This window comes from Mesorhizobium kowhaii (genome assembly GCF_003253745.1).
Taxonomy (GTDB): Bacteria; Pseudomonadota; Alphaproteobacteria; order Rhizobiales; family Rhizobiaceae; genus Mesorhizobium; species Mesorhizobium kowhaii.
In genome coordinates this window covers 1-47,137 of record NZ_MZXV01000043.1, presented here as the reverse complement: position 1 = coordinate 47,137, position 47,137 = coordinate 1, and the positions used below count along the sequence as shown (strand labels likewise).

46 protein-coding genes and 1 tRNA gene are annotated in these 47,137 nt (G+C 62.6%); 27 read left to right on the top strand and 20 right to left on the bottom strand.

Annotated elements, in window-relative coordinates; translation table 11 throughout:
* Positions 1-83 precede the first annotated feature (83 nt).
* The 4 genes from B5V02_RS20915 to B5V02_RS20900 form a co-directional block, all read right to left on the bottom strand.
* Positions 84-344: an AbrB/MazE/SpoVT family DNA-binding domain-containing protein gene (locus tag B5V02_RS20915; RefSeq protein WP_111546015.1), complete on the bottom strand. Its 261-nt coding sequence runs from the start codon at positions 342-344 to the stop codon at positions 84-86.
* 87 nt (positions 345-431) lie between these two features.
* Positions 432-1,844 (bottom strand): metalloprotease TldD, encoded by a 1,413-nt coding sequence (gene tldD / locus B5V02_RS20910; protein ID WP_111546014.1) that lies wholly within the window; start codon positions 1,842-1,844, stop codon positions 432-434.
* An 85-nt stretch (positions 1,845-1,929) separates the two neighbouring features.
* The gene (locus B5V02_RS20905) at positions 1,930-2,421 is read right to left on the bottom strand and encodes a GNAT family N-acetyltransferase (RefSeq protein ID WP_111546013.1); all 492 of its coding nucleotides are present in this window, start codon (positions 2,419-2,421) and stop codon (positions 1,930-1,932) included.
* A 10-nt stretch (positions 2,422-2,431) separates the two neighbouring features.
* Positions 2,432-2,956 (bottom strand): invasion associated locus B family protein, encoded by a 525-nt coding sequence (locus tag B5V02_RS20900; protein ID WP_111546012.1) that lies wholly within the window; start codon positions 2,954-2,956, stop codon positions 2,432-2,434.
* Between the two features lie 366 nt (positions 2,957-3,322).
* Between B5V02_RS20900 and coxB the strand changes: the two genes are divergently transcribed.
* The 13 genes from coxB (at position 3,323) to B5V02_RS20835 (ending at position 13,632) form a co-directional block, all read left to right on the top strand.
* A complete protein-coding gene (gene coxB, locus B5V02_RS20895; RefSeq protein ID WP_111546011.1) occupies positions 3,323-4,198 on the top strand; it encodes a cytochrome c oxidase subunit II in 876 nt (291 codons plus the stop codon).
* 38 nt (positions 4,199-4,236) lie between these two features.
* A complete protein-coding gene (gene ctaD / locus B5V02_RS20890) occupies positions 4,237-5,889 on the top strand; it encodes a cytochrome c oxidase subunit I (protein ID WP_111546010.1) in 1,653 nt (550 codons plus the stop codon).
* A gap of 77 nt (positions 5,890-5,966) precedes the next feature.
* Positions 5,967-6,911, top strand: a complete 945-nt coding sequence (locus B5V02_RS20885) for a heme o synthase (protein ID WP_111546009.1) — start codon at positions 5,967-5,969, stop codon at positions 6,909-6,911.
* Positions 6,908-7,072 (top strand): hypothetical protein, encoded by a 165-nt coding sequence (locus B5V02_RS20880; RefSeq protein ID WP_167458591.1) that lies wholly within the window; start codon positions 6,908-6,910, stop codon positions 7,070-7,072. Before B5V02_RS20885 ends, B5V02_RS20880 begins: the two co-directional genes overlap by 4 nt.
* A gap of 7 nt (positions 7,073-7,079) precedes the next feature.
* Positions 7,080-7,709 carry a cytochrome c oxidase assembly protein gene (locus B5V02_RS20875; RefSeq protein WP_111546008.1) on the top strand — a complete coding sequence of 210 codons (630 nt, stop codon included), beginning with the start codon at positions 7,080-7,082 and terminating at the stop codon, positions 7,707-7,709.
* Between the two features lies 1 nt (position 7,710).
* A complete protein-coding gene (locus tag B5V02_RS20870; protein ID WP_111546007.1) occupies positions 7,711-8,592 on the top strand; it encodes a cytochrome c oxidase subunit 3 in 882 nt (293 codons plus the stop codon).
* Between the two features lie 185 nt (positions 8,593-8,777).
* Positions 8,778-9,269 carry a L,D-transpeptidase family protein gene (locus B5V02_RS20865; protein WP_111546020.1) on the top strand — a complete coding sequence of 164 codons (492 nt, stop codon included), beginning with the start codon at positions 8,778-8,780 and terminating at the stop codon, positions 9,267-9,269.
* A 3-nt stretch (positions 9,270-9,272) separates the two neighbouring features.
* Positions 9,273-9,659, top strand: coding sequence for a DUF983 domain-containing protein (locus tag B5V02_RS20860; RefSeq protein ID WP_111546006.1), 387 nt, complete (start codon positions 9,273-9,275; stop codon positions 9,657-9,659).
* Positions 9,656-10,411 carry an SURF1 family protein gene (locus B5V02_RS20855; RefSeq protein WP_167458590.1) on the top strand — a complete coding sequence of 252 codons (756 nt, stop codon included), beginning with the start codon at positions 9,656-9,658 and terminating at the stop codon, positions 10,409-10,411. Before B5V02_RS20860 ends, B5V02_RS20855 begins: the two co-directional genes overlap by 4 nt.
* An 88-nt stretch (positions 10,412-10,499) precedes the next feature.
* The gene (gene ispH / locus B5V02_RS20850) at positions 10,500-11,510 is read left to right on the top strand and encodes a 4-hydroxy-3-methylbut-2-enyl diphosphate reductase (RefSeq protein ID WP_111546004.1); all 1,011 of its coding nucleotides are present in this window, start codon (positions 10,500-10,502) and stop codon (positions 11,508-11,510) included.
* A 5-nt stretch (positions 11,511-11,515) separates the two neighbouring features.
* On the top strand, positions 11,516-12,478 hold the full coding sequence (locus tag B5V02_RS20845; protein ID WP_111546003.1) for a homoserine kinase: 963 nt from the start codon (positions 11,516-11,518) through the stop codon (positions 12,476-12,478).
* Positions 12,475-13,005, top strand: a complete 531-nt coding sequence (rnhA, locus tag B5V02_RS20840) for a ribonuclease HI (protein WP_111546002.1) — start codon at positions 12,475-12,477, stop codon at positions 13,003-13,005. The genes B5V02_RS20845 and rnhA overlap by 4 nt, the downstream gene beginning before the upstream one ends.
* A 42-nt stretch (positions 13,006-13,047) precedes the next feature.
* Positions 13,048-13,632, top strand: a complete 585-nt coding sequence (locus B5V02_RS20835; RefSeq protein ID WP_111546001.1) for a histidine phosphatase family protein — start codon at positions 13,048-13,050, stop codon at positions 13,630-13,632.
* Between the two features lie 3 nt (positions 13,633-13,635).
* On the opposite strand, the gene B5V02_RS20830 is transcribed toward B5V02_RS20835, so the two are convergent.
* The 3 genes from B5V02_RS20830 to B5V02_RS20820 form a co-directional block, all read right to left on the bottom strand.
* Complete coding sequence (locus tag B5V02_RS20830; RefSeq protein WP_111546000.1) at positions 13,636-14,112, bottom strand: DUF2938 domain-containing protein; 477 nt, start codon at positions 14,110-14,112, stop codon at positions 13,636-13,638.
* 71 nt (positions 14,113-14,183) lie between these two features.
* A complete protein-coding gene (locus tag B5V02_RS20825) occupies positions 14,184-14,666 on the bottom strand; it encodes a peroxiredoxin (RefSeq protein ID WP_111545999.1) in 483 nt (160 codons plus the stop codon).
* A gap of 82 nt (positions 14,667-14,748) precedes the next feature.
* Entirely contained in the window at positions 14,749-15,555 is an 807-nt protein-coding gene (locus B5V02_RS20820; protein ID WP_111546019.1) for a protein-disulfide reductase DsbD domain-containing protein, read from the bottom strand.
* A 170-nt stretch (positions 15,556-15,725) separates the two neighbouring features.
* On the opposite strand from B5V02_RS20820, the gene B5V02_RS20815 reads away from it, so the two are divergent.
* Positions 15,726-16,334, top strand: a complete 609-nt coding sequence (locus B5V02_RS20815; protein WP_091576862.1) for a YqgE/AlgH family protein — start codon at positions 15,726-15,728, stop codon at positions 16,332-16,334.
* Between the two features lie 18 nt (positions 16,335-16,352).
* On the opposite strand, the gene B5V02_RS20810 is transcribed toward B5V02_RS20815, so the two are convergent.
* From B5V02_RS20810 to thrC, 4 genes are read right to left on the bottom strand one after another with little or no spacing between them, the layout of a single operon-like run.
* On the bottom strand, positions 16,353-19,241 hold the full coding sequence (locus B5V02_RS20810) for an EAL domain-containing protein (RefSeq protein ID WP_111545998.1): 2,889 nt from the start codon (positions 19,239-19,241) through the stop codon (positions 16,353-16,355).
* A 3-nt stretch (positions 19,242-19,244) separates the two neighbouring features.
* Positions 19,245-19,841, bottom strand: coding sequence for a GNAT family N-acetyltransferase (locus B5V02_RS20805; protein ID WP_111545997.1), 597 nt, complete (start codon positions 19,839-19,841; stop codon positions 19,245-19,247).
* A 14-nt stretch (positions 19,842-19,855) separates the two neighbouring features.
* Positions 19,856-21,148: a M16 family metallopeptidase gene (locus B5V02_RS20800; RefSeq protein WP_111545996.1), complete on the bottom strand. Its 1,293-nt coding sequence runs from the start codon at positions 21,146-21,148 to the stop codon at positions 19,856-19,858.
* A gap of 14 nt (positions 21,149-21,162) precedes the next feature.
* On the bottom strand, positions 21,163-22,560 hold the full coding sequence (gene thrC, locus B5V02_RS20795; RefSeq protein ID WP_111545995.1) for a threonine synthase: 1,398 nt from the start codon (positions 22,558-22,560) through the stop codon (positions 21,163-21,165).
* 129 nt (positions 22,561-22,689) lie between these two features.
* Here thrC and B5V02_RS20790 point away from each other — a divergent pair, with 129 nt between their 5' ends.
* Positions 22,690-23,397, top strand: coding sequence for a hypothetical protein (locus B5V02_RS20790; RefSeq protein WP_111545994.1), 708 nt, complete (start codon positions 22,690-22,692; stop codon positions 23,395-23,397).
* Between the two features lie 42 nt (positions 23,398-23,439).
* Here the strand turns inward: B5V02_RS20790 and B5V02_RS20785 are convergent, their stop codons facing one another.
* Complete coding sequence (locus B5V02_RS20785; protein WP_111545993.1) at positions 23,440-24,129, bottom strand: HAD family hydrolase; 690 nt, start codon at positions 24,127-24,129, stop codon at positions 23,440-23,442.
* Between the two features lie 177 nt (positions 24,130-24,306).
* Between B5V02_RS20785 and B5V02_RS20780 the strand changes: the two genes are divergently transcribed.
* Positions 24,307-25,440, top strand: coding sequence for a site-specific DNA-methyltransferase (locus tag B5V02_RS20780; RefSeq protein WP_111545992.1), 1,134 nt, complete (start codon positions 24,307-24,309; stop codon positions 25,438-25,440).
* Between the two features lie 67 nt (positions 25,441-25,507).
* Here B5V02_RS20780 and B5V02_RS20775 read toward each other — a convergent pair whose 3' ends face one another.
* Both B5V02_RS20775 and mutY read right to left on the bottom strand, forming a co-directional pair.
* Positions 25,508-26,119 (bottom strand): HAD family hydrolase, encoded by a 612-nt coding sequence (locus tag B5V02_RS20775; protein ID WP_111545991.1) that lies wholly within the window; start codon positions 26,117-26,119, stop codon positions 25,508-25,510.
* Positions 26,112-27,242, bottom strand: coding sequence for an A/G-specific adenine glycosylase (mutY, locus tag B5V02_RS20770; RefSeq protein ID WP_208647118.1), 1,131 nt, complete (start codon positions 27,240-27,242; stop codon positions 26,112-26,114). Before mutY ends, B5V02_RS20775 begins: the two co-directional genes overlap by 8 nt.
* A gap of 55 nt (positions 27,243-27,297) precedes the next feature.
* On the opposite strand from mutY, the gene B5V02_RS20765 reads away from it, so the two are divergent.
* The 3 genes from B5V02_RS20765 to smc all read left to right on the top strand — a co-directional run bounded on the left by B5V02_RS20765 (position 27,298) and on the right by smc (position 32,469).
* On the top strand, positions 27,298-27,798 hold the full coding sequence (locus B5V02_RS20765; RefSeq protein WP_111545989.1) for a DUF721 domain-containing protein: 501 nt from the start codon (positions 27,298-27,300) through the stop codon (positions 27,796-27,798).
* A 162-nt stretch (positions 27,799-27,960) separates the two neighbouring features.
* Positions 27,961-28,704 (top strand): DsbA family protein, encoded by a 744-nt coding sequence (locus B5V02_RS20760; protein WP_111545988.1) that lies wholly within the window; start codon positions 27,961-27,963, stop codon positions 28,702-28,704.
* A gap of 306 nt (positions 28,705-29,010) precedes the next feature.
* The gene (gene smc, locus B5V02_RS20750; protein WP_111545986.1) at positions 29,011-32,469 is read left to right on the top strand and encodes a chromosome segregation protein SMC; all 3,459 of its coding nucleotides are present in this window, start codon (positions 29,011-29,013) and stop codon (positions 32,467-32,469) included.
* 122 nt (positions 32,470-32,591) lie between these two features.
* On the opposite strand, the gene B5V02_RS20745 is transcribed toward smc, so the two are convergent.
* Positions 32,592-34,691: an O-antigen ligase family protein gene (locus tag B5V02_RS20745; RefSeq protein ID WP_111545985.1), complete on the bottom strand. Its 2,100-nt coding sequence runs from the start codon at positions 34,689-34,691 to the stop codon at positions 32,592-32,594.
* A 577-nt stretch (positions 34,692-35,268) separates the two neighbouring features.
* Here B5V02_RS20745 and B5V02_RS20740 point away from each other — a divergent pair.
* A complete protein-coding gene (locus tag B5V02_RS20740) occupies positions 35,269-35,757 on the top strand; it encodes a hypothetical protein (protein ID WP_111546018.1) in 489 nt (162 codons plus the stop codon).
* 27 nt (positions 35,758-35,784) lie between these two features.
* On the opposite strand, the gene B5V02_RS20735 is transcribed toward B5V02_RS20740, so the two are convergent.
* Positions 35,785-35,859, bottom strand: a tRNA-Gln gene (locus B5V02_RS20735).
* Positions 35,860-35,985: 126 nt separating this feature from the next.
* Positions 35,986-36,330 (bottom strand): VOC family protein, encoded by a 345-nt coding sequence (locus tag B5V02_RS20730; protein WP_111545984.1) that lies wholly within the window; start codon positions 36,328-36,330, stop codon positions 35,986-35,988.
* Positions 36,331-36,553: 223 nt separating this feature from the next.
* On the opposite strand from B5V02_RS20730, the gene ppdK reads away from it, so the two are divergent.
* The 3 genes from ppdK to B5V02_RS20715 all read left to right on the top strand — a co-directional run bounded on the left by ppdK (position 36,554) and on the right by B5V02_RS20715 (position 41,511).
* Complete coding sequence (gene ppdK, locus B5V02_RS20725) at positions 36,554-39,238, top strand: pyruvate, phosphate dikinase (RefSeq protein WP_111545983.1); 2,685 nt, start codon at positions 36,554-36,556, stop codon at positions 39,236-39,238.
* Between the two features lie 257 nt (positions 39,239-39,495).
* Positions 39,496-40,599 (top strand): glycosyltransferase family 9 protein, encoded by a 1,104-nt coding sequence (locus B5V02_RS20720; protein WP_111545982.1) that lies wholly within the window; start codon positions 39,496-39,498, stop codon positions 40,597-40,599.
* A gap of 171 nt (positions 40,600-40,770) precedes the next feature.
* Positions 40,771-41,511 carry a polysaccharide deacetylase family protein gene (locus tag B5V02_RS20715; protein WP_111546017.1) on the top strand — a complete coding sequence of 247 codons (741 nt, stop codon included), beginning with the start codon at positions 40,771-40,773 and terminating at the stop codon, positions 41,509-41,511.
* A 41-nt stretch (positions 41,512-41,552) separates the two neighbouring features.
* On the opposite strand, the gene B5V02_RS20710 is transcribed toward B5V02_RS20715, so the two are convergent.
* The gene (locus tag B5V02_RS20710) at positions 41,553-41,942 is read right to left on the bottom strand and encodes a DUF427 domain-containing protein (protein ID WP_111545981.1); all 390 of its coding nucleotides are present in this window, start codon (positions 41,940-41,942) and stop codon (positions 41,553-41,555) included.
* Between the two features lie 161 nt (positions 41,943-42,103).
* Complete coding sequence (locus B5V02_RS20700) at positions 42,104-42,460, bottom strand: hypothetical protein (RefSeq protein WP_111545979.1); 357 nt, start codon at positions 42,458-42,460, stop codon at positions 42,104-42,106.
* Between the two features lie 190 nt (positions 42,461-42,650).
* On the opposite strand from B5V02_RS20700, the gene B5V02_RS20695 reads away from it, so the two are divergent.
* Both B5V02_RS20695 and B5V02_RS20690 read left to right on the top strand, forming a co-directional pair.
* Positions 42,651-44,279 (top strand): fatty-acid--CoA ligase, encoded by a 1,629-nt coding sequence (locus tag B5V02_RS20695; RefSeq protein ID WP_111546016.1) that lies wholly within the window; start codon positions 42,651-42,653, stop codon positions 44,277-44,279.
* A 155-nt stretch (positions 44,280-44,434) separates the two neighbouring features.
* Positions 44,435-45,220, top strand: coding sequence for a DUF1499 domain-containing protein (locus B5V02_RS20690; RefSeq protein WP_111545978.1), 786 nt, complete (start codon positions 44,435-44,437; stop codon positions 45,218-45,220).
* Between the two features lie 11 nt (positions 45,221-45,231).
* Here B5V02_RS20690 and B5V02_RS20685 read toward each other — a convergent pair whose 3' ends face one another.
* Positions 45,232-46,140 carry an MBL fold metallo-hydrolase gene (locus B5V02_RS20685; protein WP_111545977.1) on the bottom strand — a complete coding sequence of 303 codons (909 nt, stop codon included), beginning with the start codon at positions 46,138-46,140 and terminating at the stop codon, positions 45,232-45,234.
* Between the two features lie 124 nt (positions 46,141-46,264).
* Between B5V02_RS20685 and B5V02_RS20680 the strand changes: the two genes are divergently transcribed.
* Together B5V02_RS20680 and B5V02_RS20675 are read left to right on the top strand one after the other, a co-directional pair.
* Positions 46,265-46,855 (top strand): biotin transporter BioY, encoded by a 591-nt coding sequence (locus B5V02_RS20680; RefSeq protein ID WP_111545976.1) that lies wholly within the window; start codon positions 46,265-46,267, stop codon positions 46,853-46,855.
* A gap of 37 nt (positions 46,856-46,892) precedes the next feature.
* On the top strand, positions 46,893-47,137 hold a 245-nt coding region (locus B5V02_RS20675; RefSeq protein WP_146606115.1), incomplete at its 3' end, for an NAD-dependent epimerase/dehydratase family protein.

Here is a 47,137-nt window from a genome sequence, read left to right as displayed (position 1 = left end):
TGCCAGACGAACAGTCGAGACCGTCTGCGAAGCCATCGGTCAGATCCTCGGCACCGTCACTTCAACCGAATGCAGAAATTACTTCACCGAGGCCGGGTATGTACCAACCTAAATTCATCCCGCTCTAGTGTCTTCGGCTTGCCGCTGTGTGGCAGAGAGGCAAATACGTCTTCTGGCCGCGTCTCGGCAAAGGCCGGCGCCAGTTTCAAAAGGACGCCCTCCGACGTGTCCTCGACCTGTAGGCGTGTTCCGGCCCCCCATTCTCTCCGTTTCCGGATCGCGCTGGGCAGGATGACCTGTCCCTTGGTCGAGACGGTCGTTGTGAGCTTTTCTGGAGCAGCCATAGCAGTTTGGCTCCGATGTAAGACAACTGTAAGATAACTGGAGATTGCGCCGACTTCAAGACCATGAAGGCTCGATCGGCCGACCAGTCAAACCCGCGTGCCGCCCACCGTCATCTGGTTCATGCGCAAATGCGGCTGGCCGACGCCGACCGGCACGCCCTGTCCCGCCTTGCCGCACATGCCGATGCCGGTATCGAGCTTCATGTCGTTGCCGATCATGGAAACGCGGTGCATGGCATCCGGCCCGTTGCCGATCAGCATGGCGCCCTTGATCGGGTGCGTCACCTTGCCGTTCTCGATCATGTAGGCCTCGGTGCAGCCGAACACGAATTTGCCCGAGGTGATGTCAACCTGGCCACCGCCGAAGGACACGGCATAGATACCGTTCTTGACCGAGGCGATGATTTCGTCCGGTTCCATGTCGCCCGCCGTCATAAAGGTGTTGGTCATGCGCGGCATCGGCTGGTGGGCATAGCCTTCGCGCCGACCGTTGCCGGTGGCCTTCATGCCCATCAGCCGGGCATTCTGGCGATCCTGCATGTAGCCGACCAGTTTGCCGTCCTCGATCAGCACGTTGCGGGCTGTAGGTGTCCCTTCATCATCGACGGTCAGCGAACCGCGCCGCTCCGGCATGGTGCCGTCGTCGACGACAGTCACTCCCTTGGCGGCGACCTGCTGGCCCAGCAGGCCGGCGAAGGCCGAGGTCTTCTTGCGGTTGAAGTCACCTTCGAGCCCATGGCCGACGGCCTCGTGTAGCATGACGCCCGGCCAGCCGCTGGAGAGCACGATGTCGAAAGTGCCGGCCGGCGCTGGTATGGCCTCAAGATTGACCAGCGCTTGCCTCAGCGCCTCCTTGGCCGCGTGCCTCCAGCTGTCCTCGACAAGGAAGTCGCCGAAGGCCTTGCGTCCGCCCATGCCGTACGACCCGCTCTCCTGGCGGTCGCCATCGCCGACGACGACCGAAACGCTGACCCTGACCAAGGGGCGGATGTCGCGCACCACCTGGCCATCGGCGCGCACGATCTCGACATGTTGCCAGGATGAGGTCAGCGAGGCCGAAACCTGGCGCACGCGCGGATCCTCGGCGCGCAGCCAGGCGTCGATTTCCTGCAGGAGCTTTGCCTTGGCCTCGAAGGAGGGCGAGGGGATCGGATTCTCGTCGCCATAGAGACGGCGGTTGGTACGGGCGGGCGCTGCGGCCAGCGTGCCGGAATAGCCGCCCTTGACGGTTGAAACGGCGTCGGCGGCGCGCAGCAGCGAAGCCTCGGACAAATCGCTGGAATGGGCATAGCCGCTGGCTTCGCCGGCCACGGCACGAAGGCCAAACCCCTGGTCGGTGTTGAAGTTGGCGGTCTTCAGCCGGCCGTTGTCGAACATCAGCGCTTCGCTCTCGCTGTATTCGAGGAACAGTTCGCCGTCGTCGGCGCCGTTGATGGTGTTGGCGACGATCTGCTTGATGCGATCGTCTGAAATGTCGAATTGGCCGATCAGGCTGTTCATGGCGCGGGCCCTTCAATAAGCGGTTTTACCGGATGTAGGCGCCAGGGCGCCGTTCGGCAATCCTCACGATGGAACACGGCGGATCCTATGTCAGGCGGCGCGCCATCACGATTTCGTCGATCTCCCGGCCCTCATGAAGAAAGCCTGCAGGTATGCAGCCAATTTCGTGAAAGCCTTCGCGTTGATAAAATCGTATGGCGGCTGGATTTTCCGCGCTTACAGCCAGCTCGACCTGCCTTATGCCCGATGCGCGGGCATGATCGAGCAGCAGATTGAGCATCGCGACGGCGTGTCCGCCGCCACGCTCGCTGTCGCGCAAATAGACCATGATGATGGTGGCGCGGTGCGCCATCTTGCTGCCCTGCTGCCGCATCAGGCCCATCATGCCGACAGGCTCCTCGCCCCGGAAGCTGACGACGACCGGGTTGGTTGTCAGGCGCCGACGCCACTCCTCGTCAGGGAGACTTTCCCAATCCGATGCGCTGCTGGCGAAGGCTTCGGGAGCAGCGCGCAAGGCCTCCAGGCGAATTCGCTTGAAGATCTCGAAATCGTCCGGATCGAGCAGTTTCAAGGCCAAACAGTCAGGCTCAGGGCAGGGCGGCGAAACCGTCGGCGAAACCCTTGAGGTCGACGGGGATGCCGATGCCTTCTTCCGGGGTCTGGAAGACGATAAAGGTGGCCGACGTACCGGTCTTCAGCGTGTCGAGCAGAGGCTTTTCGAGAATGACTTCGGCATAGCAGCCGTCCTGGAAGCAGCGCACGAAATAGGCGCGGCCGATATCCTTGCCGTCGACATTGAGGCCGAGCCCGTTGGGCAAAAGCACGCCAAGCGGCGCCAGCACGCGCAGGATCTCCGCCTTGTTGTCGGCGGTGCGCAGCACGACCACCGACAGCCCCATCTCCGGGCGGTCCTCGGCGACGACGTTCTGCATCATCACGCATTGCTCGGAGCTGGCGCCGGCCGGTGTGTCGCAGATGATCGACCACGCGCCATGCGTCGAGCGAACGGTGCCGCTCGGTTGCGCGGCATTGGCCGTGCCGTACAGGCCCATCGCGGACAAGGCGGCGAGAAAGATGACCTTCGCCAAGGTTCTCGAAAGCCAAGAGTTCATGACGGCTCCATTGCGAATCACGGCACTTTAAGCCGCGCCAAAGCCAAGTAAAGGACGAGACCGCAACCGGTCTGCCCCGAAAAAGCCAATACGGCGCTTTTCCCTGCCAATTTCGCCCGAATTGCGACGTTGGTACGCCCGGCCCGCAGGAATGTGGCCATTGGCCGAACATATGCGATTCGGGACCGTTGCCGTTGCCTTCAAAGGCACATCCGGGCTTGCGCGCAAAAATGCCGCACGGTTTCGCCCGCTCCTTTCTTGCGGAGGGAAAAAGAGTATGGTTTGAACCACCTTGAGACTGTCGGGATTCCCGTCCCGGCATTGTTCGATATTCTCGTGGGCACAGCCGCGAGGAACTGGGAGACGATGAGGGCGATGAGAAAATTCCTAGCAGGCGCAATTGCCGCTGCCACGTTTTTCGCCGGCGCATCCGCCCATGCCGATCAGCCCAGGGATTGGCAGACCGGCTTCCAGGCGCCGGCGACCGATATGATGCGGCAGATCGAGTGGTTCGGGAACTACACGCTCTGGTTCATCATCCCGATCACCGCCCTGGTGCTGTTTCTTCTCGCCTACTGCATCATCAAATTCCGCGCGAGCGTGAACCCGGTCCCGTCAAAGACCAGCCACAACACGCTGATCGAGGTGATCTGGACCGTCGGCCCGGTCGTCATCCTGCTCTGCATCGCCATTCCTTCGTTCCAGCTGCTGACCGCGCAATACACGCCGCCGGAAGACGCAAAGCTGACCGTCAAGGCGACCGGCAACCAGTGGAACTGGGACTACGAATACCAGACCGAGAACACGATTTCCTTCAATTCCGCGATCCTGCAGGACGCCGACCGGGCAGCTGCCGGCAAGGAAGATCGCAAGGTCTATCCGCGCCTGCTCGCCGTCGACAACGAGATGGTTGTGCCGGTCAACACCATGACCCGCGTCCTGGTGACGGCAACGGACGTGATCCACTCCTTCGCCATGCCGGCGTTCGGCATCAAGATGGACGCGGTTCCCGGTCGCACCAACGAGACCTGGTTCAAGGCCGAAAAGGAAGGCCTCTACTACGGCCAGTGCTCGCAGCTCTGCGGCAAGGATCACGCTTTCATGCCGATCGCCATCCGCGTCGTCTCCGACGCACAATTCAAAAGCTGGCTGGCGGAGGCCAAAACCAACCTGCCCGGCGCCAACAAGGCGCTGATGGCTGAGGTCGACGGCCAGAACAAGGTAGCGGCCGCCGGCAACTGATGCCGCGGCCAATAAGAGATCAGGGAACGGAGCGGAACATGGCAGGCGCTGCAGCTCACGACGACCACGACCACAAGCCGTATCACGGCTGGGTCCGGTGGGTGTATTCCACCAACCACAAGGACATCGGCACGCTTTATCTGATCTTTGCGATCTTCGCCGGCATCGTCGGCGGTGCCTTGTCGGTCGCCATCCGCATGGAGCTGCAAGAGCCGGGGATCCAGATTTTCAGTGGCCTCGCGCAGATGGTCTACGGCATGAACGGTGATGCCGCGATCGACGGCGGCAAGAGCATGTACAACGCCTTCGCCACCGCGCACGCGCTGATCATGATCTTCTTCATGGTCATGCCGGCCCTGATCGGCGGTTTCGCCAACTGGATGGTGCCGATCATGATCGGTGCGCCTGACATGGCCTTCCCGCGCATGAACAACATCTCGTTCTGGCTGCTGCCGCCGGCCTTCCTGCTTTTGATCGCCTCGGCCTTCATGCCGAGCGCGCCCGGCGCCTATGGCGTCGGCGGCGGCTGGACGCTTTATCCGCCGCTGTCGACTTCGGGTCAGCCCGGGCCGGCGATGGATCTGGCGATCCTGTCGATCCACATTGCCGGCGCCTCGTCGATCCTTGGCGCCATCAACTTCATCACCACCATCTTCAACATGCGCGCGCCGGGCATGACGATGCACAAGATGCCGCTGTTCGCCTGGTCGGTGCTGGTCACCGCCTTCCTGCTGCTGTTGTCGCTCCCGGTGCTTGCCGGCGGCATCACCATGCTCTTGACCGACCGCAACTTCGGCACGACCTTCTTCGCGCCCGATGGCGGCGGCGATCCGATCCTGTTCCAGCACCTGTTCTGGTTCTTCGGTCACCCGGAAGTCTACATCCTGATCCTGCCGGGCTTCGGCATCATCAGCCACATCGTCTCGACCTTCTCGAAGAAACCGGTGTTCGGCTACCTTGGTATGGCCTACGCGATGGTCGCCATCGGCGCGGTCGGTTTCATCGTCTGGGCCCACCACATGTACACGACCGGCCTGTCGCTCGACACGCAGCGCTACTTCGTCTTCGCCACGATGGTCATCGCCGTGCCGACGGGCGTGAAGATCTTCTCCTGGATCGCCACGATGTGGGGCGGATCGATTTCGCTGAAGCCGCCGATGCTGTGGGCTTTGGGTTTCATCTTCCTGTTCACGATTGGCGGCGTCACTGGCGTCCAGCTGGCCAATGCAGGTCTCGACCGCTCGCTGCACGACACCTATTTCGTGATCGCGCACTTCCACTACGTGCTGTCGCTGGGCGCGGTCTTCGCCATCTTCGCCGGCTGGTACTACTGGTTCCCGAAGATGACCGGCTACATGTATTCCTTCGCCATCGCCAACACCCATTTCTGGGTCACCTTCGTCGGCGTCAACCTGATCTTCTTCCCGCAGCATTTCCTCGGCCTTGCCGGCATGCCGCGCCGCACCATCGACTATCCCGACGCGTTTGCCGGCTGGAACATGGTGTCGTCCTACGGCTCGTATATCTCGGCCGTCGGTGTCGCGATCTTCCTTTACGGTGTGTTTGAGGCTTTCCAGAAGAAGCGGGTCGCCGGCGCCAATCCGTGGGGCGAAGGCGCCACGACACTGGAATGGCAGCTGCCTTCGCCGCCGCCGTTCCACCAGTGGGAGCAACTGCCGAAGATCAAGTAAGGCGGCAGCCTCCTTGGAATCGAAACCGCCGGCCCGCCGGCGGTTTTGGCCAAACGGAATGATGGACTTGAGTACGCATGGCCCTAGTCGACGAAACCAGCATTGACGAAGCGGGCTTCCGCATGTCGGAAGCGACGGCGGGCGATTTCTTCGCCCTGCTGAAGCCGCGCGTCATGTCGCTGGTGGTATTCACGGCCTTCGTCGGACTGGTCGCAGCCCCGGTGACCATCAATCCGTTGCTTGCGGTGATCGCCATCCTGTCGATTGCCATCGGCGCCGGGGCCTCCGGCGCGCTCAACATGTGGTATGACGCCGACATCGACGCGGTGATGACGCGCACCGCCTCTCGTCCGGTGCCGGCCGGCCGCATCCGGCCGGGCGAAGCGCTGAGTTTCGGGCTGGTGCTGTCGGTGTTGTCGGTGATGACGCTGGGCGTGCTGGTCAACTGGCTGTCGGCGACGCTGCTGGCCTTCACCATCTTCTTCTATGCCGTCGTCTATACGATGTGGCTGAAGCGCTGGACGCCGCAGAACATCGTCATCGGCGGCGCCGCCGGCGCCATTCCGCCGGTCATCGGCTGGGCCGCGGTAACCGGAAGCGTCAGCCTGGAAAGCTTTGTCCTGTTCCTGATCATCTTCCTGTGGACACCGCCGCATTTCTGGGCGCTGGCGCTGTTCAAGTCCGAGGACTATGCCCGCGCCGGCATTCCGATGATGCCGAATGTCGCCGGCCAGGCTTCGACCCGCCGCCAGATCTTTGCCTACGCGCTGCTGCTGGCGCCAGTCGGCGTGCTGCCATGGATCCTGGGCTACACCACGCCGGTCTATGGCGTCGCCGCCATGCTGCTTGGGTTGGGTTTTGTCTGGTACGCGTGGAAAGTGCTTGGCATGGCCGACGATGACCGCGTGATGAAGCCGGCCAAGGCCTTGTTCGCCTATTCGCTGCTCTACCTCTTCGCCATCTTCGCCGCCTATCTCGCCGACAGCGTCGTCGAGCGCGCTCTTGCCATGGGTGGTGCATGACCATGATCGAAGAAAAGCTCGAGCTGATCACGCTGACCGAGCGGCAGAGGAAAGCCAGGCGCAATCGTTCTGTCGCCATCGGCCTGGCGCTGGCGGTGCTGGTGATCATTTTCTACATCGCGACGATCGTGAAATTCGGTCATCACCCCGGCTCGATGTGAGGACGCGATGAGCCAGGACACGGTGACCGCCAGCAGGAAGAACACCAACCGCGTCGTCGCGTTTGTCTGCCTTGCCTTCTTCGGCGGCATGATTGGCATGGCCTATGCAGCGGTGCCGCTCTACAAGATGTTCTGCCAGGCGACGGGCTATGGCGGCACCACGCGACGCGCCACACAGCAATATGCCAACCGGGTGCTCGACCGTGACATCGTTGTCCGTTTCGACGCCAACATCGCCGGCGTGCCGTGGGATTTCCAGCCGGTCGATCGTTCGATGACGATGAAGATCGGCGAGACGGTGCAGGCGCACTACCAGGCCACCAACAAGTTCGATCGCCCGGTTACCGGCCGCGCCACCTTCAATGTGCAGCCGGAACTGGCGGGTCCCTACTTCAACAAGGTCGAGTGCTTCTGCTTCACCGATACAACGCTGAAGCCCGGCGAGACGCTGGACATGCCGGTCGTGTTCTATGTGGATCCCGATATCGTGAATGTACCGGAACTGAAGGACGTGAAGACAATCACCCTGTCCTATACGATGTTCCCGGTCGAGAAGAGCAAGCCGGTCGCGTCATCAGTGCCGGTCCAAGGCAGCAGCAAGACAATTTCGAATACCGAAGCAAATCTCGGGGGTTGATATGGCAGACGCGCACGCAAAACCACACCATGACTACCATCTCGTCGACCCGAGCCCATGGCCTTTCCTGGGGTCCATCGGCGCGCTGGTGACCGCGATCGGCGGCGTCTGCCTGATGCAGTATCTCAAGGCCGGCGACTTCCCGATCTTCGGCTTCAACATCGCCAATCCGTGGCTGTTCTTCATCGGCCTGGCGATAGTCCTCTACACCATGTTTGCCTGGTGGTCGGACACGATCAAGGAAGCGCATGAGGGCCATCACACGCGGGTCGTGTCGCTGCACCTGCGCTACGGCATGATCATGTTCATCGCCTCCGAGGTGATGTTCTTCGTCGCCTGGTTCTGGGCCTACTTCGACGCCAGCCTGTTTCCGAGCGAGGCGCAGCAATACGCCCGCACCGCGTTTACCGGCGGTGTCTGGCCGCCGAAGGGCATGGAGGTTCTCGATCCCTTCCACCTGCCGCTCTACAACACCATCATCCTGCTGCTGTCGGGCACCACGGTCACCTGGGCACACCATTCGCTCATCCATGGCGATCGCAAGGGGCTGATCAACGGCCTTGTGCTGACCGTCGGCCTCGGCATGCTGTTCACCATGGTGCAGGCCTACGAGTACATGCATGCTCCGTTCGCCTTCAAGGATTCCATCTACGGCGCCACCTTCTTCATGGCGACCGGCTTCCATGGCTTCCACGTCATCATCGGCACCATCTTCTTGGCTGTCTGCCTGATCAGGGCGATGAAGGGTGATTTCACCCCCAAGCAGCATTTCGGCTTCGAGGCGGCCGCCTGGTATTGGCACTTCGTCGACGTCGTCTGGCTGTTCCTGTTCTCAGCGATCTATGTCTGGGGATCGGTCGGCGCGGTGATCGAAGCCCACTGATTTCGACCTGAGCATGACCCCGAAAAGTGGAATCCGGTTTTCGGAGAAGGTCATGCTCAAAACAAAGAGATAGAGCCCCATCCCGATTCATCGGGATGGAACAGGCTCTAGGGATTTCGAGAAGGCGGCCGCGGCGACGTGGCCGCCTTCTTCATTTCGGCGCAATGATCGCCGATCGATGGCCGATGCGGCTGACTGTTCTCTGTGCCATTTGCGCGTGCATGATCGCGACAGTGCCGGCCCTTGCTGGTGAGAAAGTCGCTCTGGTGCGTGTCGACAAGTCGGACCGGCGGCTGCAGCTGATCGGCGACGGCAAGGTCCTGCAAAGCTACAGCATCACGCTCGGCGGCGATCCGCTTGGGCACAAGCACCAGGAGGGCGATCAACGCACGCCCGAGGGGCGCTATGTCCTCGACTGGCGCAACCCGAACAGCATCGCCCACAAGTCGATCCACATCTCCTATCCCAATGCCGACGATCTGGCGGCCGCGAAGGCACGCAATGTCGATGCGGGCGGCATGATCATGATCCACGGCCAGCCAAACGGTTTCGGCTGGTGGGGCTGGCTGCTACAATTGGTCGACTGGACCGACGGCTGTATTGCGGTTACGGACTCCGACATGGACGAAATCTGGGCAATGGTGGCCGATGGGACACCGATCGAGATCGAGCGGTAAGCAATGAGCGACGACAAGGCGATCTGGCCGCCAATCGAGCCGATCTCGGCCGGCCTGCATGGCCGCTGCCCGCGCTGCGGCGAGGGGCGGCTGTTTTCCGGCTTCCTCACCGTCGGCAAGCGCTGCACCAATTGCGGCCTCGACTATTCCTACGCCGATGCCGGCGACGGACCGGCGGTCTTCGTCATCCTGATCATCGGTTTCATCATCGTCGGCCTGGCGCTCTGGGTTGAGGTGACGTTGAGCCCGCCGCTCTGGCTGCATCTGCTGCTCTGGATCCCGCTGGCTGTCGTGCTGTGCCTGACGGCGCTCCGGCTGATCAAGGGCGTGCTGCTGACGCTGCAATACCGCAACAAGGCGGCCGAGGGCCGGCTGGATCGCGGCGAATGAGCGAGGCATCCATTAGAGCTGGTGGCCGCTCGCGGCCACGGACGGCATTGCTGCTTGGCCTTGGCCTGGTGTTGCTGCTGATCCTGCTGGCGCTTGGCACCTGGCAGGTCCAGCGCCTGCACTGGAAGGAAGGCCTTCTGCAGACGATCGACCAACGCACCCACTCAGTGCCGCGGCCGCTCGCCGAGGTTGAAAGAGAATTCGCTTCGACCGGAGACGTCGACTATACGCCGGTGACCGTCAGCGGCACCTTCCTGCATTCCGGCGAACGGCATTTCTATGCCACCTGGGAAGGCGAAGCCGGCTTCAACGTCTACACGCCGCTGGCCCTCGACGATGGCCGCTTCGTCCTGATCAATCGCGGCTTCGTGCCCTACGATCTCAAGGATGCCGCCAAGCGCGCGAAGGGGCAGGTGACCGGCGAGGTGACGGTCACCGGCCTCGCCCGCAACCCGCTGCTGGCAAAACCGTCGATGATGCTTCCCGACAATGACGTGGCGAAGAACATCTTCTACTGGAAGGACCGCGACGCGATGGCGGCGAGCGCCGGGCTGCCAGCGGGCGCCACGCTGGTGCCGATCTTCATCGACGCCGACAAGACGCCGAACCCGGGCGGATTGCCGGTCGGCGGCGTCACCATCATCGACCTGCCGAACAGCCATCTGCAATATGCGATGACCTGGTATGGCCTTGCCGCCGCACTCGCCGCCGTGCTCATCCTGCGGCTTCGCCGTCCCGCGAAAGACGAATGAAGGCGATCGACGCCCCCCTTTCTACCGATGCACTTGACAGGGCAGGGGTAGGCACCTCATTTCGGCTTTGATCAACCGGCCAGGATTCATGCTTCAGACAACCACCAAGCCTCCCCTGACGATCCGGCTCTGCCAGCCGCGTGGTTTTTGCGCCGGCGTCGACCGCGCCATCCAGATCGTCGTGCTGGCGCTGAAGAAATATGGCGCGCCGGTCTACGTCCGCCATGAGATCGTGCACAACCGCTACGTCGTCGAGGGACTGCAAAGCCTAGGCGCCGTCTTCATCGAAGAGCTCTCAGAGATCCCCGCTGAACATCGGCAGTCGCCGGTCGTGTTCTCGGCGCATGGCGTGCCGAAGTCGGTGCCGGCGGACGCGCAGGCGCGCAACCTCTTCTATCTCGACGCCACGTGCCCGCTGGTGTCGAAGGTCCACAAGCAGGCGATGCGCCATCAGCGGCTTGGCCGCCATGTGCTGCTGATCGGCCATGCCGGACACCCCGAGGTGATCGGCACCATGGGCCAGCTGCCGGACGGCGCGGTGACGCTGATAGAGACCGAGGCCGACGCCGCGAAGCTTGCGCCTGCCGATCCGCAGGCGCTCGGCTTCGTTACCCAGACCACGTTGTCGGTCGAGGACACCGCCGGCATCATCCGCGCCTTGCAGGATCGCTTTCCGCAATTGCATGCCCCGGCGGCGGAATCGATCTGCTACGCCACCACCAACCGCCAGGAGGCGGTCAAGGAAACCGCGGCCGGCGCTGATCTCTATCTGATCGTCGGCGCGCCCAATTCCTCCAATTCGCGGCGCCTTGTCGAAGTGGCGGAGCGTGCCGGCGCCTCGATGTCGCTTCTCGTACAGCGCGCCGCCGAGATTCCGTGGAATGACATCGCCGGCATCTCGACGCTCGGCCTGTCGGCAGGGGCGTCGGCGCCGGAGATCATCGTCGACGAGATCATCGACGCGTTCCGGCAACGCTTCGATGTCACGATCGACCTGGCCATCACGGCCACGGAAACGGAGGATTTTCCGGTCATGCGGGTACTGCGCGATGTCGAACTGACGCGAGCCGACATGGCTTTCGTCAATGGAGCCGCGTAAGGCACATGGCGGTCTACACCGACGTTGCCGAAGGCGAACTCGGCGCATTCCTGAAGCACTATCCGGTCGGCGATCTCCTGTCCTACAAGGGCATCGCCGAAGGCACCGAGAACTCGAACTTCCTGCTGCACACCTCCAGCGGCGCCTACATCCTGACGCTCTATGAAAAGCGCGTCGAGAAGGCGGATCTGCCGTTTTTCCTCGGGCTGATGGGCCATCTCGCCAAAAAAGGCGTTTCCTGCCCGCTGCCGGTGACCGCGCATGACGGCAGCGTCATCGGCACGCTCGCGGGCCGGCCGGCGGTCATCATCACCTTCCTCGAAGGGCTCTCGCTGCGGCGGCCGACATCAACGCATTGCGGCGAGGTCGGCAAGGCCTTGGCGGCCCTGCATCTGGCCGGAGCCGACTTTTCGATGACGCGTCCGAATGCGCTCGCCATCGATGGCTGGCGCAAGCTTTGGAACGCCGCCCGCGACCGCGCCGACGAGGTTGAGCCGGGCCTGGCGGCCGAGGTCGATGCCGACTTCGCCGACTTCGAGCGGAACTGGCCGAAGGATCTTCCCCAAGGCATCATCCATGCCGATCTTTTCCCGGACAATGTCTTCTTTCTCGGCGAAAAGCTTTCCGGTCTGATCGACTTCTATTTCGCCTGCGACGACCTCTACGCCTATGATGTCGCCACCTGCCTCAACGCCTGGTGCTTCGAGAAGGATTTTTCCTTCAACCTGACCAAGGGCAAGGCATTGCTGGCCGGCTATCAGAGCGTGCGTCCCCTGAGCGACCAGGAAAGGACGGCGCTGCCGATGCTGGCGCGCGGATCGGCGTTGCGCTTCATGCTGACCCGGCTCTACGACTGGTTGACCGTTCCCAATGGCGGGCTGGTGATGAAACGCGACCCGACCGAATATATCCGCAGGATGCGATTCCATCGGGCGATCAGGTCTCCTTCGGAATATGGATTGGCATGAGCAAACAGGTTGAGATCTTCACCGACGGCGCCTGTTCGGGCAATCCCGGCCCTGGCGGCTGGGGCGCGATCCTGCGCTTCAACGGCACCACCAAGGAGCTTTCCGGCGGCGAGGCGGAGACGACCAACAACCGCATGGAGCTGCTCGCTGCCATCTCGGCGCTGAATGCGTTGAAGGAACCCTGCACGGTCGACCTGCACACCGACAGCAAATACGTCATGGATGGCATTTCCAAGTGGATCCACGGCTGGAAGAAGAACGGCTGGAAGACCGCCGACAAGAAGCCGGTCAAGAATGGCGAACTCTGGCAGGCGCTGGATGAGGCCAACAGGCGCCACAAGGTGACCTGGAACTGGGTCAAGGGCCACGCCGGCCATGCCGAGAACGAACGTGCCGACGAACTCGCGCGCGAAGGCATGGCGCCGTTCAAGAAAGGCCCGGTCAAGCCGGCTGCACCGCCGAAGCCAGTTGCGCAGGCAAAACAGCCGGCGGTGGCAAAGGCGCGACGCTCGACCCAGAGTTACTGAGTTCCGGGAGCGTGGCTCGATCTCAGGCGGGGAATCTCGATCGTGCCGATCCTCCACTATGTCACCCATCCCCAGGTTCAGGTCGATGCCAACATTCCCGTGCCGGAGTGGGGGCTGTCCGACATCGGACGAGCGAGAGCGGTTGCGATGCTCGATCAGCCCTGGGTTGGGTCGATCCGGCGTATCGTATCGTCGGCTGAACGCAAGGCGATGGAAACCGCCGAAATCCTCGCAACGCATCTCGGCCTTGCCATCGAGGTGAGGGCTCGGACGCATGAGAATGACCGATCGGCAACGGGCTTTTTGCCGCCGCCGGAGTTCGAAGCGGTCGCCGACCAGTTCTTCGCCAACCCTCATGACAGCATTCGCGGATGGGAGCGGGCCATCGATGCCCAGCATCGTATCGTGAGCGAGGTCGACGCTGTGCTCGGCACCGCTGACGCCGACGACATTGCTTTCGTGGGCCATGGCGGCGTGGGAACGCTCCTGCTGCTGTCTCTCGGCGGCCGAAAGATCAGCCGCGAAGCCGATCAGCCGGCGGGCGGCGGCAATCACTTCGCGTATGACATCGACACACGCCGCGTTGTCCACGGCTGGCAGCCGATCGACAGGCCGGTGCGGTCGTAGTGCTTAGCGGATCAGCAGTGCCGTGCCGTAGAGCCCGAGCGCGAAGACCGTGTGCGACACCAGGTTGAGGGCGCGGATCTGCATCGGGTTGGGGCGCTTCGAGGCGGCCCAGCCGGCGCCCATGCCCGGCGCCAGCAGGAACCAGCCGGCGACGACGGTGACGATGCCGAGGATGAAGGCCGGCAGGAAGGTCGGCGCCGCCAGCCAGGCCGCTCCCGCCAGCGCGACCAGGATGATGCCGTAGACGATGCCGACAAAATAGTGAAAGGCCCAGCCCAGCGCCACTTCATGCGCGTACGGCTTTGCATCGCCGATATCGTCATGAAAGACCTTGTCGCGGAGATGCCAGACCCAACGCCCGACAGGCCCCCAGTTCGGCCGGGGTTGGCCAAACGCCTTGTGCAGGAAAAAGGCCCAGATATCCATGAGAACGGTGGCGCCGATGCCGATCGCGATAGTGCGCCAGAAGATGTCAGACATCGTCGCGGTCCCCCCAAAAGCGGTCGGGCGGGGCGACCTTGCGGTCCCTGGCCCGACGCTGTCGCCGAGATTCAGAGCTGTCCCAGAATATGAGCCGCGCCGGACTCGTCGACACCGGGCTTGGTCTCGACATTGAGCGCGGTGACCTTGCCGTCCTCGACGATCATCGAAAACCGCTTCGAGCGCAGTCCCATGCCGCCCGCGGAAAGGTCGTTATCGAGGCCGACTGCCTTGGCGAAATCCCCACTGCCGTCGGCGAGATAGAGGATCTTGCCCTCGCCGCCAGTGAAGCGCGCCCAGGCGCCCATGACGTGGACATCGTTGACCGAAACGACGGCGATGGTATCGACGCCGCGTGCCAGGATGGCGTCATGGTTTTCGAGATAGCCTGGCAGATGGTTGTTGCTGCAGGTCGGCGTGAAGGCACCTGGAACGCCAAACAGCACGACCTTCTTTCCCGAGAAGACCTCGGCTGACGTGATCGCCTTCGCGCCATCTGCGGTCATCGTCTTGAAGGTCGCGTCAGGCAGTTTGTCGCCAACGGAAATGGTCATGAGTTCCTCGCTTGGGGAATGGGGAAGGACGTATCCTTGCCTAGCGAACTCAGCGGCCTCCTGCAACCGCCGAGCAGCGGCATCAGGGAAAAGGCAGAACCCCTTCGACTGCGCCGGTCGAACTGGTCAGCGTATAGTGAAGCCCGCCATCCGTGGGCGTCGTCGAAGGGCGGTCCAGGATCGGCACGGTGAAGATCAGCTTGCCGTCCTTTTCGCTGCGGGCAGGGCTGCCGAACATGTAATCCCGCTCGCCGGCGACAAAGAAATCCGCCGCCTCCGCATCGCCGGGAAAGCTAGCCTCGACAACCAGAGTCTCGTGGTCGCCCGGCAGCACGTTGATGCCGAAATCGGACCTTGCGGGTGTGGGCAACGCCGCGAAACTCGCCTTCACCAGCGCCGTGTCTTCGGCATTGTCCGGGTCGGAGCCGGGATCGACGGTCAGCCGCGTCTGCACCGGAATGCAGATCGTTTCGCAAATACCGAGAAAAATGTCAGCGTCGATGACGGCTGGATCTTTCGCCGCCGACAGGGTGAACACGACCGGCAGCGAAACCGGATAGTCGTAGCCTGCCCATTTGCCATAGCCGTCGTCATGACGCTGTGGTGCCGGGAAGGAAAGCTGGGCGTCGGCGATGTTCGTGCTGCCTGAAATGTCGAGCTGCGGCGGCACGCCAGCGTCGCCCGGATCACGCCAGTAGGTCTTCCAGCCGGGCTTGAGCGCTATGTCGAGAACGCCCTGGATGCGGCCGGCGGCATCGGCTTTGCCGCTCGTCACCAGCCGGACCTTGCCGCCTTCGCTGTTGTACCACGACGATGAAGAGGCGGCGGCGGGAAGAGCGGTTGCCGATCCGATGGCAGCGCCGAGCAGCAGGATTTTCAAGCTTTGCATGGCGGTGATTTGATAGTCCGTTCGTGGCCGCGCAATGGTTTCATGGCCATTGCCGGTATCATATTTGCGTGACCTCGAGGGAGGAATGCTTGGCCCGGTCGCATAGGCTTTGGTCGAATCACGCACAGTGCATCTTTTCGACGCTTTGGAAACGCGTTACCTTCGCCGTCATGGACTTGTTGCGCCACAAGAAGACAGCCGCCAGCCGCGGCTTTCTCGACGATCAGTTCCTGATTGCCATGCCCGGCATGAAGGACGACCGCTTCACGCGCTCGGTCATCTACGTCTGCGCGCACAGCGACGAAGGCGCCATGGGGCTGATCATCAACCAGACACAGCAGATGCTGTTTCCGGACCTGCTCGTGCAACTGGGCATCATGAACGAACAGGAAGCGATCCGCTTGCCGGCGCAGGCCCGCGATTTCGTCGTGCGCAATGGCGGGCCCGTTGATCGCAGCCGGGGCTTTGTCCTGCATTCGGGCGACTACCGGGTGGAATCGTCGCTGACCGTTTCGGACGACATCTGCCTGACCGCGACCGTCGACATATTGCGCGCCATTTCGTCTGGCCGTGGCCCGCGTCACGCGCTGATGGCGCTCGGCTATTCGGGCTGGGGCGCCGGCCAGCTGGAAACCGAGATCGCCGAGAATGGCTGGCTGACTTGCCCGGCCAACGCCGAGCTTCTGTTCGACACCGACATCGAGCGCAAATACGACCGGATCCTTGCCTCGATCGGCATCGATCTCGCCCATCTCAGCCTCGCTGCCGGGCACGCCTGAACCTCATCACAAAGGCTCTCAGGCTTGCGTCAGCGGGTACTGCTCTTTCAGCGTCTTCAGCACCTGGTCGCCCGGCATCGGTGCGCCGAACATGAAGCTCTGCACATATTCGCAGCCCATCTGGCGCAGTTCCAGCGCATCGCTTTCGTCCGAAATGCCCTCGGCGACCACAGACAGGCCGAGTTCATGCGCCATGTTGACCATGGATTTGAGCAGCACCGCGCGTTTGGGCGTGTTGTCGTCGACGAAGCTCTTGTCGATCTTGATGGTGTCGAAGGGGAAACGCGTCAGATAGGCCAGTGAGGAATAGCCGGTGCCGAAATCGTCCAGCGACAGGCCGATGCCGAGCTGCTTTAGCTTGGTGAGCACATGGGCGGTCTGCTCGGGATTGTCCATCACCAGCGATTCGGTGAGTTCGAGCCGGAAGCAGCGCGGCTTCAGATTGGCGCGTGCGATGACCGAGCGGACGTCGCTGACCAGATCGCGACGGATGAGCTGGCGGCTGGACAGGTTGACCGAGACCGACAGCGGCGCGTCGCCGATCTGCTTCTGCCATCCGGCGAGGTCTTCGGCCGCCTGCTGCATGGCGAACAGGCCGAGCTGCACGATAAGCCCGCAGCTTTCGGCGACCGGGATGAAGTCCGCAGGTGGAATCATGCCGCGGCGCGGATGATCCCAGCGCAAAAGGGCCTCGAAGCCGGCGACGCTGCCATCCTCCAGCCGCACGATCGGCTGGTAGGCGAGCGTGAATTCGCGCCGTTCGATGGCGCGGCGCAGGTCGGATTCGAACTGCAGCCTGTCGGTGCCGACGGTGCGGAAGGCCGGACGGAACGGCTCGATCCTGTCGCCGCCGAAGCGCTTGGCCTGATGCATCGCAAGCTCGGCATCCTTGACCATGTCCTCGGCCGACATCTGCGGCGAATTCCAGGTGATCAGTCCGATCGACGCGGTGAGCACGATCTCGCGCTTGGCGAAGGTGATCGGGTTGTTGATGGCATGCTTGATGGCATCGGCGACCGCGGCGATGCGGGCCGGGTCCTGTTCGGACAACAGCATCAGCGCGAACTGGTCGCCGGCAAAGCGCGACAGCGAATCCTTCGGCTTGAGCAGCCTGTGCAGGCGGCGTGCAATGGTCAAAAGGATGGTGTCGCCGGCCGAGATGCCGAGCCCGTCATTGACCTGCTTGAAACGGTCGATGTCGATGACGAAGACGGTCGGGCGCACTTTTTCTTCGGTGCGGGCGATCGAGATGATCGCTTCCAGCCGGTTCATCAAAAGCTCGCGGTTGGGCAGGCCCGTCAGATTGTCGTGCACGGCGTCGTGCAGCAGCCGCTCTTCGGACTTCTTCTGCTCGGTCACGTCGACCATGGTGCCGACGCAGCGGATGACTTCGCCGTCCGATCCGATCACCGGGCGCGCGCGCAGCGAGAACCAGTGATAGTGGCCGTCGGCGCCGCGCAGGCGAAAGTTCTGTGACACCCGGCCGCGCCGGTGTTCCAGCACCACGTCGAGTGTCGTGCGGAAGGTATCGCGGTCGTCGGCATGCAGCACCGGAAGCCAGTTGCGCGCGGCACCGCCCAGGCTGTTGGGCGCCAGGCCGAGCTGGATGCTGACATCGGGCTTGGTGACGACGCGGTCGCGGAGCACGTCCCAGTCCCACACTGTGTCGCCCGATCCGGCCACCGCCAGCGCCTGCCGTTCGAGGTCGGAGAACAGGCCCTGATGTAGCGCCCCGCCGGCAAAGGCGTGCTGCATGACAGTGAAGCCGATCAGAAGGATGATCAGGATCAGCCCGCCGCCCAACGCGGGCTGGGCGATGTCGTTGTCGAGCATGCCGGTGATCGCCATCCACGACCCGCATAGCCACAACAGCACCATGACCCAACTGGGCACCAGCATGATGGCGCGGTCGTAGCCGCGTATGCCGAGGAAGATGATCAGGCCGAGCCCGGTCAGCGCGGTGGCGGCGAAGGACAACCTGGCGATGCCGGCGGCGACCGCCGGATCGACGATGGCGACACCGGCGATCAGCACCAGTCCAAGGATCCAGACCAGCGCGCCGTAGCTGAAATGGCCGTGCCATCGGTTGAGATTGAGATAGGCGAACAGGAACACCACGAAGGTTCCCGCCAGCGCCACCTCCGTTCCCGCTCGCCACATCTGCTCGTTGCCGGGTGAGATCTCGATGATCTTGTTGAGGAAGCCAAAATCGACGCAGATATAGGCTAGCACCGCCCAGGCAAGTGCCGCGGTCGCCGGGAACATCGAGGTTCCCTTGACCACGAAAAGGATGGTCAGGAACAGCGCCAGCAAGCCGGCGATGCCAATGACGATGCCGCGAAACAGCGTGTAGGAATTGACCGAGTCCTTGTAGGATTCCGGATCCCACAGATAGACTTGCGGCAGCTTCGGCGAGGCCAGTTCGGCGATGAAGGTGATCACCGTGCCCGGGTTCAGCGTCACCCGGAACACGTCGGCGTCGGGGCTGGTCTGGCGGTCGAGCGCGAAGCCTTCGCTGGGCGTGATGGCGGCGATGCGCGTCGAACCGAGATCGGGCCAGAAGATGCCGGAATTCACCAGCCGGAAATGCGGCGCGACGATCAGCCTGTCGAGCTGCTGGTCGGTGGTGTTGGCTAGCGCAAACACGGCCCAGTCGCCGGTCGAGCGCGCATCGTTGGCCTCGACCTCGATGCGCCGCACGATGCCGTCCGGTCCGGGAGCGGTCGACACCTGGAAATTCTCGCCCTGGTTGCGGTAGATCTCGACGGCGCCGGAAAGGTCGAGCGCGACGTCGTCGCGGGCAATCTTGATCGGCTCGACGGCGAAGGCCGATGATGCCGCGCACAGCGTCAGGATTGTCGCGAGGACAAAGGCGAACAGCGGCCCGTTTCGCAGGAAATTCGTCAAAAATCAGTCCTTCGTTCCAACGCCCGGCGGATCGTCCGCGATCCGGGCGTAGAGGTAGTGGTCCTGCCAGATGCCGTTGATCCTGAGATAGGATCGCAGAAGTCCTTCGCGCCGGAATCCGGCTTTTTCAAGCACGCGGATCGACCGGGCGTTGTCGGGAATACAGGCCGCTTCGATCCGGTGCAACCGCAGCGTATCGAAGGCGAAGCGCGCCACCACCTTGACCGCGTCGGTCATCAGGCCGCGACCACCAAAGCGCTCGCCGATCCAATAGCCGACATGGCCGCTTTGCGAGACGCCATGGCGTATGTTGCCGAGCGTGATGCCGCCTGCCAGCTTGCCGCTGCTCTTTTCGAAGATGAAGAAGGCGATCGCGGTTCCCTGCGCATAGTCTTCGCGGTAGCGGCTGATGCGCAGCCGCCACGCGGCGCGGTCGAGTTCATCGGGCGTCCAGCGTGGCTCCCATGGTTCGAGGAAGGCACGGCTTTCGCCACGCACCGTCGCCCATTCGCGGTAATCATTCGTGAAGGGCACGCGCAACGTGACGCGGTCGCCCTTCAGCGCCGGTAGATCGCGGCGAAAGAAAGGGAGCGCGAACACGACGCTTCGGGGGGCTAGACGGCGAGCTTGCGGGCCGTGGTCTGCGTGCCCGCAAGCGAATCGAGGATCGCCTCGTATGGCGCCAGCGTACCCACAGGCCCGACAGCTGTAAGCGTCGGCTTGGTCGAGAACAGCCGTGACGACAGGTCGGTCAGCCGCTCGATCGTGAGCGCCGACAGCCGTTCCATCAGTTCCTCCTTGGCGATCGGCCGGCCGAACAGAAGCAGCTGCCGTGCGATCTGCGAGGCGCGGCTGGCCGGGCTTTCGGCGGACATGATCAGCCCGGCGCGATATTGGGCGCGGGCCCGGTCGAGTTCTTCCTGGAGGATGTTCTCGCCGGCCTTCTGCAGTTCGTCGATGATGACGGGCACCAGTTCGGCGATGTCGCTCTGGCCGGTCGCGGCATGGACGCCGAAGACGCCGGTGTCGGAAAAACCCCAGTGGAAGGCATAGACCGAATAGCACAGGCCGCGCTTTTCACGGACTTCCTGGAAAAGACGCGACGACATGCCGCCGCCGAGGATCATCGACAGCACCTGCGAGGCATAGAAGTCGCGCACATGATAGGCGCGGCCCTCGAAGCCCAGCACGATCTGCGCGTCCATCAGGTCGCGATCCTCGCGGAAGTCGCCGCCGACATATTGCGCATATTGCGGGATGGTGCTGTCGGCCTTGCTGCGGAAGCCGCCGAGTTGCTTTTCGACCTCGCGCACGAAATTGTCGTGCTTGATGTCGCCGGCAGCGACGATCACCATGCGCTCGGCGCCGTATTGCCGTTCGATGAAATCGTGCAGCTGCTTCGAGGTGAAGGATTTGACGGTTTCCGGCGTGCCCAGGATCGAGCGGCCGATCGTCTGGTGGCGGAAGGCCGTCTCGGTGAAACGGTCGAAGACGATGTCGTCGGGCGTGTCATGCGCGGCGCCGATCTCCTGCAGGATCACATGCTGCTCGCGTTCGAGCTCCTGCGGATCGAACTCGGACTCCTGCAGGATGTCGGCAAGAATGTCGACGGCCAGCGGCACGTCGTCGGAGAGCACCCTGGCATAGTAGGAGGTGGTCTCGACGCTGGTGGCGGCGTTGATCTCGCCGCCGACGTCCTCGATTTCCGAGGCGATTTCGAAGGCGGTTCGCCTTTTCGTGCCCTTGAACGCCATGTGTTCGAGCAGATGGGCCATGCCATGCTCTTCATCACGTTCATTGCGGGCACCTGACTTGACCCAGGCACCAAGGGCAACCGATTCGATGCTTTGAAGGGTTTCGGTGGCGACTGTCAGGCCGTTCGACAGACGGCTTACCTCAACACCCATATGGCTACTACTCCCTAACGCGCCGCCCGCGCGCGGCGGCCGACGTAATCTTCCACCATTTTCAGGTCGGATGGAAGTACCGTGTATTTTTCCTCTGATGTCATCAACCCACCTAGCCATGCGGGCAGTGCGGGCGAGACGCCGCTGGCAGCTTCGACGGCGGCCGGAAACTTTGCCGGATGGGCGGTGCCAAGCACCACCATCGGCACGGCGCCCGCCGCCTTGCCTACCGCGACATGCACGGCTGCCGCGGTGTGCGGATCGAGCAGGTAGTTGCTGGCCGCGAGCGTCGAGCGGATGGTGGCGGCGACCTCGTCCATCGTCGCGCGGCCGGCATCGAATTCGGACCGCATCCTGGTGATTTGCTGGGTTTCGATGGTGAAAGCGCCGGACTGCTTGAGACTGTCCATGTAGCGCCGCACGGTCGCGGCATCACGGTCGGAAGCCTCGAACAGCAAGCGTTCGAAATTCGACGACACCTGGATATCCATCGACGGCGAGGTGGTCGCAAAGACGCCTTTGGTGCGGTATTCGCCGGTCGCGAAAGTGCGTGCCAGGATGTCGTTGTCGTTGGTGGCGATAACCAGCCGCTCGATCGGCAGGCCCATCTTCTTGGCGGCGTAGCCGGCGAAGATATCGCCGAAATTGCCGGTCGGCACCGTGAAGGAGACCGGCCTGTCCGGCGCGCCCAGCGACAGCGCCGAGGAGAAATAATAGACGATCTGGGCCATGATGCGGGCCCAGTTGATCGAATTGACGCCCGACAGCGCGACCCGGTCGCGAAAGCCGTGATCGTTGAACATGTCCTTGAGCAGGCCCTGGCAATCGTCGAAATTGCCTTCGATCGCCAGTGCATGGACGTTTTGCGCGGTCGATGTCGTCATCTGCCGCTGCTGCACCGGCGAGACGCGGCCATGCGGGAAAAGGATGAAGATGTCGGTGCGGCTGCGCCCGGCAAAGGCATCGATGGCGGCTCCGCCGGTATCGCCTGAGGTGGCGCCGACGATGGTGGCGTGCTGATCGCGTTCGGCAAGCACATGGTCCATCAGCCGGGCCAGAAGCTGCATCGCCACGTCCTTGAAGGCGAGCGTCGGCCCATGGAAAAGTTCCAGGATGAAGGTGTTGGGGCCGGTCTGCACCAGCGGGCAGACGGCCTGATGGCGGAAGGTGGCATAGGCTTCGCGGACCAGGCGTTCGAAGACGGGCGCCGGGATTTCGTCGCCAAGGAACGGCGACAGCACGCGGATGGCAAGGTCGGGATAGGCAAGGCCGCGCATGGCGCGGATCTCGGCTGCGGAAAACTGCGGCCACTCGCGCGGCACATAGAGCCCGCCATCGCGCGCCAGGCCAGCCAGCACGGCATCGGAAAATCCAAGCTCGGGCGCTTCGCCGCGGGTACTCACATATTGCATCGTCACAAATCCATTGCTGCTTGGCTTTTCCGTCCACCGCAAGGTGGTTAATTTCTGCGCTGGCTCAGTCGCATTTTTGCCGCGCGGTTGATATACGTCACCAGCTTTGCGAGAGGGAAGTGCAGTTTCATGGCGTTTCATACATTCAGCGGTCGCTTTTTGGCGGGTCTTGCGCTCACTGGCTTTATGCTTGCCGCCGCCGGCTGCCAATCGGGCGACAATGGCATCCTGAACCTCGGTTTTGGCAAGAAGGATCCGACGGCGCCACCGCCGCCACAGGATCCCAAGGTCCTGGCCAGCCAGTTGCAGGCCTATTGTCCAAAAGTGATGGTGCGCGACGGTACGGCCTTCTTCAACACCTATGCAAACGCCCAGAAGTCCAAGCCGAGGAAAAAGGCCGATGCCGCAGAGGATGCCCAGGCCGCAGCCGACCCGACCCTGGCGCCGCCTGACGATTCGGACAAGATCATCTACCAGGCATCGATCAGCGACGTGACCCGCGACTGCGTCCGCGCCAATGGACAGTTGACGATGAAGATCGCCGTCGCCGGCAAGATCGTGCCGGGGCCGAAGTTTTCTCCGGGCACCATCACCATGCCGATCCGGGTCGCGGTGATGCATGGCACCGATGTTCTCTATTCGCAAATCCACCCGTATCAGGTCCAGGTGACCGATCCCTCGGTCGCTACGCAATTCGTCTTCACCGATTCCAATGTTGTCGTGCCCGAGCCGACGGCGAAGGACTATCAGGCCTATGCGGGCTATGATGAAAACGCGCCGAAGGCGACGACCGACAAGCCGAAGAAGACAAGGAAGAAAGCTGCGGCGATAAACTAAGTCTCGGCGATTATACGAAGCGTGCGTCGCCGCGCACGCCTCTCAGGCATCCGCCGACCACTCCGACAGCGCCGCGATCACGCTTTTCAATTCCGCCCAGCGGCGGATCACCGTCTCGGCGCCGGCCTCCGTGAGTGCGTCGGCATGGCCGGGATAGCTGTGGCCGGCACCGGTGAAGCCGATCACGCGCATGCCGGCCGTCCGGGCGCCATGAACGCCGTGCACGGAATCCTCGATGACGAAAGTGTTCGCCGGGTTGGCGTTTAGTTTTTCCGCCGCAAACAGGAACACGTCCGGGGCCGGCTTGGTCTTCTTGCTTGGTATCTCCAGCGCTGAAAAGATCCGGCCGGCGAAAAACGGCAGCAGATGCACTTTCTCCAGCATGAATTCGATCCGCTCGGAGCGCGAATTCGAGCAGACGCAGTGCGGCACGGTGACCGCGGCGACCGCCTCGCGCGCGCCGTCGATGGCGCGGACGTCGCTGCGCAATTTGCGGTCGACCAGGTCTTCGGCGCGGTCGATCAGTGAGGCCTGGAAGGGAATCTTCGACTTTTCCTCGACCCGCATCAGGATGTCCTTGAAGGTCAGTCCGGCATAGGTCTCGGCAATCTCCTCCGCCGAGATTTCGTATCCGGCCAAGGTTATCAATTCAGCCTCGACCCGCGCGGCGATGATTTCGGAATCGACGAGCACGCCGTCGCAATCGAAGATGACAAGGTCTGGCTGGGGCATGGTGATCCGGACAATGGGAGGATGAAGGGGCCTCGGAAGGCTCAGGCGGCGCGGCATACACCAACGGGGCCAGCTTCGCAAATTCGGAAGTCCGCAGCTTTGGCCTTCACCGAATATTTACGCTGATCGGTAACCATAACAGAGAGTAAAACTGTAACGCGTGCCTTGGGTGTCAGAATGTCAGCCGTGCGTCTTCTCGACGAGCTATCCCACGCTCCCCAGCAATCCGAATGGCTGGACACGATCCTCAAGGGCGACTGCGTCGCCGCGCTCGATCGGCTGCCGGAAAAGTCGATCGACGTCATTTTCGCCGATCCGCCCTACAATCTGCAGCTCGACGGCGACCTGCACCGGCCCGACCAGTCGAAGGTCGACGCCGTCGACGACGACTGGGACCAGTTCGAGAGCTTTGAGGCCTACGACGCCTTCACCCGCGCCTGGCTGTTGGCGGCGCGCCGGGTTCTGAAGCCGAACGGCACCATCTGGGTGATTGGCTCCTATCACAACATCTTCCGGGTCGGCGCCAAGATGCAGGATCTCGGCTTCTGGATCCTCAACGACGTCGTCTGGCGCAAGACCAATCCGATGCCGAACTTCCGTGGCCGCCGGTTCCAGAACGCGCATGAGACGATGATCTGGGCGTCTCGCGACCAGAAGGGCAAGGGCTATACCTTCAACTACGAAGCCATGAAGGCCTCGAACGACGACATCCAGATGCGCTCCGACTGGCTGTTTCCGATCTGCACCGGCGGCGAGCGGCTAAAGAACGACAATGGCGACAAGCTGCATCCGACGCAGAAGCCGGAAGCCTTGCTTGCGCGCATCATGATGGCCTCGACGAAACCGGGCGACATCGTGCTCGACCCGTTCTTCGGCTCCGGCACCACCGGCGCGGTGGCCAAGCGCCTCGGTCGCCATTTCGTCGGCATCGAGCGCGAGCAGGCCTATATCGACGCCGCCAACGAGCGCATCGACGCGGTGCGGCCGCTGGACAGCGCCGACTTGACCGTGCTCACCGGAAAGCGCGCCGAGCCGCGCGTCGCCTTCGTCAGTCTCATCGACACCGGGCTGATGGTTCCGGGCGCCACGCTCTACGACGCCAAGAAGCGCTGGGCGGCCAAGGTGCGCGCCGACGGCACCGTGGCGATCGGCGACAGCGCCGGCTCGATCCACAAGATCGGCGCCGAAGTGCAGGGCCTGGATGCCTGCAACGGCTGGACCTTCTGGCACTATGAGCGCAGCGGCGGCCTGACCCCGATCGACGAGCTTCGCCGCATTGCACGGCTTGGCATGGAGCGGGCAGGGGCCTGAACCCCTGCCAATTGCCGCACATTCCCGTTGATGCAAAGACTCAACAGATCGCTTGAAGCGATTCAAATCACGCCTTGATTCCGAGGCGTTCAAGGTCTGCCTGAAGCGTCTTGGCATCGGTGAACAGCACCGCTTGCCAGCCGGCCGCCTTGGCGCCGTCGACATTCCTGGGGCTGTCGTCGATGAACAGCGTGGCCGACGGCTCAAGCCCGAACGCGGCGACGTGATGATCGTAGATACCGCGATCCGGCTTGATCATGCCGACTTCGCCGGAGATAGTGACGCCGCGCGGCCGTTCGAGAAAATCGAAGCGTTCGCGCGCCTCGGCCAGTGTGTCGCTGGCGAAATTGGTCAGCATGGTCACGTCGTGGCCGCTCTCGATGAGGCCCAGCATGATGGCGACGCTGTCGTCATAGGCGTGCGGCACCATGTCGTGCCAGTAGCGGCGGAAATTGCGAATGTTTTCCGCGTGATCGGGATGCTCTGCTATCAGCAGCGCTTCGGCCTCTTCCCATGTCCGGCCGCGATCCTGCTCGATGTTCCAGTCATGCGTACAGACATTGTCGAAGAACCACTTTCTCTCTTCGGCATCCGGAATGAGGCGGCTGAACGGGATATTCGGATCGTAGTGGATCAGCACTCTGCCGATGTCGAAAACGATGTGGCGGATTTCAGTCATGGGGCCTCTTTGCACTGTGTGGCGACGGTTTTTTCGTCGCGCCGGGTATCGCAGCCTCGATTGCCTTTTTCATGACAGTGGGCAGCGCTTCGCCTGAAATGTCTGAGGGCAGCGACCAGAAATGGCCAGCTGGCGTCTCGCCGTTGGTGTGGGCAAGGAACACGTCGAGCTCGAGTGCGAAATGGGTGAAGACATGCGCGATCCGCCCCGTGAGCTTCCAGTTGCCGGGAAAAGGTGCGGCCGCTTGCGTGGTGGCGCCGTCGACCCGCGCCGTCCAGGCGGTCGTCGGCACTTCGGTCATGCCGCCAAGCAGGCCTTTCTCCGCCCGTTTGCGCAGCAGGATGGCGCCGTCGCTTCGCACGGCGACGAAGGCCGCGCCGCGCCGCAGGGGCTTGTCGGCCTTGGGCAGCCGCACCGGGAAGTGCTCGGGATCGCCTGAAACGACCGCGCTGCAATCTTCGCGCAGCGGGCATAGCATGCAGCGCGGCCGGCGTGGTGTGCAGATCGTGGCGCCGAGATCCATCATCGCCTGGGCGAAATCGCCCGGCCTTGTCCCTGGCACCATGCGCTCGACATGCGCGCGTATCTCGGCCTTGGCTTCGCTCAGCGGCGTTGTGATCGAAAACAGCCGGGAGATGACGCGTTCGACATTGCCGTCGACGACGGCGGCGGGGCGGTCGAAGGCGATCGCCGTGATCGCCGCCGATGTATAGGCGCCGATGCCGGGCAGCTCTTTGAGGCCGGCCTCCGTGTCGGGAAACCGGCCGCCACGCTGGGCCACCAGGTCGGCGCAGGCCTTGAGATTGCGCGCACGGGAATAGTAGCCGAGCCCGGCCCAGGCCTTCATCACGTCTTCGGTCGGCGCCGCGGCCAGCGCCCCGACATCAGGCCATTTTTCGACGAAAACCCGAAAATAGGCCTTCACCGCTTCGACCGTGGTCTGCTGCAGCATGACTTCGGACAGCCAGATGCGGTAGGGATCGGGCCGTATTCCGCGCGCATGCTCGCGCGGCGTGATCCGCCACGGCAACTCGCGATGATGCACATCGTACCAGCCGAGCAGGCGAGACGCGATGTCACTGTCTTGGGATGTGGCCTTGCGGGTCTGGTCTGCTGGTGCCATTGATCGGGAATTGGCCTTGGCCGATACTGATGAAGGTCGTGGCTGGAGAACGTACATGGCAGGGAGAACGCCCTACGGCAATCCCGTCCCGGTCAGCGATCTTGCGACCAAAATCCTCGATCCGGTGCTGCGCAAGCGGGCCGGCATTTCGATCGGTCTTGTCCAGTCGTGGGAAGAGATCGCCGGGCCACGCCTTGCCAGCCACTCGCGTCCCGAAAAAATCCAGTGGCCGCGCCGCATGCATGAAGACGATCCGTTCGAGCCGGCGGTGCTGGTCATCGCCTGCGAAGGCATGGCGGCGCTGCATCTACAGCACGAGACCAGCGAGATCATCAACCGGGTCAACGCCTTCCTCGGTTTCACCGCCATCAGCCGGATCAGGATCCTGCAAAAGCCGGTGACAACGAACAAAGGAAAACGCAAACCGACCTTCAGGCCGCTAACCGCAGCCGAGAAGACGAAGTTGTCCTCGACCGTCGGCCTGGTCGACGATGATGGGCTGCGCGCTTCGCTGGAAAGGCTCGGCGCCACCATCCTGGGCGAAAGGAAGTCATAGATTTGTCGTCAATATCTCGGATTTGTCTTCAATATCTCGCATTCGTGATCGCCCCTGTCAGGTTTCGCGATTGGATTGGGGACACAGATGCCTTAATTCGCGCCAACTCTCGCCTTTTCGTGCCTTTGCATTGCAAAATCCAACCCTTGTCAGGTGATTCGTATGAACCGTCCCCCGTTTGGCCAAAGCTTGTCTCGCAGAAACGTCCTGACTTCGCTGGCCGCCATTCCGGCGGTCGCCCTGCTCGCTGCCTGCAGCGACTCTGGCGAGCAAGCCAAGGCGGCGGATGTGAAGCCCGCGGATCCGGCCGCGCCTGCGAAGCCGGCCACGCCGGCGGCCGCTACTGCGCCGGAAGCCCAGGGCACCGTGGATATGGCGGAACTGCTGAAGCCGGGTGCGCTGCCCGATAAGCAACTCGGCAAGGACGACGCCAAGGTCACCATCGTCGAATACGCCTCGATGACCTGCCCGCATTGCGCGCATTTCGCCGAGACCACCTTTCCGGACCTGAAGACCAAGTACATCGACACCGGCAAGGCCCGCTACATCCTGCGCGAATTCCCGTTCGACCCGAGTGCCGAAGCTGGATTCATGCTGGCGCGCTGCGCCAAGGATAACTATTTCCCGATGGTGGACGTCCTGTTCAAGCAGCAGGCGAATTGGGTTGGAGTGCCCAGTACCAAGGATGCGCTGCTGCAAATCTCGAAGCTCGCCGGTTTTACACAGGAGTCCTTCGAAGCCTGCTTGACGGACCAGAAACTTCTGGACGATGTGAGATCGGTCCAGAAGCGCGGCGCCAATGAATTCAAGGTCGACTCGACACCGACCTTCTTCATCAACGGTAAGACCTATAAAGGGGCGATGTCGATTGAGGAAATGTCGGCCATCATCGACCCTCTGCTCTGACGTTCAGGCAGCGCCGAAGCGGCGGCGCTGCGGCGTGCGCGCCCATTTGTCTTGGCGCGGATTCTCTTCGCAAAATCGCGGCACACTTTTGCCAGACCCGCTTAGAGCAATTCCAGGAAAAGTGCGTAGCGGTTTTCCGTCCGGAATTGCGTCAAAACAAAGAGATAGAGCAATTCCAGGAAAAGTGCGTAGCGGTTTTCCCGGGAAAAGCGCATGGCGCTTTCCCTTGGGAATTGCGTCAAAACAAAGAGATGGAGCGGTTCTGCGTTTCCGTGAAACGATGAACCGCTCTAGTGGGCGGCGCGAATGAAGTTTTCGCGCCTTCGCCTCCTCGGCTTCAAGTCCTTCGTCGAGCCCGGCGAGTTCGTCATCGAACGCGGCCTGACGGGTATTGTCGGGCCGAATGGCTGCGGCAAGTCGAACCTGGTCGAGGCGTTGCGCTGGGTGATGGGCGAAAGCTCGTACAAGAACATGCGCGCGTCCGGCATGGACGACGTCATCTTTTCCGGCTCGGGCACGCGCCCGGCACGCAACACCGCCGAAGTCACGCTTTTCCTCGACAACAGCGACCGCAGCGCACCCGCCGCCTTCAACGATGCCGACGAGCTGCAGGTTTCGCGCCGCATCGAGCGTGAGGCGGGCTCGCTCTACCGCATCAACGGCAAGGAAGCGCGCGCCAAGGATGTGCAGCTTCTGTTCGCCGACCAGTCGACCGGCGCGCGCTCGCCATCGATGGTCGGGCAGGGCCGCATCGGCGAACTCATCCAGGCCAAGCCACAGGCGCGGCGTGCTCTTCTCGAAGAGGCGGCCGGCATTTCCGGCCTGCACACCCGACGCCACGAGGCCGAACTGCGGCTGAAGGCGGCCGAACAAAATCTCGAACGCCTGGACGACGTCGTCGGCGAGCTGGAAAGCCAGATCGAAAGCCTGAAGCGCCAGGCGCGGCAGGCGTCACGCTTCAAGAACCTGTCGGCCGATATCCGCAAGGCCGAAGCGACGCTGCTGCATCTGCGCTGGACACTGGCCAAGACACAGGAAGGCGAGGCACGCTCGGCGCTGGCGGTTGCCACCGCACTGGTCGGCGACCGCGCCGCAGCCCAGATGGCCGCCGCAAGGGAGCAAGGCATCGGCGCTCACCGCTTGCCGGATTTGCGCGACGCGGAAGCCGCCGCTGCCGCCGCCTTCCAGCGCCTGTCGATCGCCAGGTCGCAGATCGAGGAGGAAGCCGGCCGCATCCGCGCCCGCCAGAGCGAGCTTGAGCGCCGGCTGCAGCAACTCGACGGCGACATTGCGCGCGAGGAGCGCATGGTTCGCGACAATGCGGACATTCTCGAGCGCCTTCGCACCGAAGAGGCCGCGCTCAATTCCGAAAATGCCGGGGCTGCCGAGCGCGAGGCCAGCACCCGCGCGGCTTTCGAACAGGCAGCATCGACGCTTGCCGCAAGCGAAGCCAAACTCGCCGCGCTGACCGCCGAACGAGCCGAGGCTGCCGCTTCGCGCAATCAGATCGAACGGACTCTGCGCGACACCGCCGAGCGCCGCGACCGTTTCGGCCGTCAGCTTGCTGATGTCGACCGGGAACTGTCGGACATCCTCTCCAAGGTCGCCGGCCTGCCGGATCCGGCCGAGAAGCGCATGCTGGTCGAACAGGCGATGGCGCTGCTGGAGGAGGCTGAGGCTGCCGTGGCGGAGGCCGAGCAGTCGGTCATCGATGCCCGCGCCACCGAAAGTGCGGCCCGGCCACCGCTACAGGACGCCAGGGCTGAGCTGGCGCGGATCGAGACCGAAGCGCGCACGCTGGCCAAGATCCTGAACGCCGCCAGCGGCGATCTCTTCCCGGCCGTGCTGGAGCAGATCAGCGTCGAACGCGGTTTCGAGACAGCGCTTGGCGCGGCGCTTGGCGAAGACCTTGACGTGCCGCTCGACCGCAGCGCGCCGGTGCATTGGGGCGAAAGCGAGATCCAGCCCGGCGACGCCGCTCTGCCGGAAGGCGTCAAGAGCCTTGCCAGCGTCGTCCACGCGCCGGCACAGCTCGCTCGCAGGCTGGCGCAGATCGGCATCGTCGAGACCGGCGATGGCCGCCGGCTGCAGGCGCTGCTTGCTCCCGGCCAGCGGCTGGTCAGCCGCGAGGGTGCGCTCTGGCGCTGGGACGGCTTTACCGCCAGTGCCGACGCGCCGACCGCCGCCGCGCAACGGCTGGCGCAGAAGAACCGGCTGGCCGAGCTCGATGCCGAAGCGGTGCAGGCGACGCTCGTCCTGCGCCAGGCCGAGGAGGCGCTGGCGCAGGCCGAACAGGCGCTTCGCCTGGCGAGCGAGACCGAGCGCAATGCGCGCCAGGCCGGACGTGACGCCCAGCATCGGCTGGACGCTGCCCGCAACGCGCTGGCCGAGGCCGAAAAGGCTGGTGGCGAATTGGCGAGCCGGCGCGCGGCCCTCGATGAGGCGCGCGCTCGCATCGTCGACAGCCATGAGGAGACCTCGGCGGCCTTCGCCGAGGCCGAAATGCTGCTGCAGGACGCGCCTGATCTTGGCGATTTGCAATTGCAGCTCGAACAGTCCTCGGCCAATGTCGCCCGCGACCGCGCCACGCTCGCCGATGCACGAGCCGTCCACGAGGGTCTGCGCCGCGAAGCCGAGGCGCGCACGCGCCGGCTCGATGCCATTGGCGCCGAGCGCAGCAACTGGCTGGAGCGGGCCGAAAATGCCTCGACGCAGATCGCATCGCTTGGCGAACGCAAGGCCGAGGCCGAGGCCGAACGCGAGCGACTGGCGGATGCGCCCGATGAAATCGACGCCAAGCGACGCGCCTTGCTGTCGCAGCTCACCGAGGCCGAGACCTTGCGCAAGGCGGCCGCCGATCGTTTGCAGGAAGCGGAAACCCGGCAATCCGAAATGGACAAGGCGGCCACCGGCGCCATCCAGTCGCTGGCCGAGGCGCGCGAGACCCGTGTCCGCGCCGAAGAACGGCTGACGGCGGCCGACGAACGCCGGCTGGAGGTCGAGGCGCGCATCCAGGAAACGCTCAACACGCCGCCGCATCTGGTCATCCGCCATACAGGTCTGGAGGCCGACAGCCCGATGCCGGAGATGGCCGAGATCGAGCGCCAGCTCGACCGGTTGAAGATCGAGCGCGAGCGGCTTGGCGCCGTCAATCTGCGCGCCGAGGAAGAGCAGAAGGAGCTTTCCGACCGGCTGGAGACGATCGTGTCGGAACGCGAGGACATCATCGAGGCGATCCGCAAGCTCAGGCAGGCGATCCAGAGCCTGAACCGCGAAGGCCGCGAGCGGTTGCTTGCCGCCTTCGACGTGGTCAACGGCCATTTCCAGCGGCTGTTCTCGCATCTGTTTGGCGGCGGCACGGCGGAGTTGCAGCTGATCGAATCCGATGATCCGCTCGAGGCCGGGCTCGAAATCCTGGCCCGCCCGCCCGGCAAGAAGCCGCAGACCATGACGCTGCTGTCTGGTGGCGAGCAGGCGTTGACGGCAATGTCGCTGATCTTTGCCGTGTTCCTGACCAATCCGGCGCCGATCTGCGTGCTCGACGAAGTCGACGCGCCGCTCGATGATCACAATGTCGAGCGCTTCTGCAATCTGATGGACGAGATGGCCGCCACCACCGAGACGCGTTTCGTCATCATCACCCACAACCCGATCACCATGGCGCGCATGAACCGGCTGTTCGGCGTGACCATGGCCGAGCAGGGTGTCAGCCAGCTTGTATCGGTCGACCTGCAGGCGGCCGAGGCGATGCGCGAAGCGAGCTGATCCGCCGGCGGTAGGCTGCCGCAATTCCGAGTTTGACCATAGAACTGAGACTGGCCGGCTGAGCTCGATCGGTCACGATTTGAGCCCCGCCGCGCACATTTTTGCGCGACATACCGGCCCGCCTAAAAATAGGTTCTCGGCTCGACAAGGTTCTTCTGCTGGCGAAGATAGAAACAATAGAAGCCGAATGCAGCAGCCAACCACATGAAGGCCTCGCCGATCGCCAGCCGGTTGTTCGAATTGCTGAGAATGGTGAGGGCGAAGAAGACCAGTGTTGAGATGTAGCAGGACCATGCGGCCGGAGCGATAAGCTTGGCCCGCACGGCCAGCAGGACCTGCCTGGACGACCAAGTGTAGAGAAAGCCAAAGAACGCCAGCCCGACCACACCATAGCGCACGGCTATCTCCAGATAGCCGTTGTGGAAGACGTTGAAGATCATGGGATGATAGGCCCTGTTCTGCCATTCGGTGAGCCAGCTGGAACTGGCTCCGAAGATCGGGTGGCGCTTCCAGACCTCGATCGCATCGGCCCACAGCATCAGCCGTTCCTTGGCAGCAACCGGAACCGTATTGCTCGCGATGGCGCGGTCGAAGGCCGGGAGGACGCCATGGCTCAAAGCATCCGAAACCAGGCTCCTGACGAAGATCATGGTGTCGCCGGCGGTGGACCAGAAGATGTTGTGTGTGGCGACAACGCCGGCTGCAACGATCGCCAGCACGCTGCCCCCGATCATCAGCTCGCGGCGATGGCCTCTCGCCAGCGTGATGACCGCCAACAGAAGCAGGACGAGCGCGAGCGCAAGCCAGACGCCCTTTGACCGCAGCGCAATGATGTTGGCGAGGGCAAACAGCAGGACGGCTGCCGACAGCGCCCAGTACAGGCTCCGGGTTATCTGGTTCAGGTCCGTTCTTTGGGCCGTGTATGCCATGAACTGCAGCGTGCAAAGGAAGATGAAACCAGCCGCCACCGACGCGTGAATGGGATTGTTGAAAAGCCACGGCTCCGGTCTGGTTCCGTGAAGGATGTCCGAATAGCCGGTATCCGCCGCCAGGAAGACAAGACTGAGGATCATGAACCAGAGGACGAGCCGCCCAGGCCGCCTGACAAACAGCAAGAGGGCGAAGCCGGTCGTCGCATAAAACAGCGGAAACAGGTAGATGCCTTCGGCGGCACCCAACTGGTGGGTGCCGAAATAGACGATCGCCAGTCGGATGAAGACATAGAGCGACCAACCCAGGCAGAGACCGCCGACCCATCCGATCAGTGGCTTGCTGTAAGTCCACAGGTCCTGCCTGAACCAGCGCATGGCTGCGACCGCGGCGAGCGCTATCCCCGCATAGCGGTAGGTGTCAGCCTCGCGCCAGACCGAGGAGATCATGGCGAGAATGGCGAGTGTCGCAAGTGCCGCAAGTGCAAGAAAGAGGTTGTTGCGCGGCGCGTCGTCCCTGGCGTAGTCCGGGGTTTCCCGCGGCAAGGGCGGCCGTAGCAGCACGTGATGCACGCGGCTCAACTCGTCCTTGGCCCGGAACGCCCCGGCGTCCAGCCGGCCCGGCCAGGGAAGCCGCGCGAATTTGTAGCTGCCCGAGGGGCCGGCTATGCCGGAAATCTTGCTGCTGGCGGCGAAGCCGAGCACGTTTTTGCGGACCGAATAGACTTTCAGGCCGGTATCCCAAAATCGTTCGATTGCGACGTCCCACGGCATTTTCATCACGGCGAGCGCCGACAACAGCCCCTGCGCCCCCTCCCGCGTCACCAGATAGGCGGCGGCCGAGCCTTGCGGGCCATGCAGCGCGCGACCGATCTCGTCGCCTTCCGTCGTCTCGACGGCGCGCATGAAGAAGCTCATGCGATGGTTGTTTAGCTTGATGACGTCGAAATCCGGCACCGCGGCGATGATGGCCTGGATGCGCCGCATGGTGTTTTCGCTGAAGAGAACGTCGTCCTCGACAATCAGGCCATAGGCACCACCACCGGCCAGGAACATTTCCAGCGCCTGGATATGGCTGCGGTAACAGGCATATTCGCCGGGCAGAATGTCGCGCCCGCTCAACTTGCGCGCGGTTGGAAGATCGATCTCCGTCCAGTCCTCCTTGGCAAGCGCGCGGCCGTCGATGGCGGCAATGCGCTGCAAGGTCAGGCCGGCCGCTTGGGCGCTGGCGAGCAATTCGCTCCAGCGACCGGTCTCGCGATCGAGGTTGATGGCGAAGATAGGAAGGCTCATTGAAATTCCATTTTGGACCGCCACCCATCTTGGTCGAATCTTCGATGACCTTGTATGGAAAAGAGGGAGATGTTCAAGGCGATACTGTTCAGACCATGTGCAAAATGGCGACCCCGATTTGCCGCGATTGCGTTGGTTTTGCTGAACTTATGACGCAGTAGAATTATTAGCCAATCGGACTCATGGGAAGATCGCAAAGGGACTCTCGGGGTCCCATGTGTCCGGAACGGACCCATGGTCGCTTGGCTGGAGCGCCAGGACATTAATCCAACCGCCTATAAACTTGGGGGCAACGTCACGATGCCCCATTGTTCGAAGATTTCCCCGTGTTAGGTTCGTTGATCAGTTCGACATTTGCCTAATCGTGCTTTCTTGTTGGCTAAGGTAGCTGCTGGGCGATTGCCTTCATATGAGATGGCAAAAGAAAGTCACTTTTGTCCAATGTCGCCGATTAAGTTCAAGAAAATCGGGACCAGCCGCACGATTGTATCGGGACACTTACACCGTTCGATTTCAGGGCGAACTAGCGATCGCAGCCGCCTATGAGCGAATGCTAAGGCAACCCCAGGGGGATAAGATGACTTACGTCGGCGTGCTCGTGTTCCTGCATACCCTAGTCAGCTTGGTTGCAATCGTTGCAGGGATCATCGCGATAATAGAAATGTTCGGAGGCAAAAGATCTAGTTTTGCCACTGATTTTTTCCTGCAAACGGCCGGGTTCACGAGTATCACTGGATTTCTTTTCCCATTTCATGGCGTGACACCTGCAGTGATAGTAGGGATCGTGGCGCTCGTCATATTAGCAGGAGTGCTTGTTGCACGTTCGCGATTTCATTTCGCCGGTGCGTGGCGCGGCATTTACGCCGCAGGAATGACTGCGAGTGTCTATCTCTTGGTATTCGTCGGAATAGTGCAAGCTTTCCAGAAGATTCCAATTCTGAATGTCTTTGCACCTACCGGAACTGAAATTCCTTTCGTCGTGACACAGGGTGTCACCCTCTTGATCTTCCTCGGTGTAGGCGCCCTTGCAGCTCTCCGCTACAAACCGGCAGTCGCAATGTCTTAAACAGTTGATTTTATTGGGAAAAAGATCTGGCTGGGGCGCCAGGATTCGAACCTGGGAATGTCGGTACCAAAAACCGATGCCTTACCACTTGGCGACGCCCCAATTGCCGTCAGAGTCGCTTGTGCGGCGCGTTATTAGCAGAGCGGCCAAAAAGCACAATCCTTAGAGCGATGTCGATAACGCCCAAATTGGGCAGGCAACTCAGTGCTGCCAGATGACATGCAGCGGCTATTCAGCCCACACTGCCATCTCGTTTCCGGCCGGATCGGCAAAGTGGAAGCGCCGGCCGCCGGGGAATGAAAAGATCGGCTTGACGATCGTGCCGCCGGCGTTTTCGACGGCGTCGAGGGTTGCTTCCAGATCCCTGCTGTAGAGCACGGGCAGCGGCTTGGCGGGCGCTTCCTCGGCATCGGCCTGAAAGCCCCCGTCCAGTCCCTCGGCAAAGGCCGAATAGGTCGGCCCATAGTCGGTGAACGACCAGGCAAAGGCAGCGCTGTAAAACGCCTTGAGCCGGTCCAGCGTTCCGCCGGTTGCCGGCATTTCCAGATAGTCGAGTTTTCCGGGCAGTTTCATGTGACACCTGTTGTTCCCGTTATGTTCTAGTCCAAAAGCCCCGGAATGGCAAGTCTTTTTGCCGCATCCTTGGACAGAGCTTTTGCTTAATCGATTGTAGCGGCCGGACGGCTTGCCAACGCCTTGCCTTTCGCACTGCAGCATCATATCGCTCCACAGTCGGACACGGCGGAACTTTCCGTTTCGCCAATCTTTCCAATCTCCTGCAACCGGAGAGCAAAGCATGACCAAATGGGTTTTCACCTTTGGCGATGGCGCGGCGGAAGGCCGTGCCGGCGACAAGAATCTGCTGGGCGGCAAGGGCGCCAATCTGGCCGAGATGTGCAGCCTGGGCCTGCCGGTGCCGCCGGGCTTCACCATCACCACCGAGGTCTGCAACGCCTACTATGCCAATGGCCGCACCTATCCGGCAGGGTTGGAGGCAGATGTCGCTCTTGCGCTCGATCACATCGGACGGCTGACCGGCCGCCGGTTCGGCGATCCGTCGAAACTGCTGCTGGTGTCGGTGCGTTCCGGTGCCCGCGCCTCGATGCCTGGTATGATGGATACCGTGCTCAATCTCGGGCTGAACGACGAGACCGTCGAGGCACTGGCCGCCGATTCCGGCGATGCTCGCTTTGCCTATGACAGCTATCGCCGGTTCATCCAGATGTATTCCGATGTCGTGATGGGCCTCGAGCATGAGGTGTTCGAGGAAATCCTGGAAGACCAGAAGGGCGGGTTCGGCCATGAGCTCGACACCGAGCTGACAGCGCTCGAATGGCAAGCCGTCATCGCGCTCTACAAGGCCAAGGTCGAGGAAGAACTCGGCAAGTCGTTTCCGCAGGATCCGCATGAGCAGCTCTGGGGCGCCATCGGCGCCGTGTTTTCGAGCTGGATGAACAACCGCGCCATCACCTACCGGCGTCTGCACGACATTCCCGAAAGCTGGGGCACGGCGGTCAATGTCCAGGCCATGGTGTTCGGCAATATGGGCGAGACCTCGGCCACCGGCGTTGCCTTCACCCGCAATCCGTCGACCGGCGAAAAGATGCTCTATGGCGAGTTCCTGGTCAACGCGCAGGGCGAGGACGTCGTTGCCGGCATCCGCACGCCGCAGAACATCACCGAGGCGGCGCGCATTGCCGCCGGATCGGACAAGCCGTCCTTGCAGAAGCTGATGCCGGACGCGTTCCAGTCTTTCGTCACCATCTCCGACAGTCTGGAGAAGCACTACCGCGACATGCAGGATCTCGAATTCACCATCGAGCGCGGCAAATTGTGGATGCTGCAGACCCGCTCCGGCAAGCGTACCGCCAAGGCGGCGTTGAAGATCGCCGTCGAAATGGCCAGGGACAAGCTGATTACCAGGGAAGAGGCGGTCGCCCGCATCGATCCGGCCTCGCTCGACCAGCTGCTGCATCCGACCATCGATCCCAAGGCAGCGCGCGACGTAATCGGCATCGGACTGCCGGCCTCTCCCGGTGCTGCCACCGGCGAGATCGTGTTTTCCTCTGCTGACGCCGAGGAGCTGAAGACGCAAGGCCGCAAGGCGATCCTGGTGCGCATCGAAACCAGTCCTGAAGACATTCACGGCATGCATGCGGCCGAAGGCATCCTGACCACACGCGGCGGCATGACCAGTCACGCCGCGGTCGTCGCCCGCGGCATGGGCAAACCCTGCGTATCGGGCGCGGGCTCACTGCGCGTCGATTACAAGGCCGGCACGCTGATGGCGATGGGGTCGACCTTCCGCAAGGGCGACATCATCACCATCGATGGCGGCAATGGCCAGGTGCTGAAAGGCGCCGTGCCGATGCTGCAGCCGGAATTGTCCGGCGATTTCGCCGCCATCATGGAGTGGGCGGACGCCGTGCGCCGCATGAAGGTGCGCACCAATGCCGAAACGCCGCTCGACGCGCGCATGGCGCGCTCCTTCGGCGCCGAAGGCATAGGGCTTTGCCGCACCGAGCACATGTTCTTCGATGGCGACCGCATCGTTGCCATGCGCGAGATGATCCTGGCCGACACCGAAAAGGACCGGCGCACGGCACTCGCCAAGCTGTTGCCGATGCAGCGCTCGGATTTCCTCGAACTGTTCGAGATCATGGCCGGCCTGCCGGTGACGATCCGCCTGCTCGATCCGCCGCTGCACGAATTCCTGCCGAAGACCGAGGAGGAGGTGGCCGAGGTTGCCGCCGCCATGAAGGTGTCGCCGGACAAGCTCCGCCAGCGCACCGAGGCGCTGCATGAATTCAACCCGATGCTCGGCCATCGCGGCTGCCGGCTTGCGGTTTCGTATCCCGAGATCGCCGAGATGCAGGCGCGTGCCATTTTCGAAGCAGCCGTCGAGGCTGGCCGCAAGGCCGGCGCGTTGGTGGTTCCCGAAATCATGGTGCCGCTGGTCGGCCTGGTGAAGGAACTCGACTACGTCAAGGCGCGCATCGATGCCGTCGCCAAAAGCGTCATGGAGGAAACCGGCGTCAAGATCGACTATCTCACCGGCACGATGATCGAGCTGCCGCGCGCCGCGATCCGCGCCCATGTCATCGCCGCTACGGCCGAATTCTTCTCCTTCGGCACCAACGACCTGACCCAGACCACATTCGGCATCTCGCGCGACGATGCGGCCTCGTTCCTGGAGACCTACCGCCAGAAGGGCATCATCGATCAGGATCCGTTCGTCTCGCTCGACATCGACGGCGTTGGCGAACTGGTGCGCATGGCTGCCGAAAAGGGCAGGGCGACACGGCCCGACATCAAGCTCGGCATCTGTGGCGAACATGGCGGCGACCCGGCCTCGATCCGGTTTTGCGAAGAGGTCGGCCTCGACTACGTGTCCTGCTCGCCCTATCGCGTGCCGATTGCAAGGTTAGCGGCCGCGCAGGCGGCGGTGTTGGTCGCTAGAGCAATTCCAGGAAAAGTGTGATACGGTTTTCCCGGGAACAGCGCGTAGCGCTTTCCCTTAGGGAATTGCACCAAAGCAAAGAGTTAGAGCGGTTCGCCATTTCCGTGAAACGGTAAACTGCTCTAAGGTCGGGCGCGGATAGGATCCATCCGGCTCAAGCTTACCGTTTTGTAAGGCAATTCACACGAACGTGCTGACAGCATTGTGTAATCATTGCGTAATTTCGACATTGTTCGCGCCCAATTTTCGCACATCAAGCCAACTGTCCTCGGAAACAGATGTTGCAGACTTCACCCGCTCCGCTTCGCTCGATTCTGGTCATTCAAACGAAGTACATTGGAGATATTGTCCTCGCCTCGGCGCTCGCAGAAAACCTGCGGCTCGAATTCCCCGATGCGAGGCTCGTGTTTCTGTGCGAGGCGCGCCTCGCGAGCTTCGTGATCGCCCATGGCATTGCTTCCGAGGTGGTCACGTTCAGGCGTACCCACCTGCGCGGCACCATCCCGCAGCGCGGCAAAGAGCTTTACGCCATGGTGCGGGCGTTGCGCCGCTTTCGATTCGATCTGACGATCGACCTGTCCGATTCAAAGACGTCGCGCATGCTCACCGGACTGGTCAACGCAAAGACCCGCGTCGGCTACAATCCGACCGAGAGGCCTTTGCGTCTGCTGGAGCGGCAGCCCGCCAACGTGTTTGCCAAGCCATTTGGTTTTGGCGGCGAGCATTTTGTGTACCGCTATCTTTCGCCGCTCCAGGCGCTTGGCGTCGGTCTCCACGTGACGGTTCCAAACCTTCAACCGCTGCCGTTCGAGACGGCGAAAGCGCTGGCGCTGCTGGGCACGCATCAACTTCACCCAAACGCTTTCATCGCCGTGCATGCCGGCGCAAGCTTCGAAGGGCGACGTTGGCAGCCGGAGCGATTTGCCGAGGCGATTGGCGAGATTGCAAGCGAAACCGGTTTGGGCGTCGTTCTGGTGGGCGGCCCGGACGAGCGAGAGATTGCCGAACGTATCGTCGCCAGGACAGCGTCGCCTGTCGTCAATCTCGTTGGAACGCTGTCGCTTGAAACGTTGCTGGCGGTGCTGAAACAGGCCCGGCTGTTTCTCGGCAATGAGAGCGGCCCGATGCACATGGCGGCTGCAGCCGGAATCCCTGTTGTCGGGCTGTTCGGCTTGACGCCGCCGTCGCAGTGGGGTCCCGTTGGCGTGCCCAGCATCGCGCTTCAACCGCCGATGCCTTGCAACTGCGTGGCCAGCGATATCTGCGGCCGGCCGGATTTCAGCAAGGCCTACTGCGTCTGGCGACTTGAGGTCAAACCTGTTGTCGATGCGGTGCGCGAACTCCTTTCGCGCACCCACGTGAAGCTGGAGCGCGCCATCTGAGTTCATGCGTCGCGCGGAAAACCGCCATCGCGGGTCGTGGAGTGGGCCGTTCACCACACGGACAGTCAAATTGTCGCGCCGGGCGCTTTTCTGCTATGCACCATCCCGATTTTCGCCTTCATGCGGGTCTTGGGATGCGTGCTTGAAAGCACCGGTTGGGAATTCGGTTTGATGCGCCTGCTGCAAAAAAATCTCTGCATGATCGCCATGTCGTTGGCCGTGGTGTCCAGCGGCCATGCCGCGCCGGTCGTCGAGCCCACATTGCACATCAGGTCGGAGGCAAGCGGAGCCGGCCGCGTTGCGCTCACGCTCGATGCCTGCGGTGGACAGACCGACAACCGGATCCTTTCGGCACTGGTCGAAAACAAGATCCCCGCCACCATTTTCGTGACCGGCATCTGGCTGAAGCGAAACGCTGCCGCGGTCGAGATCATGCGGGCGCATCCCGACCTGTTCGAGCTGGAAAATCACGGCGGCCATCATATCCCGGCGGTCGACACGCCGCAGAAGATCTACGGCATCCGCAGCGCCGGCAGCCCTGACGCCGTGCTGGCCGAGGTCGAGTCGGGTGCCGCCGCCCTTGCCAAAACCGGCGAGCCGGCGCCGAAATGGTTTCGTGGCGCGACCGCCGAATACAGCCCATCGGCAATCGCCATGATCCGCAAGCTTGGCTTCAAGATCGCCGGTTTCTCGATAAATGGCGACGGCGGCTCATTGCTCGGCGCCAAGGAAACCGCGCGGCGCATCGCGGCCGCCAAGGACGGTGACGTTATTATCTCGCACATCAACCAGCCGACCCATACTGCCGGCGAAGGCGTGGTGCAGGGGCTTCTGGCGCTCAAAGCCAAGGGCCTGACCTTCGTGCGGCTCGACGATGCCGACGGCTTCGGCGATCACGGCACCACGGACTGACCGGCAGCCAGGCGTAAAGCGCCTCTCGTTGCTTTTGAAGATCAGCCCGGTTTGGCTTCGATGGTGACCTTGCTGGCGTAGAAAGCGCCGTGGTCGCGGATTTCAGCCATTTCGTCGAAAGGCTGCTCGTAAGCCCACATCGCGTTCTGGCCAGTCTCGCCCGCAGGCAGCACGCTCCAATAGCTGGCATCGCCCTTGTAGGGACAATGGGTCGAGTGTTCCGTGCTGCTGAGCTTGCCGAAATCGATGTCGGCGAACGGAATGTAGAAGGCCGCGGGGTAGGGGGGCTCGGTCAGCACCTGGGCCTTCGTTGATGAGGCTATGACCGTGTCTCCGACACGCACCGTAACGGTGCCGACATAGGGCTCGATGGTGATGACCTTGTCGGGATTTCGCTGAAAACCGGGTGCCGGGTTGGCGATCTGATCCATGCGGGTTCTCCTTGCCTCGGCCTTAACGTGTGTCGCGCAAGCGCTTTGCGCAAGGCCCGATGTCGCCATGCAACCCGCAAAAACCATTGGCCCAGGCCTGGTGGAGCCCGATTGGGCTTTTGAAGATGGCCTTTTGAAGATGGCCTTGTCCGCCGCGATGGTCAGGCGGCGGTCTTGAACGCATCCATGAGCCCGGCATAGGCGGCTGCGATACCGGCCACCGGGTTGCTGCTTCTCGACGCGGTCTCGACCTTCAAGGGGCCACCACCGGTTGGCAAGGTGAGCAGCAGGAACTGGCGATTGCCACCGTCGCCGATGGATGCGGCCGCGACGTGCTGGCCTTCGCCTTCGTTCTGGACGCACATCTTGAACAGCAGCGTGCCGCCGACCGCTTCGAGTGCGCCGCCGACAACTTCAACAAATTCGTCTTCGGAAACAGTCTTTGTATCCGGCCCCAGATCGGCCAGACTTTCGGCGAGCGTATTTTCGAGGGCCTTGTCGTCGAGCTGCGCGTCCATGCGAACCTCTTTCAGTCGCCAATCGCCCCTTGCCCGTTAACGAAGCTTAACGCCGACGATGGCCGGATTGTGGCGGTTCTCTCGGTCATGCCGATCAATGCAGCGCTTGCCTGTGCTGGTGGCTGGACAATCCGCCGGTTCGCTCCACAATGGCACGAAAAGCACAACGCAAAAGCGTAGGGAGGAACGAATGCTCGGACTGATGCAGGAATGGCCGCTGCTTTGCCATAAGCTCATCGACAATGCCGAGCGGCAGCATGGCGTGCGCGAGATCGTATCGCGCTCGATCGAGGGGCCGATCGTGCGCACCAGCTACGCGGACATCCATCGTCGCGCCCTGAAGGTCGCCCAGCGGCTGGAACGTGACGGCTATCGCTTGGGCGACCGCATCGCCACACTTGCCTGGAACACTGCACGCCACATCGAGGCCTGGTACGGCATCATGGGCATCGGCGCCATCTACCATACGCTCAATCCGCGCCTGTTTCCCGAGCAGATCGTCTGGATCATGAACCATGCCGAGGACAAGGCTGTCTTCGTCGACCTGACCTTCATGCCGTTGCTCGAGAAGATCGCCGGTGCCGTCAAGTCGTTGAAACAGGTGATTGTGCTGACCGACAAGGCGCACATGCCGCAGACGACACTGCCGAATGTGGTTGCCTATGAAGAATGGCTTGATGAGGCGGATGGCGACTTCGCCTGGAAGACCTTCGACGAAGGCACGGCCGCCGGCATGTGCTACACGTCGGGCACCACGGGCGATCCGAAGGGCGTCGTCTACAGCCACCGTTCGAACGTGCTGCATGCCATGATCGCCGCCATGCCCGATGCCATGGGGCTGTCGTCACGCGATACGATCTTGCCGGTCGTGCCGATGTTCCACGCCAATGCCTGGGGCCTTGGCCAGAGCGGGCCGATGATCGGCGCCAAGCTGGTCATGCCCGGCTGCAAGATGGACGGCGCCTCGATCTATGAATTGCTCGACACCGAGAAGGTGACCTTCAGCGCCGCCGTGCCGACCGTCTGGATGATGCTGCTGCAGCATCTGGAGGAGACCGGCAAGAAGCTTCCCTATCTGAACAAGGTCGTCATCGGCGGCTCGTCCTGCCCGCGCGCGATCATGTCGAAGTTTCAGGAGAACTACGATGTCCAGGTCATCCATGCCTGGGGCATGACCGAAATGTCGCCGCTCGGCACCCTGTGCACCCTGAAGCCGGACTATGCCGGTCTCCAGGGTGAAGCCCGGCTTGATGTCCAGCAGAAACAGGGCTACCCGCCCTTCGGCGTCGAAATGAAGGTGACCGACGACGACAACAACGCGCAGCCCTGGGATGGCAAGACATTTGGCCGCTTGAAGGTGCGCGGACCGGCCGTTGCCCGTGCCTACTATGGCGGTGCCGGCCCGGAGCAGTTCGACGGGGACGGCTGGTTCGACACCGGCGACGTCGCTCACATCGATGCCGGCGGCTATATGCAGATCACCGATCGCGCCAAGGACGTCATCAAGTCGGGCGGCGAATGGATTTCGACCATCGATCTCGAGAACCTGGCTGTCGGTCACCCCGATGTCGCCGAGGCAGCAGCCATCGGCGTCCATCATTCGAAGTGGGGCGAGCGGCCGTTGCTGGTCGTTGTTCGCAAGCCGGGCAAGGAACCGACCAAGGCTGACATTCTCGACTTCATGGATGGCAAGGTCGCCAAATGGTGGATGCCGGACGATGTCGCCTTCGTCGGCGAAATACCGCACACCGCCACTGGCAAGATCCAGAAGATCACCTTGCGTCAGCAATTCAGGGACTATCGCTTGCCGACGGATTGACGGGAATGTTGCGTCTTTCGGCTTCAAGCCGCCACCAAAAGGTTCTAGAGCAATTCGAGGAATTGCGTCAAAACAAAGAGATAGAGCGGTTCGGCGTTTCCGTGAAACGATGAACCGCTCTAAGTCTCCGTTCGGGTGGGGTGGTGCGGCAATCGATGGCAAGTATTCCTGAACGGCAGACGTCGAGGGCGGCCGGATGGTCGCGGCGCACCGCAGCTTTTTCGGCGGTGCTGCTGCTGACCGCTTTCGTCGGCCATCGCTTCGACCTCGTCGAAACACCTGTTTTCCTGTGGGTGATGGGTATCGTTGCGCTGCTGGCCGCCCTGGCGCTGTTGTTTGCCGGGTTTGCCTTTTCGCGGCTGTGGAACTTCGGCGACCGTGGCGGTCGTGACCTGACAGTCGGCGTCTTGCTGGCGCTGCTGGTGCTGGCACCCTATGGCGTTGCCGCCTACTGGGCGACAATCTATCCGCCGCTCCGGGATATGTCGACGGATTTCGACAATCCACCCGCGCTCGACGTGAGCGACCGGACGAAAGACATGAATGTGCTCTCCCCATCCACGCCCGGTGAACAGCGGCTGCAGACCGAGAGCTATCCGCTGGTCAGCGGACGCAGCTACGATCTGCCGTTCGACACTGTCGTGGATGCCGTCGAGACCGTGCTCGACCGGCGCGATTGGGACCTTTCCGAACCCTATCCGGACCTCAGAGGGCAAACCGAGGTGACGATTGCGGCGGTGGCCAAGGGCTTCGTCCTGGGTCTTCCCGCCGACGTCGCGATCCGTGTGACCGACGACGGGGAGACCATCATCGTCGACATGCGGTCGGCCTCTCGCTACGGCCGCTACGACCTCGGCGACAATGCCGCGCGTATCGTCGATTTCCTCGCCGAACTCGACCAGGAAGTCGCCGGTCAGGTTGGCGCGGCTCCGGCCGAATGAAGCTTGGCGGGCTATATGGCCGGCGTGAAAATGCCGTCAATGGCCGGTGCGGTGTCTGTCACGACCAGACCGCGTCCCACCAGGTCCTCGAGATGGGCAAGCACCGACAATCCGGCAGCGCCATGCAGCCGCGGGTCGGTATCGCGATAGATCGCTTTGACCATGTCCACGATCGTCCGGTCGCCGGCTCTGACCCGCTCCAGAATGGCACGCTCGCGCATCTTGCGATGCGTCTTCAACCCGCGCATGAAACCGCGCGGTGCTGTCACCGGCCCGCCATGTCCGGGCAGCAGCAGGCGGTCCCCGCGTTCGATCAGCCGGTCCAGCGAGGCCATATAGTCGGCCATCGCCCCATCCGGCGGCGCGACGATGGACGTCGCCCATGCCATGACATGATCGGCCGAAAACAGGATCCCGGTTCCTTCCAGCGCGAATGTCGCGTGATTGGCGGTGTGGCCCGGGGTCAGAACCGTCCTGATCGACCAGCCGTCGCCGTCGACCACCTTGTCGTCGGGCAATGCGATATCGGGAACGAAAGCCGTGTCGGCACTGGCGTCGAGCCCATTGGTCTCGCCGATGTGCAAGGGTCTTGCAGGGCGATGCGGTCCCTCTGCCAGAACGGCGGCGCCGGTGCGCTCTTTCAGCCGGGCCGCCAGCGGGGAATGGTCGCGGTGCGTGTGGCTGACGAAGATATGACTGACCGGCCGGCCGGCGATCACATCGAGCAGGGTTTGCAGATGCGCCTCGTCATCCGGCCCCGGATCGATCACCGCCAGCGTATCGCGGCCAACGATGTAGCTGTTGGTGCCGTGAAAAGTGAAGGGGCTTGGATTGCGGGCCGTGATGCGCTGGATATCAGGCGCGACACTCACCGCCTGGCCGTAGGCGGGATCGAACCCGGTTTCGAATTTGAGAGCCATGGCAGGTGCATCGGTGCTTTGTTTGAGGAGGCGGCAAAACCGATTGCCGCATAACGCGCAAGCCAATATAGGAGAACGCGAGGCCGCGAACATGAGATAGCGGCAATCGGATTGGGGAAATACGATGGCAATTGCAACAACGATGCGTCCGCTTGTCTCTCTGGCTTTGCCGCAGAAGGGCGCGGCGCGGCTGGCAACGCAGCTTTTCCTGGCGATCGCCGGAACGCTGCTGCTGACCCTGTCGGCCAAGACCAAGGTGATGCTCGGGCCGGTCGACATTTCGATGCAGACGCTGGCCGTGCTCCTGATCGCCGCCGCCTTCGGCATGCGTCTCGGCGTCGCCACCGTGCTGCTCTACATGGCGGAGGGCGCGATGGGCTTTCCGGTCTTCCAGAGCACCCCGGAAAAGGGTCTCGGCATTGCTTACATGCTTGGCTCGACCGGCGGCTATCTCGGCGGTTTCGTGGTCATGGCGGCGATTGTCGGCTGGGCCGCCGATCGGGGCTGGGACCGCCACCCGATCAAGCTTTTCAACGCGATGCTGGTTGCCGAAGTCGTCATGATGGCCATGGGCTTTGCCTGGCTGGCGCTGCTGATTGGTCCCGAAAAGTCGTGGCAGTTCGGCGTCGTGCCGTTCATCGTCGGCGATCTGATCAAGGTTGCCCTGGCGGCAAGCCTGGTGCCGGCCGTGTGGTCGCTGCTGAAGCGCGACTGAACCCCGGGAGAGATCGAGGACCGGACGGGCGCTTCGGATGAAGGTTCTGGTTACCGGCGCAGCCGGTTTCATCGGCTATCACGTATCGAAGCGCCTGCTGGAGCGCGGCGACGAGGTTGTCGGCATCGACAGCGTCAACAGCTACTATGATCCGGAGATCAAAGAGGCGAGGCTGCGGCTGCTGGAGGAAACGAGCCGCAAGACCAATGCGGGCTATCATTTCATCCGCGGCAATCTCGCCGACAAGAGCGTGGTCGACGGCTGCTTTGCCGAGCACGCATT

Coding starts and splice junctions, on each gene's coding strand:
- B5V02_RS20915 (WP_111546015.1), bottom strand. CDS start 344: ATGGCTGCTCCAGAAAAGCTCACAACGACCGTCTCGACCAAGGGACAG.
- tldD (WP_111546014.1), bottom strand. CDS start 1,844: ATGAACAGCCTGATCGGCCAATTCGACATTTCAGACGATCGCATCAAG.
- B5V02_RS20900 (WP_111546012.1), bottom strand. CDS start 2,956: ATGAACTCTTGGCTTTCGAGAACCTTGGCGAAGGTCATCTTTCTCGCC.
- coxB (WP_111546011.1), top strand. CDS start 3,323: ATGAGGGCGATGAGAAAATTCCTAGCAGGCGCAATTGCCGCTGCCACG.
- ctaD (WP_111546010.1), top strand. CDS start 4,237: ATGGCAGGCGCTGCAGCTCACGACGACCACGACCACAAGCCGTATCAC.
- B5V02_RS20885 (WP_111546009.1), top strand. CDS start 5,967: ATGGCCCTAGTCGACGAAACCAGCATTGACGAAGCGGGCTTCCGCATG.
- B5V02_RS20880 (WP_167458591.1), top strand. CDS start 6,908: ATGACCATGATCGAAGAAAAGCTCGAGCTGATCACGCTGACCGAGCGG.
- B5V02_RS20875 (WP_111546008.1), top strand. CDS start 7,080: ATGAGCCAGGACACGGTGACCGCCAGCAGGAAGAACACCAACCGCGTC.
- B5V02_RS20870 (WP_111546007.1), top strand. CDS start 7,711: ATGGCAGACGCGCACGCAAAACCACACCATGACTACCATCTCGTCGAC.
- B5V02_RS20865 (WP_111546020.1), top strand. CDS start 8,778: ATGCGGCTGACTGTTCTCTGTGCCATTTGCGCGTGCATGATCGCGACA.
- B5V02_RS20860 (WP_111546006.1), top strand. CDS start 9,273: ATGAGCGACGACAAGGCGATCTGGCCGCCAATCGAGCCGATCTCGGCC.
- B5V02_RS20855 (WP_167458590.1), top strand. CDS start 9,656: ATGAGCGAGGCATCCATTAGAGCTGGTGGCCGCTCGCGGCCACGGACG.
- ispH (WP_111546004.1), top strand. CDS start 10,500: ATGCTTCAGACAACCACCAAGCCTCCCCTGACGATCCGGCTCTGCCAG.
- B5V02_RS20845 (WP_111546003.1), top strand. CDS start 11,516: ATGGCGGTCTACACCGACGTTGCCGAAGGCGAACTCGGCGCATTCCTG.
- rnhA (WP_111546002.1), top strand. CDS start 12,475: ATGAGCAAACAGGTTGAGATCTTCACCGACGGCGCCTGTTCGGGCAAT.
- B5V02_RS20830 (WP_111546000.1), bottom strand. CDS start 14,112: ATGTCTGACATCTTCTGGCGCACTATCGCGATCGGCATCGGCGCCACC.
- B5V02_RS20825 (WP_111545999.1), bottom strand. CDS start 14,666: ATGACCATTTCCGTTGGCGACAAACTGCCTGACGCGACCTTCAAGACG.
- B5V02_RS20820 (WP_111546019.1), bottom strand. CDS start 15,555: ATGCAAAGCTTGAAAATCCTGCTGCTCGGCGCTGCCATCGGATCGGCA.
- B5V02_RS20815 (WP_091576862.1), top strand. CDS start 15,726: ATGGACTTGTTGCGCCACAAGAAGACAGCCGCCAGCCGCGGCTTTCTC.
- B5V02_RS20800 (WP_111545996.1), bottom strand. CDS start 21,148: ATGGGTGTTGAGGTAAGCCGTCTGTCGAACGGCCTGACAGTCGCCACC.
- thrC (WP_111545995.1), bottom strand. CDS start 22,560: ATGCAATATGTGAGTACCCGCGGCGAAGCGCCCGAGCTTGGATTTTCC.
- B5V02_RS20790 (WP_111545994.1), top strand. CDS start 22,690: ATGGCGTTTCATACATTCAGCGGTCGCTTTTTGGCGGGTCTTGCGCTC.
- B5V02_RS20785 (WP_111545993.1), bottom strand. CDS start 24,129: ATGCCCCAGCCAGACCTTGTCATCTTCGATTGCGACGGCGTGCTCGTC.
- B5V02_RS20780 (WP_111545992.1), top strand. CDS start 24,307: ATGTCAGCCGTGCGTCTTCTCGACGAGCTATCCCACGCTCCCCAGCAA.
- B5V02_RS20775 (WP_111545991.1), bottom strand. CDS start 26,119: ATGACTGAAATCCGCCACATCGTTTTCGACATCGGCAGAGTGCTGATC.
- mutY (WP_208647118.1), bottom strand. CDS start 27,242: ATGGCACCAGCAGACCAGACCCGCAAGGCCACATCCCAAGACAGTGAC.
- B5V02_RS20765 (WP_111545989.1), top strand. CDS start 27,298: ATGGCAGGGAGAACGCCCTACGGCAATCCCGTCCCGGTCAGCGATCTT.
- B5V02_RS20760 (WP_111545988.1), top strand. CDS start 27,961: ATGAACCGTCCCCCGTTTGGCCAAAGCTTGTCTCGCAGAAACGTCCTG.
- smc (WP_111545986.1), top strand. CDS start 29,011: ATGAAGTTTTCGCGCCTTCGCCTCCTCGGCTTCAAGTCCTTCGTCGAG.
- B5V02_RS20745 (WP_111545985.1), bottom strand. CDS start 34,691: ATGAGCCTTCCTATCTTCGCCATCAACCTCGATCGCGAGACCGGTCGC.
- B5V02_RS20740 (WP_111546018.1), top strand. CDS start 35,269: ATGACTTACGTCGGCGTGCTCGTGTTCCTGCATACCCTAGTCAGCTTG.
- B5V02_RS20730 (WP_111545984.1), bottom strand. CDS start 36,330: ATGAAACTGCCCGGAAAACTCGACTATCTGGAAATGCCGGCAACCGGC.
- ppdK (WP_111545983.1), top strand. CDS start 36,554: ATGACCAAATGGGTTTTCACCTTTGGCGATGGCGCGGCGGAAGGCCGT.
- B5V02_RS20720 (WP_111545982.1), top strand. CDS start 39,496: ATGTTGCAGACTTCACCCGCTCCGCTTCGCTCGATTCTGGTCATTCAA.
- B5V02_RS20715 (WP_111546017.1), top strand. CDS start 40,771: ATGCGCCTGCTGCAAAAAAATCTCTGCATGATCGCCATGTCGTTGGCC.
- B5V02_RS20710 (WP_111545981.1), bottom strand. CDS start 41,942: ATGGATCAGATCGCCAACCCGGCACCCGGTTTTCAGCGAAATCCCGAC.
- B5V02_RS20700 (WP_111545979.1), bottom strand. CDS start 42,460: ATGGACGCGCAGCTCGACGACAAGGCCCTCGAAAATACGCTCGCCGAA.
- B5V02_RS20695 (WP_111546016.1), top strand. CDS start 42,651: ATGCTCGGACTGATGCAGGAATGGCCGCTGCTTTGCCATAAGCTCATC.
- B5V02_RS20690 (WP_111545978.1), top strand. CDS start 44,435: ATGGCAAGTATTCCTGAACGGCAGACGTCGAGGGCGGCCGGATGGTCG.
- B5V02_RS20685 (WP_111545977.1), bottom strand. CDS start 46,140: ATGGCTCTCAAATTCGAAACCGGGTTCGATCCCGCCTACGGCCAGGCG.
- B5V02_RS20680 (WP_111545976.1), top strand. CDS start 46,265: ATGGCAATTGCAACAACGATGCGTCCGCTTGTCTCTCTGGCTTTGCCG.